This window comes from Chryseobacterium sp. CBTAP 102, assembly GCF_003201365.1.
In the GTDB taxonomy this organism is placed as follows: domain Bacteria; phylum Bacteroidota; class Bacteroidia; order Flavobacteriales; family Weeksellaceae; genus Chryseobacterium; species Chryseobacterium candidae.
Genome location: NZ_QICX01000004.1, coordinates 159,665 through 217,335, shown reverse-complemented (window position 1 = coordinate 217,335; position 57,671 = coordinate 159,665). Strand labels below are relative to the sequence as shown.

At 35.8% G+C, this 57,671-nt stretch carries 50 protein-coding genes (2 of these 50 running past the window's edge); 27 read left to right on the top strand and 23 right to left on the bottom strand.

Features of this window, described 5'->3' with window-relative positions; genetic code table 11:
• Window positions 1-276, top strand: the end of a protein-coding gene (locus tag C8D70_RS07835; RefSeq protein ID WP_110367017.1) for a lamin tail domain-containing protein. It extends 1,395 nt beyond the left edge of the window; 276 of the gene's 1,671 nt are visible here — the last part of the coding sequence; its start codon lies off the left edge, out of view; the stop codon is at window positions 274-276.
• Between the two features lie 153 nt (window positions 277-429).
• On the opposite strand, the gene C8D70_RS07830 is transcribed toward C8D70_RS07835, so the two are convergent.
• Window positions 430-900, bottom strand: a complete 471-nt coding sequence (locus C8D70_RS07830) for a hypothetical protein (RefSeq protein WP_110366948.1) — start codon at window positions 898-900, stop codon at window positions 430-432.
• Between the two features lie 404 nt (window positions 901-1,304).
• Between C8D70_RS07830 and C8D70_RS07825 the strand changes: the two genes are divergently transcribed.
• The 3 genes from C8D70_RS07825 (at window position 1,305) to C8D70_RS07810 (ending at window position 5,401) form a co-directional block, all read left to right on the top strand.
• Entirely contained in the window at window positions 1,305-2,669 is a 1,365-nt protein-coding gene (locus tag C8D70_RS07825; protein WP_110366947.1) for a hypothetical protein, read from the top strand.
• Between the two features lie 379 nt (window positions 2,670-3,048).
• Complete coding sequence (locus C8D70_RS07815) at window positions 3,049-4,188, top strand: helix-turn-helix domain-containing protein (protein WP_110366945.1); 1,140 nt, start codon at window positions 3,049-3,051, stop codon at window positions 4,186-4,188.
• 154 nt (window positions 4,189-4,342) lie between these two features.
• Window positions 4,343-5,401 carry a serine hydrolase domain-containing protein gene (locus tag C8D70_RS07810; RefSeq protein WP_076595639.1) on the top strand — a complete coding sequence of 353 codons (1,059 nt, stop codon included), beginning with the start codon at window positions 4,343-4,345 and terminating at the stop codon, window positions 5,399-5,401.
• A gap of 77 nt (window positions 5,402-5,478) precedes the next feature.
• On the opposite strand, the gene C8D70_RS07805 is transcribed toward C8D70_RS07810, so the two are convergent.
• A complete protein-coding gene (locus tag C8D70_RS07805) occupies window positions 5,479-7,875 on the bottom strand; it encodes a TonB-dependent receptor plug domain-containing protein (RefSeq protein WP_110366944.1) in 2,397 nt (798 codons plus the stop codon).
• Window positions 7,876-8,359: 484 nt separating this feature from the next.
• Between C8D70_RS07805 and C8D70_RS07800 the strand changes: the two genes are divergently transcribed.
• From C8D70_RS07800 to C8D70_RS07775, 6 genes are all read left to right on the top strand, one after another.
• The gene (locus tag C8D70_RS07800; protein WP_110366943.1) at window positions 8,360-10,270 is read left to right on the top strand and encodes an amidohydrolase; all 1,911 of its coding nucleotides are present in this window, start codon (window positions 8,360-8,362) and stop codon (window positions 10,268-10,270) included.
• Between the two features lie 222 nt (window positions 10,271-10,492).
• The gene (locus C8D70_RS07795) at window positions 10,493-11,317 is read left to right on the top strand and encodes a helix-turn-helix domain-containing protein (protein WP_181416105.1); all 825 of its coding nucleotides are present in this window, start codon (window positions 10,493-10,495) and stop codon (window positions 11,315-11,317) included.
• A gap of 76 nt (window positions 11,318-11,393) precedes the next feature.
• Window positions 11,394-12,692 (top strand): serine hydrolase domain-containing protein, encoded by a 1,299-nt coding sequence (locus tag C8D70_RS07790; protein ID WP_110366941.1) that lies wholly within the window; start codon window positions 11,394-11,396, stop codon window positions 12,690-12,692.
• Between the two features lie 254 nt (window positions 12,693-12,946).
• Entirely contained in the window at window positions 12,947-13,618 is a 672-nt protein-coding gene (locus C8D70_RS07785; protein ID WP_110366940.1) for a hypothetical protein, read from the top strand.
• A 203-nt stretch (window positions 13,619-13,821) separates the two neighbouring features.
• Window positions 13,822-14,304, top strand: coding sequence for a hypothetical protein (locus tag C8D70_RS07780; RefSeq protein WP_110366939.1), 483 nt, complete (start codon window positions 13,822-13,824; stop codon window positions 14,302-14,304).
• On the top strand, window positions 14,279-14,824 hold the full coding sequence (locus tag C8D70_RS07775) for a helix-turn-helix domain-containing protein (RefSeq protein ID WP_110366938.1): 546 nt from the start codon (window positions 14,279-14,281) through the stop codon (window positions 14,822-14,824). The genes C8D70_RS07780 and C8D70_RS07775 overlap by 26 nt, the downstream gene beginning before the upstream one ends.
• A gap of 95 nt (window positions 14,825-14,919) precedes the next feature.
• On the opposite strand, the gene C8D70_RS07770 is transcribed toward C8D70_RS07775, so the two are convergent.
• A complete protein-coding gene (locus C8D70_RS07770; protein WP_110366937.1) occupies window positions 14,920-16,125 on the bottom strand; it encodes a hypothetical protein in 1,206 nt (401 codons plus the stop codon).
• Between the two features lie 439 nt (window positions 16,126-16,564).
• On the opposite strand from C8D70_RS07770, the gene C8D70_RS07765 reads away from it, so the two are divergent.
• Entirely contained in the window at window positions 16,565-18,175 is a 1,611-nt protein-coding gene (locus C8D70_RS07765) for a reverse transcriptase domain-containing protein (RefSeq protein WP_110366936.1), read from the top strand.
• Between the two features lie 96 nt (window positions 18,176-18,271).
• Window positions 18,272-19,069 (top strand): DUF6602 domain-containing protein, encoded by a 798-nt coding sequence (locus tag C8D70_RS07760; RefSeq protein ID WP_110366935.1) that lies wholly within the window; start codon window positions 18,272-18,274, stop codon window positions 19,067-19,069.
• An 84-nt stretch (window positions 19,070-19,153) separates the two neighbouring features.
• Here the strand turns inward: C8D70_RS07760 and C8D70_RS07755 are convergent, their stop codons facing one another.
• On the bottom strand, window positions 19,154-19,438 hold the full coding sequence (locus C8D70_RS07755; protein WP_110367016.1) for a helix-turn-helix domain-containing protein: 285 nt from the start codon (window positions 19,436-19,438) through the stop codon (window positions 19,154-19,156).
• Between the two features lie 92 nt (window positions 19,439-19,530).
• Between C8D70_RS07755 and C8D70_RS07750 the strand changes: the two genes are divergently transcribed.
• Entirely contained in the window at window positions 19,531-20,079 is a 549-nt protein-coding gene (locus tag C8D70_RS07750; RefSeq protein ID WP_110366934.1) for a hypothetical protein, read from the top strand.
• Window positions 20,080-20,468: 389 nt separating this feature from the next.
• Here C8D70_RS07750 and C8D70_RS07745 read toward each other — a convergent pair whose 3' ends face one another.
• Window positions 20,469-21,686: a hypothetical protein gene (locus C8D70_RS07745; protein WP_110366933.1), complete on the bottom strand. Its 1,218-nt coding sequence runs from the start codon at window positions 21,684-21,686 to the stop codon at window positions 20,469-20,471.
• A gap of 575 nt (window positions 21,687-22,261) precedes the next feature.
• Here C8D70_RS07745 and C8D70_RS07740 point away from each other — a divergent pair.
• The 3 genes from C8D70_RS07740 (at window position 22,262) to C8D70_RS07730 (ending at window position 27,112) form a co-directional block, all read left to right on the top strand.
• The gene (locus C8D70_RS07740) at window positions 22,262-24,766 is read left to right on the top strand and encodes a PIG-L family deacetylase (RefSeq protein ID WP_110366932.1); all 2,505 of its coding nucleotides are present in this window, start codon (window positions 22,262-22,264) and stop codon (window positions 24,764-24,766) included.
• Window positions 24,767-24,866: 100 nt separating this feature from the next.
• The gene (locus tag C8D70_RS07735; RefSeq protein WP_110366931.1) at window positions 24,867-26,558 is read left to right on the top strand and encodes a sodium:solute symporter; all 1,692 of its coding nucleotides are present in this window, start codon (window positions 24,867-24,869) and stop codon (window positions 26,556-26,558) included.
• Window positions 26,559-26,593: 35 nt separating this feature from the next.
• The gene (locus C8D70_RS07730; protein WP_076597825.1) at window positions 26,594-27,112 is read left to right on the top strand and encodes a DUF2911 domain-containing protein; all 519 of its coding nucleotides are present in this window, start codon (window positions 26,594-26,596) and stop codon (window positions 27,110-27,112) included.
• A 222-nt stretch (window positions 27,113-27,334) separates the two neighbouring features.
• Here C8D70_RS07730 and C8D70_RS07725 read toward each other — a convergent pair whose 3' ends face one another.
• The 9 genes from C8D70_RS07725 to C8D70_RS20770 all read right to left on the bottom strand — a co-directional run bounded on the left by C8D70_RS07725 (window position 27,335) and on the right by C8D70_RS20770 (window position 35,508).
• Window positions 27,335-27,985: a MarR family winged helix-turn-helix transcriptional regulator gene (locus tag C8D70_RS07725; protein ID WP_076597824.1), complete on the bottom strand. Its 651-nt coding sequence runs from the start codon at window positions 27,983-27,985 to the stop codon at window positions 27,335-27,337.
• 33 nt (window positions 27,986-28,018) lie between these two features.
• A complete protein-coding gene (locus tag C8D70_RS07720; protein ID WP_110366930.1) occupies window positions 28,019-28,717 on the bottom strand; it encodes an SDR family NAD(P)-dependent oxidoreductase in 699 nt (232 codons plus the stop codon).
• Window positions 28,718-29,010: 293 nt separating this feature from the next.
• Window positions 29,011-29,292: a TIGR03643 family protein gene (locus C8D70_RS07715; RefSeq protein WP_076597822.1), complete on the bottom strand. Its 282-nt coding sequence runs from the start codon at window positions 29,290-29,292 to the stop codon at window positions 29,011-29,013.
• 141 nt (window positions 29,293-29,433) lie between these two features.
• Entirely contained in the window at window positions 29,434-30,912 is a 1,479-nt protein-coding gene (locus C8D70_RS07710; protein WP_110366929.1) for a cryptochrome/photolyase family protein, read from the bottom strand.
• On the bottom strand, window positions 30,897-32,195 hold the full coding sequence (locus C8D70_RS07705; protein ID WP_110366928.1) for a DASH family cryptochrome: 1,299 nt from the start codon (window positions 32,193-32,195) through the stop codon (window positions 30,897-30,899). The genes C8D70_RS07710 and C8D70_RS07705 overlap by 16 nt, the downstream gene beginning before the upstream one ends.
• A complete protein-coding gene (locus C8D70_RS07700) occupies window positions 32,147-32,302 on the bottom strand; it encodes a DUF2256 domain-containing protein (protein WP_110367015.1) in 156 nt (51 codons plus the stop codon). The genes C8D70_RS07705 and C8D70_RS07700 overlap by 49 nt, the downstream gene beginning before the upstream one ends.
• A gap of 152 nt (window positions 32,303-32,454) precedes the next feature.
• The gene (locus C8D70_RS07695) at window positions 32,455-33,771 is read right to left on the bottom strand and encodes an ABC1 kinase family protein (protein WP_110366927.1); all 1,317 of its coding nucleotides are present in this window, start codon (window positions 33,769-33,771) and stop codon (window positions 32,455-32,457) included.
• 227 nt (window positions 33,772-33,998) lie between these two features.
• On the bottom strand, window positions 33,999-34,658 hold the full coding sequence (locus tag C8D70_RS07690) for a TetR family transcriptional regulator C-terminal domain-containing protein (protein WP_076597818.1): 660 nt from the start codon (window positions 34,656-34,658) through the stop codon (window positions 33,999-34,001).
• A 424-nt stretch (window positions 34,659-35,082) separates the two neighbouring features.
• Window positions 35,083-35,508, bottom strand: coding sequence for a helix-turn-helix domain-containing protein (locus C8D70_RS20770; protein ID WP_181416104.1), 426 nt, complete (start codon window positions 35,506-35,508; stop codon window positions 35,083-35,085).
• A gap of 938 nt (window positions 35,509-36,446) precedes the next feature.
• Between C8D70_RS20770 and C8D70_RS07680 the strand changes: the two genes are divergently transcribed.
• The 11 genes from C8D70_RS07680 (at window position 36,447) to C8D70_RS07630 (ending at window position 48,393) form a co-directional block, all read left to right on the top strand.
• Window positions 36,447-37,952: a hypothetical protein gene (locus tag C8D70_RS07680; protein ID WP_110366925.1), complete on the top strand. Its 1,506-nt coding sequence runs from the start codon at window positions 36,447-36,449 to the stop codon at window positions 37,950-37,952.
• 160 nt (window positions 37,953-38,112) lie between these two features.
• On the top strand, window positions 38,113-38,553 hold the full coding sequence (locus tag C8D70_RS07675; RefSeq protein WP_110366924.1) for a transposase: 441 nt from the start codon (window positions 38,113-38,115) through the stop codon (window positions 38,551-38,553).
• Between the two features lie 27 nt (window positions 38,554-38,580).
• The gene (locus tag C8D70_RS07670; protein WP_076597815.1) at window positions 38,581-38,907 is read left to right on the top strand and encodes a hypothetical protein; all 327 of its coding nucleotides are present in this window, start codon (window positions 38,581-38,583) and stop codon (window positions 38,905-38,907) included.
• A 297-nt stretch (window positions 38,908-39,204) separates the two neighbouring features.
• Window positions 39,205-39,747, top strand: a complete 543-nt coding sequence (locus C8D70_RS07665; RefSeq protein ID WP_110366923.1) for a peptidoglycan-binding protein LysM — start codon at window positions 39,205-39,207, stop codon at window positions 39,745-39,747.
• A 202-nt stretch (window positions 39,748-39,949) separates the two neighbouring features.
• Window positions 39,950-40,495, top strand: a complete 546-nt coding sequence (locus tag C8D70_RS07660) for a peptidoglycan-binding protein LysM (protein ID WP_076597813.1) — start codon at window positions 39,950-39,952, stop codon at window positions 40,493-40,495.
• Between the two features lie 201 nt (window positions 40,496-40,696).
• A complete protein-coding gene (locus tag C8D70_RS07655; RefSeq protein ID WP_110366922.1) occupies window positions 40,697-41,242 on the top strand; it encodes a peptidoglycan-binding protein LysM in 546 nt (181 codons plus the stop codon).
• Between the two features lie 80 nt (window positions 41,243-41,322).
• On the top strand, window positions 41,323-42,123 hold the full coding sequence (locus C8D70_RS07650) for an Fn3-like domain-containing protein (protein WP_228402659.1): 801 nt from the start codon (window positions 41,323-41,325) through the stop codon (window positions 42,121-42,123).
• A 9-nt stretch (window positions 42,124-42,132) separates the two neighbouring features.
• Window positions 42,133-44,937 carry a hypothetical protein gene (locus C8D70_RS07645; RefSeq protein ID WP_228408003.1) on the top strand — a complete coding sequence of 935 codons (2,805 nt, stop codon included), beginning with the start codon at window positions 42,133-42,135 and terminating at the stop codon, window positions 44,935-44,937.
• A 10-nt stretch (window positions 44,938-44,947) separates the two neighbouring features.
• A complete protein-coding gene (locus tag C8D70_RS07640; protein ID WP_110366920.1) occupies window positions 44,948-46,381 on the top strand; it encodes a hypothetical protein in 1,434 nt (477 codons plus the stop codon).
• Window positions 46,382-47,014: 633 nt separating this feature from the next.
• The gene (locus tag C8D70_RS07635) at window positions 47,015-47,749 is read left to right on the top strand and encodes a sensor histidine kinase (protein WP_110366919.1); all 735 of its coding nucleotides are present in this window, start codon (window positions 47,015-47,017) and stop codon (window positions 47,747-47,749) included.
• Window positions 47,746-48,393: a response regulator transcription factor gene (locus tag C8D70_RS07630; protein WP_228402655.1), complete on the top strand. Its 648-nt coding sequence runs from the start codon at window positions 47,746-47,748 to the stop codon at window positions 48,391-48,393. Before C8D70_RS07635 ends, C8D70_RS07630 begins: the two co-directional genes overlap by 4 nt.
• A gap of 468 nt (window positions 48,394-48,861) precedes the next feature.
• On the opposite strand, the gene C8D70_RS07625 is transcribed toward C8D70_RS07630, so the two are convergent.
• The 9 genes from C8D70_RS07625 to C8D70_RS07580 form a co-directional block, all read right to left on the bottom strand.
• Window positions 48,862-49,599 (bottom strand): hypothetical protein, encoded by a 738-nt coding sequence (locus C8D70_RS07625; RefSeq protein ID WP_110366918.1) that lies wholly within the window; start codon window positions 49,597-49,599, stop codon window positions 48,862-48,864.
• 36 nt (window positions 49,600-49,635) lie between these two features.
• Window positions 49,636-50,652, bottom strand: a complete 1,017-nt coding sequence (locus tag C8D70_RS07620) for a bestrophin family protein (protein ID WP_110366917.1) — start codon at window positions 50,650-50,652, stop codon at window positions 49,636-49,638.
• Complete coding sequence (locus tag C8D70_RS07615; protein WP_110366916.1) at window positions 50,653-51,324, bottom strand: potassium channel family protein; 672 nt, start codon at window positions 51,322-51,324, stop codon at window positions 50,653-50,655.
• A 2-nt stretch (window positions 51,325-51,326) separates the two neighbouring features.
• Window positions 51,327-51,647: a hypothetical protein gene (locus tag C8D70_RS07610; RefSeq protein WP_136523145.1), complete on the bottom strand. Its 321-nt coding sequence runs from the start codon at window positions 51,645-51,647 to the stop codon at window positions 51,327-51,329.
• A gap of 111 nt (window positions 51,648-51,758) precedes the next feature.
• Window positions 51,759-52,112, bottom strand: a complete 354-nt coding sequence (locus C8D70_RS07605; RefSeq protein ID WP_110366915.1) for a DoxX family protein — start codon at window positions 52,110-52,112, stop codon at window positions 51,759-51,761.
• A 280-nt stretch (window positions 52,113-52,392) separates the two neighbouring features.
• Window positions 52,393-53,766, bottom strand: a complete 1,374-nt coding sequence (locus tag C8D70_RS07600) for an aldehyde dehydrogenase family protein (RefSeq protein WP_110366914.1) — start codon at window positions 53,764-53,766, stop codon at window positions 52,393-52,395.
• 75 nt (window positions 53,767-53,841) lie between these two features.
• Window positions 53,842-54,612 carry an SDR family oxidoreductase gene (locus C8D70_RS07595; protein ID WP_110366913.1) on the bottom strand — a complete coding sequence of 257 codons (771 nt, stop codon included), beginning with the start codon at window positions 54,610-54,612 and terminating at the stop codon, window positions 53,842-53,844.
• A 77-nt stretch (window positions 54,613-54,689) separates the two neighbouring features.
• Window positions 54,690-55,253: a TetR/AcrR family transcriptional regulator gene (locus C8D70_RS07590; RefSeq protein WP_110366912.1), complete on the bottom strand. Its 564-nt coding sequence runs from the start codon at window positions 55,251-55,253 to the stop codon at window positions 54,690-54,692.
• Between the two features lie 732 nt (window positions 55,254-55,985).
• Window positions 55,986-57,671, bottom strand: partial view of a PAS domain S-box protein gene (locus C8D70_RS07580; RefSeq protein WP_110366911.1) — the end only. The gene runs 1,836 nt beyond the window's last position; the window shows 1,686 of its 3,522 coding nt (coding positions 1,837-3,522); its start codon lies beyond the right edge, outside the window; the stop codon is at window positions 55,986-55,988.

Below are 57,671 nucleotides of genomic sequence, written 5' to 3'. Positions count from 1 at the left end.
ATAGCATGGGTTCTGGGTGCGGTTGTGGATTATCCGGCAGAAGTGAATGATGACGTTGTACTTATTAGTGATGAAGAATTAGTCAGTAAAGGAGCTTATCCTAACTATCAGCTGTATAAAGATAACTTCGGAACTACTTATTGTTCCGTAAAAAAAGTAAAATCTCACGCCGTGGGTGCCACATGGGTAAGTGAATGTCTTGCCGCCCATCCGGGAACAAGTGCTGCAGGAAAACCATGGACAAGCCCTAAACAATCCGGAGTGATCTGGCCATAAACCAACAACAAAATAAGTAGTAAAAAATAGACTGTCTGAACAAGACAGTCTATTTTGTTGGATTTTATTTCAAGATCTTCTTATTCTGTCAATTTTCAGAATTTTTACTGGTTCGAACCAGGGAAACTTTGAAGAATAGGATATTTTAAAAAACTATTTGACCAGAAGATAGATTCCGACACCAATAGCAGCATAAGCCGTAACAGTAAGAATGTCAGCAATGGGCTGTGAAAAGCGTTTTTCTGCAATTCTCTCGCTATTGATCTGGTTCTTATGGAACTTCAGACTTTTTTTGGCATTTCGAACAGGATGTGCTACCAGGCTGTCTCCTTCCCAACGGTCAACAATTACTTTATAACTTTTGTTGTCTACTTCAATTCTGACATTTTTACCTGCAGCCAATTTTTCCTGAACATTGATAGGAGCAGGGGCGGGCTGTGCACTCAGAATTGGAGCTGAAGTGCTGGTATCCATCATTTGCTGGGAAGTATTATTAGCTACAGCGGTATTCTTTTTAGGACCTTGATTATTGTTGGCAGCCGGATCTACTGGCTTTTTTACCTGGTAGGTATAGCAACTGGTAAGCATACATAATATAATGATGAAATAAAAATTCTTTCGCATAAGCCAAATTTAAGAATTAAACGGAATATTTGGGACTTTCTTTTGAAAGATGATGTTTTTTTTGAATATTCTCCATTGTTCCTGACGTAAAAAGTCTCAAAATATTAGTAGGGCTAAAGTAAAAAACAGTGTCCTGTTTTTGCCAGTACAATACAACTTTTGGATAAAAAGATGTATATGCTATCCTCGTCATGGGTTAAAGCTTTGACAAAGATTTTTTTCATATTTATATTGAGAGCAAAAGGAAAAGATATTTTTAATATATCCCTTACGTATGACATATGTAGTAGGTAAATGAGTTGTTGATGTATGAATAATTTGTTAAAAATGCATTTTTGATGTATGCGCATATTGTTGGTATATTTCTTATCTCCTTACATTTATAAAAACAAAATGATCAAATAATGAAAGAAAAATTTCTATTACTTGGAGGCTTTATGCTTAGCCTTCAGGTGTTCTCGCAAATAGGTGTTAATACACCAAATCCTCAGGCCAGCCTGGATGTAGTAGGTAAGCCCACCTCTACTAATGTATTCGATGGTATTATTGCTCCCAGAATTACGGGAGCACAACTCAGAGAAAAGACATATACCCCAAAACAGCAAGGGGCAATGGTGTATGTAACAGCTGCTGATACAGCTCCCGGCGGGCAGACAGCAGAGGTTACCAGCACAGGGTATTTTTATTTTGACAGCAACCTGAACCGCTGGCAAAAACTGAACTCGGGAGCTGTCACCGTTGGGGATCCTACAACAGATGCTTTCATTGATGATCCGTCCAATACAATGGTAAAATTAGGAGCAGCCTCTACCGGAGCCGCCAGATCTTCCAACACCGATTTCGTTATTAAAGACAACGGAAGAGTGGGGATAGGAACTGAATTACCTGATACAGCCCTGCATATAAAAGAAAACGACAACGCTAACAGTAATCAGCTGAAGGTTCAAGCAACCAATAGTTCTCCGTTGATTAATCTGGAAAGAACAGGAAGCACTAATTTATCTTCCGGAACAGAGCTTGGAAAATTATCCTTTAATGGAAAGATTGCAGGAGCTAATTTTCCATTAGCAGGGATAAAAGCTAATTACTGGGGAAACGGGACAAGCAATTCTTCAGCTCTTACATTTTCTACCAGTGACCGGCCCGCTGTTGTAATTAACGAAAACGGGAGTATGGGAATAGGGCGTTCCGATGCCAATTATGCAATGTCTCCCACGCAAAAGCTGGATGTAGACGGAAATGTAAGATTCAGAGATGTTCCGGCATCCATGTTGAATAGTACGGACATGTTAATGGCGTTGGATGCTAACGGAGTTGCTAAAAAAGTAGACATCACAACACCGGCCAGTGTTTTGGTTGCTACAAGAACAGGTCCTTCCGCTAAACCGGGAGATGGCTCCTCGGCCATCATGTGGTTTGAAAATACCCGTCTTTCTGATAATACCTATCTGACAAGAGTTGATAACGGCACGTTTAAGGCAGTCAAGACAGGATTATACACCATAAATATCACAGCCCACTTTGACCAGGTTCCTGAAGGGACATTGGCACAAAACCACTACAGAGGAGTAACAGTAGGGGTAAGGACTACAGCAAACAAACTTACCCAGCATTATGGATCTAATTATATAGGAAATGGATATACCAATATTACTGCTGTTTTTATATTAAATGCAGGAGAAGAATTTCATGCATACAGCCAATGTGATAAAGGTAGTACATACAGACAGATGGAAGCTACTATGTCTGTTGTTTACACACCTTTATAATATGTTAGTATCATTTTATATAAAAAGACAAAGAACTGTTTTTGCATGCCCGGTAGGTGTTTCAGACAAAGAGACTTATGTTTTGGTATCCTTGTCAAGGTTTTAAAACTTGACAAGGATATTTTATTGTTTTTAGAATGCTTGATTTGTAATCGTAAAAGCCACATGAAAGGATTCGTGAGGCAGCAGGGCATTCTGAGAACCTTCATAACGTCCAGTTCCCACCTTCCAGCCTTACACATATATGATAGATAAAAAAATCAGACAGTATCAATCAAATTTTTATATTTGCATGGGTTGGGGCAGGGCTCTTGGAAGACTGCCAGAATACCCGTAAAAACTTAAAAATATAATAACCCAAAACAAAGAATGATAAGGAATGGATAAGAGTAATTTATTAATTATTATAGCTTCGGTTTCTATATTCATTTCTGTACTTCTTGCTGTTTTCCTCCTTACTGTAAAGACCAGACACAGGGTAAGCAATGTTCTATTTGCTGTTTTTCTCATCCTGAACGCTATAGATATTTGTGATCCTTTATTTTATGGGATGGAAGGTGGGCCGTCTAATCTGGGAATGTTCAAAAACATGTTTGTTTTCCTGCAAATTCCGGTTTTTTATCTCTATGTATTATCCGTTTGTTATTCGGATTTCAAACTGAAACCTCAGCACCTGCTGCATGTGCTTCCGTTTATCATTACTAATCTTACTTTAGTGCCTCGTTTTTATGGTGTAGATACTGCATCCAAAATTTTCTTTATTGAAAACCGGCAAAATATGATAGAACTGAAGTTTAATCATATTCTCCTCCATGTTCAGATGATCATTTACTTTGTTGCGGTTTTCAGGGTATTGAGAAAATCGAAGACGCTTTATCTTGAAAATTATGCAGGGAAAAGTATAAGCTCCTACAACTGGCTGTTTCAGTTTACGGTTGTATTGTGCATTGTATATAGCATTGCTCTTTTAAAGAACATCCTGAAATTTTCAGAGTATGTTCATATTTCAGAAGAGATAAAGGCTGGACTTTTATTATTATCCCTTTTTATTATCTGCTGGTATCTTTTCAAAGCATTGAATCATCCTGAGCTTTTCAGAAATGTAGATTCAAAATTGAAGCTGGTGTCTGAGCTGGTTTCGGAAGAGAAAGGCAATGAAGAATCTGCGGTAAGCGACATAGAATATAATGAGAAGCTTTTGAGATTAAAAAACTATATGACTGAGAAAAAACCTTTTCTTAATTCTTCTCTCACCATTCAGGATGTGTCCGGTGAAATTGAAATTCCTGTGCGCGAATTGTCTCTTTTGATCAATCACCAATTGGGGCAGCATTTCTATGATTTTGTAAATACCTATCGCATAGAAAATGCAATGAATATGTTAAAAGATGAAACCAAAAGTAAGGTGACGATCCTTGAAATTCTGTATGAAGTGGGATTCAATTCAAAATCTTCTTTTAATACAGCCTTCAAAAAACATACGGGGACTACGCCTACGCTTTATCGTAAAAATTTGTAATACAGTAATTTGTAATTACCCGTACGCTTTTTTAGAATGATTCGAACGTATTTTTTCTGATCAATCGGGACGATTACTTTTATTCGGTCGCCTGTCTTGAGGAGCTTCCACATCTTTGTATCGAAATTAATATTTAACATTAAACAACGATACAATGAAAACGTCATTTCAATTTTTAGCAGTACTGTTATTCTTAAGCAGTTTTTCTTTCGGACAAAAAGTTTCCACAAAAATAGATTCTATCATCCGGGATAATTATAAAAAAAATCCAGAGGTAGGAATCAGTGTTGGCTTTATCAGTAACAATGAAGAATACTATACTGCATATGGCAATGTAAGTAAGGAAAGTAAAGGCAGAATCGACAAAAACTCTCTGTTCGAAATTGCTTCGATTACTAAAATTTTAACTGCCAATTTAATTGCTCAGGCAGTGATAGACCACAAGATAAAACTGGATGATTATATAGATCGTTTCCTTCCCAAAGAATACGTTTTGCATCAAAATCTTAAAAACAAAATCAGAATTTCAGATCTCGCATCCCATCAATCTGGTTTACCTGACATCGACTTTCCAAAATTAATAGAACTGAATCCTCAGCAGCCTATAAGCAATGTTAACCAAAATACCTTGACCACTTTAATCAATACCTGCAGTGAGCTGAAAGATTATGGTAAATACCGGTATTCTACCATTGGCTATACTTTATTGGGACAGATTCTGGAAAAGGTATATAGGAAGAGCTATGATGTCATTGTAAGAGAAAAACTAACAGCTCCCTTGAAAATGACCACTACATTAACGAAAGATTTTAATGTGAAAAACAGAACAACCGGCCATAATCCGGATGGAGGAATTCAGGAATTTTTCTATTGGAATGTGACTGCTCCTGCGGGATTGTTAAAATCTAATTCAGCTGATATGATCAGGTTTTTAAAGGCTGTGCTAAATGATAAGACCCAAGTAGGACAGGCTTCCATCATAGGGGAAAAAATCTTTTACAAAGATGACAAAAGAGAGATGGGATTAGGTTTGAATATCTCAACGGATGATCAAAATACGCTCTATTTAAAATCCGGAGATTCTATGGGACAATCTTCCATCATATGTTACAACAGGGCTAAAAAATGGGGAATTATTATCCTTCTTGATCAGAGAAACTCTAAAATGAGACAGGATCTTCTGAATACAATTTATGATACCGTTCTGAAATAAAGGTAGTATCACGGTTTATTACATCAATATTCATTTTAATAAAAAGGGACAAGCTCAATACAACTTGTCCCATATGATTATTGTAAAACCTGCTGGTCATAAAGAAGATTGTCGTCTTCATCAAAGCTTATGATCAACACTTTATATTGTTTTGCACTGTCATTATTAAAGAATTTGATTCTTGGAGGAACATAGTCGCTGTCAAATAAATTAGGATTCCAGTACAGTGTTTCGCGGGTATCATTTTCAATTTTTTCCGGAGCATCGTCATCTATCATTTCAATAGGGAATTCAGAAGGTTTATCATATCCTTTGATGATGGATGAGTTGTTCTTCCTCGTTTCTTTTTCATTACTTTTAGATTTCATATTCCCCTTCATCGTGTAGATGGCTACGGCATCACCTATTAATCCGGATCCTTTAATGATTTTTACCATCGCAATATTATTAACCGGAAGACTGGAAATCATGGTAGGATCGGTAGGTATTTCATCTAAAAATAGTTTAGCTTGCTGGCCTCGGATATAAGGTACGCTTGCTCCTGAGTTGTTTTTCTGAAATGTTAAGCCCGCAGCTCTTCCCTGCAGCCAGTCTAAAATATTGCTTGATCCTGATATATGCTGATCTTCATTAACGAAATCAAATACAGTTGAATTTAAGGAACTGAACATTCCGCTGGACAGCTGTTTTTCAAGCTCTGCTTTCGGATCTTTCTTTTTTCCTACTAAAGCTATTGCCTGGATTTGTATATCATTACTTTCTTTCTTTTTAATGTTTTTCTGAGTGTTGATAGCTCTGGAAATTGTTGAAGGCAGGTTTTTATTTTTGTCCGTTTTTACCAATGTATATTGAGTTGCCGGGAAATTGCCTTTAAATTGAGAGGGAGTAACTAACGGTTCTATGGTGACATATAAATCATCATTTCCTGATTCTTTATCTTCTGAATTGACAAAGGCTGTAATTTCCAGCGGTTCATCATTATTGAGGTTATTTAAATAAATATATCCGTTTTGATCTGTTTTGAATTGGCTGAATGCAGGCTGGTTTTGGCCGGATTTTGCTAATAAATTGACATTCGTATTGGGCAGAAGAGCATTGTTTTTAATGGGTTTTACCCTGTAAGAAAGGTATTTTTGTGACGGGGTTTTAATGATGGGGGCGGTTCCGCTGAGTACTGAACTCCAGTCGAATCTTTTCCAGTTTTCAGAAATAAGCAGAGCGTCCAAAGCTTCAGTATTGGTATTCTTGGAGAAGTATTGGGCCGGGCTGTCTATTCTTGTAGTAAAATCTCCCGTTAACCAAAGTGCGCTCAGAATATTATCTGCTTCCGGAGTTTGAGCCCCGTTATCTTCACTTACCAAAACCGTATAGTTTTTGAAATAAGATTCCGGAGAAAGATCAATACTGTTGAAAGCTCTTGGCGTTGTTTTTAAGCTCTGACCTACTATTTCCGCTTTCTCAATCTTTAAGTTGCCAGGTTTTATAAAACAAAGCCTTTGTGCAGCCACATTATCCTGTTCATCAAAAATAACCAATTGCAGAATACCATTAGCACCATTACTGATTTTCGTGGGAATAAGACTTGATGCTTCATTGGTCAGATGGTTGATATTGGCTCTGTAAGCAAGATGATTATTGATGAGTCCGATAATTTTATAACCCTGAAGCTGTTGTTTTAGATTAACACCTTTTAAGTTATACTTTATCCCTTCTTTGGAACTTGAAACTTCTATATTCAGGCCGCTGTCTGCAACTTGTGGCAGATCTATTGTTTGGCTTTTTCCTGTATTATCCTGAATAATGGCCTGATATTTCTTTCCTGATGCCGGAGTTATCTTAAAAGAAGTAACATTTTTATCAAAAGACTTGAATGTGGTAACAGCAGTGTTGGGATTTTGGCTGTCTATAATTTTTCCGGACCAGTTTTCCGGCAGCGAAGAATTGGAAGATAACCTTACCGCAAATTTTGTAGGCATACCGTTAATGAAAGTTCCGCCTTCCGGAAAAACTTTGGCAGACCAATCGGAGCTTTTTGCAATGACCAGGGATTCCAAAGAGTTTGGATTATAAACCGGAATTGTTTTGACAATTTGGAAATCTTCATTAAAATTGGTCATGTAAGGAGTATAAGCTCTTACAAAATATACCTGTTCAGGAAGATCTTCTTTCAGTTGAAAATCTCCGCTGCCTTCACCATTGGTAAGGAGTATTGTTTTCCAGTCTATTAATTTTTTATCAGAATTATACAGCTCAACAAACAGAGTAGTGGATAATGCGGAACGGTTATAACCGTCAAACACAAAACTTTTGAACCAAATCTTATCACCAGCGGCATATTGCGATTTATCGGTAAGAACATATACTTTTTCCTGTTCGTAATTATTCTCAAGATTAGTAATTGCTTTTTCTAATTTGGTTTGTGCCAGTACAGGCTGTACCATTGAAAGAAGCAATACACAGAACATATTTTTCATAGAAATCTCAGCGCATTTTAATTCTTTGCTAATGTAATCATTTAAAGGCTTCTGGAGTTGAATTTAATATGTTATTTCACAAGAAAGAAAATAGCTTGATGATGGTTTTCAGTTAAAAATTCATGCATGCATTGCCTGATGCTGTATGGCGGTTATCAGGTTGTAATTGTGAATTAAACAGGAACGTACTGTAAATTACGATTTTAGATATTGGAATTTAATCAATATTTAGTGATAAAAAATATTTTGAATGAATATTTTTATTATTTTTATAAAATAAACTAAAACATGAAAATATATGAAATTTATTCACATTCCCGAATTCAACCTGACATAGAACCTTAAAAAATCCTTTTCAATTTAAATGACAAATAAGCCTCATCTGATGAGAGGCCTGTATTTCTATGTACATCAGGATAGACATAATTAAAAATTGATACAAGCAAAATTAAGCTTAAATAAATCCTTAAATCCAATTATTCCTATGGAAAAATCACACAATCACACCCATGGCTGCACCCATTGCTCTTGCCACAATCCTGTTTTGGATGTTCTTAAAGAAGAACTTTTCAGTGCAGAAAATATGACAAAAATAAATCCGGGTTCCGGAAAAGCCATCCACGAAAAACCACAAACTCTGATGATAAGCGGAGGAATCATCCGTCCTATGATTGGAGGATCAACAGATACCGTTGAATCCGTGGGAATTGCTGATGGAAAAGTAGTGGTAACCGGTACAAAAGATCAGGTAGAAGAATATATGAAAGAGAACTATCAGGGATTTCAAAAAAAAGAATTAACCGGTACTCAAACTTTACTTCCCGGTCTGATAGAGCCTCACGTTCATATGGTTCCAACTGCAATGATGCAGGGCTGGCTGGATCTGAGTCCTTTTGAAGGACAGAATTTGAAGGCTGTATATGACTTGGCATCTGTGGGAACAATCATCAACAGTCACATTCCCAAAATTCCCGGGGCTGTTATTTTGGGCAGAGGATTGGATCCGTCTTTAATGCCTTTTAAGGAAAAAGAGGGCAAAAAAGAACTGATAACGATTGATAATGTAATACTTGATACCATTAATCATGATGTGCCCATGATGCTGTTAAGCGCCTCTATGCACACCCTTTATCTGAATACAAAGGCGCTGGAGTATGTATTTAATCATAATCCTGATATAAAAAGCGAGTATAAAACGGTTGACAAATATATCAGTGAGACAAAAGGCCAGCTGCAGGAAGGCTTACAAATGACTCCGGCACTGAAGACAGTAAAGCTTCAGATTATTGCGATGAGTATAGAGATTAATCGGTATCTTACCCATCTTTTCAATACTGCCAATTCAAGAGGAGTTACTTTTATGTATGATGCCGGGCTGAATAAAGGCTCAGAAATCCTTTTAAGCAAATATTTTGAAACTCACCCTGAACGGGTAAGAACAGGCGGGGCATATCTTTGTTCCAGTCAGGAAGATGTTGATCAACTGGAGCATTATAAAGAGCCGGAGCATTATAAACCTGTCTATTACGGTCATATCAAAGTAGTTTCAGATGGCTCTAACCAAGGTTTAACAGGATATCAGAGTACTCCTTATCTGTGCGATCCAGCAAACAATACCGGAGTATTTAATTTTCCGCAGGCAGGTATTCCTGCCCATACAATTCCGCCAGGCTATAATACATTAATTAATAGCGTGGTAGCTGTAAAAGGCTGGCCGCTAATGGTTCATGCCAATGGAGATCAGGCGGTAACATTTGCCATTAATGCGTATCAACGCAGTTTAGCTCAATATAGAGGTCCGGAGCTTCGTAACCGTATAGAACACTGTTCACTGCTGACGGCGGAGCAAATTACCAATATGCTTCAAATGGGAGTTTCCCCAAGCTTCCTTATCGGGCACGTGGGCTACTGGGGCTACGCTTTTAAAGAAGTGATCTTCGGTGAAAAGGCGCAAATGCTTGATCTTTGCGGTTCTACGCTTGCTGCCGGTATGAGAATTACCCTTCACAGTGACAATGAGGTAAGTCCATTGGGACCATTAAGAATGATGGAACAATCGATTACCAGAATCATGGAAAAGAATCCTAATGATATTGAAGTGTTGAACACTGCGGAACGTCTTACCCCGGAACAGGCTTTGATTGCCGTTACTTATGATGCTGCCTGGCAGTGTTATGCTGATAAATGGGTAGGTTCCTTAAATAAAGGCTTCTTTGCAGATTTTGTTATTTTGGAAAAAGACCCTCTTTCATTAAATACCCCTTCATTGCAATATATGAAAATGAGAGACATTCCGGTATTGGAAACCTGGGTGGGTGGAATACCTGTGTATATAAATGATAAAGTAACAAAATCTGTCACTGAAAAAGACATGCTTTTTTCAGATAATTCATAGCAGGATTTTAAATAATTGCTAATCAAATCTTAATCAGAGTAGAGAACCATCTACTCTGATTTTTGTTTTTATAGGGGGGATTTTATGAAGGGATTTTAGCAACTATTTATTATGTTTTGAATTCTGTTGAGCATTTTAGTTTGTATCTTTCCTTTTCTAATCCAGGAAAAAAGATATTGGCTAATGGAGCTGGATTCACATAAATTTAAAAGCCAAAAAAGAATGACAATAAATATCTATAGACCTGAAAACCCTGTACTAAAAAAATATATTGAATGCTTTTATATTCTCGAGCAGACCTCTGAAGAACCCTCTGCTGCTTATTTTACCTTTCCGAGTATCTATACCATTGTCACTGCCAGTGAGAAGACAGAAACCCTGGTCACCAAAAATAAAATAACAACCAGGTATTGCCAGTCCAACCCAATTGAAACAAACCTGGTAAGCGATTTTAATGAACCGGTATTGGTTAGCTATGAAGGCGTAATTAATGAAATTACTACCTACTTCAAGCCATTGGGGATCAATCCTTTTATACCGAATAATCTGAGATATTATTCCGAGGGGAGCTTTCCGGATTTTAGTCCATATGAGGATTATAAAGAAACCATGGCTGCTATTCTTTCCATAAAAGATCCTGAAGAAAAAATAAAGGCGTTGGAATCATATTGGCTTTCAAAATTTCGTCCCTTTGAAGATGTCCTGCTGACAGAAGTACTCACAGAAATGTTCCATACAGATAATATCAACCAATCTATGACGAAGCTGTCTTATGCAACGGGAAGGTCACGAACAACGATCAACAAACATTTTGATCAGCATATTTGTAAAACACCCTCTCAGTTCAAAAAAATCATCAGATTCAGGGCAGCAGTTCAAAGCCGGCTTGACGACAAAAACAGAGCGGGTTTGTCTTATAGTCTGGATTATTTTGACCAGTCACACATGATCAGGGATTTTAAAAAATTAACAGGTTTTACGCCAAAAGTCTTTTTTTCAAAAATAACAACACTTGAAAAAGGATTCATAAAATGGATGTTTATTTAGCAGGGTTTACAAAAATACAATGATGATGATGGATTAAGTAGTAACATTGCAGCTTAATCATGTCATTCAAAAGTTTATGAAGCCAATCCTAATAATACTTTTATTCCCGGTTTTTATTTTCGGGCAGAAAAATGGGTCAGCAAACCTTGCGAAATATATGCAGGCTCAGGTTGAAATAAATAATTTTAGCGGAGCTGTTCTTGTATCGAAAAACGGCCGGGTTTTACTAAAAAAAGCGTACGGTCTGGCAGATTATGAGTGGAATATTAAAAATACCATAGATACTAAATTTCAGCTGGCCTCAGTAACAAAACAATTTACCGCCACCGCTATACTTCTGCTGATTGAAAAAGGAAAACTGTCTCTTGATGATAAACTGAGTAAATTTTTACCAGATTACCCAAAGGCTGATAGTGTTACGATCCATATGTTATTATCACATAGCTCAGGGCTGGCTATGGGTTTTAAAGAAATAGCTTTAAGCTCAATGGATAAAGATTCCGCGTATGCCAAAATAAAGAAAATACCTTATGAGTTCTCCCCGGGAAGTAAAAGCGGATACAGCAATATCGGCTATTATTTATTGGCTAAGATCATTGAAAAAGTGTCGGGCGAGAAGTATGCTGTTTTCTTAAAGAAGAATATATTTGAAAAAGCAGGAATGAAGAATACCGGCGTTAGTAATAATGAATCGATTGTTGAAAAAAAAGCAAAGGCTTACTATCAGGCAGAAAGCGGGCTTATTCATAATCCCTTTATCAACTGGGAGATTAATGTAGGCCATGATGGTGTTTATTCCACGGTTGAAGATCTGGCCTTATGGGATAAAGCTTTATATGGAACAAATATTCTTTCTGCACAGATGAAGAAACTCATGTTTAGTCCATACGGAGCTGAAAATTGGGGCTATGGCTTTATAATCAATCCGTTTTACAATCACGGGCATCAATTAATTGCTCATGACGGAGGTTTTTTCGGGACAATGACTTCCTTTAACCGCTTTACAGACGACAAACTCTTCGTGACCGTACTTTCCAATAATGAATCATTTTCCTATATTATAAGTTATGGACTTTCCGCTATTGCATTGGGAAAAGAGGTGGAACTTCCTTACAAACATCACAGGGTTGAAATAAACCCCGATTTATATGATCAATATATGGGTAAGTATGATAAAATTGACATATTGAAAATTGACGGTAAGCTTTATTTTAACAGTGGGGAAATGGAACTCATCCCAGAATCTAAAAACAAATTTTTCAGGGCAGATAATAATGACAGAACCATTGAGTTTATTCCGGACAGTGCGGGCCTTTACAATTCTATAATTCTGACAAAAGGAGGCGTAAAAGAAGTTGTAAGAAGAAGTAAATAGCCCAAACGGTCTTGATGAATCAGGAGGAATATAAGTAATCTGTGTTTTATCATCAATCTGGTTGATGGGTATAAAGGAATAGAATTAACATTTTTATAAAATAGAATCGGCAGATCCAGGCATATGATGCCATAATTTTTTCTATATTTAGAGGAAGTTTAATAGGATATAGGTTTTAGTGATGTTTAGAAACAGGGCTTGTGTTTTTATTTTGCACGCTGCCTTGCCTGTAGATACCAATATAAAAAAAGACAATGCCGATAAACCTAATACCTCCGGACGGAGGCCTGTTATACAAAGAAACAGATATGACTCAGTTGTTCCCTGAGCCATTCAATGCAATAACTGCCCTGTTTTTTTTAGCCATAGCCGTTTTCTGGACGCTTAAATTGAAAGGTCATTACAAAGAATATCCTTTTTTAACCTACTGCCTGGTTTTATTATATATTGGTGCTATTGGGGGAACTGTTTATCACTCATTCAGGCAATGGCCGGTATTTATTATGATGGATTGGCTGCCTATTATGCTGCTCTGCCTTTCTGCCGGATTTTATTTTGTAGCGCAGAGTACCAGATGGTATTATGCGGTTGCAATGGTTCTGGGATGTCTGATACTGATGCTGGGTTTGAGAAACTGGATTCTGATCGGTAATCCTTCTCTTTTTATCAATGTCAATTACGCCATCATGGCCTCATTTGTAGTTTTTTCGGTACTAAGGTATTTAATCTATACCCAATGGAAAGCGGGCAAATGGGTAGGATTTGCCGTGTTGTCATTTGTTTTGGCACTCACCTTCCGCATCGCTGACAAATGGGAATGGTTCAGTTTCGGAACTCACTTTTTATGGCATACTTTCGGGGCGATAGCGACGTTTTGTATGTTTAATTATATCTATCTTACGCGGAATGTAATTGGGAAGAGATAGGTAGGTTTATTTTTATGTTGAGTAAGGTTGGGACTTTGAGCTGTCCAATAAGATTAGTTTCCTTTTAAAATGTTCCGAAACCGGAGACTTCGTAGAGCTGGTAATACACCTTCGTTGAAGTTAATTAAGCTATCAGAAAAAGAAGTAATTAGCGGTAAAGTTTACATTATATGTAAACTTATTTTTGTATATTTGTTAAGTAAATGTATGTATTAAATAAAATCACTGGTGAGAAACAGGCTGCAACAATAACTAAAATTGATGCTGCTGAAATTTCGCAAATTAATAAAACCAGGCGATTTGACTTTAATTGGAACAAAGAAAAAAGCTTTCATGTTTATAAATTGACAGCAGAAGATAAAGAAGAACCAATAGGTCTGTTATCAATCAATGAGCGGCCACAGGATTATGCTTTGGAAATCAGACTTCTGGCGGTCTCCAAAGAAAATGTTGGTCAATCGAAGAATTATAGCCGGATTGCAGGCTGTCTTATTGCATTTGCTTGCAGAGAAGCGTTTAAAAAAGGATTTGGAGGATATGTATGCTTAAAGCCAAAAACAAAGCTTGAAAAACATTATATACAGCAATATGGCTTACAGTCAACCAAAATATATTTGATCACTGAAGGAGAAAATTCATTACAATTAATTCAGGAATATTATGAAGACAAACAGGAAGGAAATTAAGGAAACAGATTTTTCAAAATTTACAGGTGAAGAACTTGCGGATGCTTTTGTCTTTCCTGCTGATCAAGTTTTGAATGCGAAGGAGAAAAAAGATGAGGAAGACTTCTGGGCAGCTCGCCGGAAACAATTTGACAATCGCACTCACAGTCAGAAAATGTATTCAAGATTGTTACAGCTAAAGTTTCAATTGGAAGACTATATAGATAGCAGCCAATATCTGGAAGCGCTTAGTTTTGGATTTTTTTTAAATGAGTACGTTAACAGACAAGACAAAAAAGATAAGGACTTTGCTGTTGAGGTGGATGTGAAGCCAGCTGTACTTAGCCAATATATTAATAATCATCGAAAGCCGACAGATGAGTTCATCATCAGGCTTGAATTACATTCCAACGGGCTGATTCCCGCAATAAGTTGGTTTAAGGTTATCCAAAAAAATAAAGAACATGAAATCATGACCAATCAGAAATTAAGAGAGGAAGAAAGTAAGCATGTTAAAAACAGACTTGGATTTGCTTATTAGCTTTCATTTGCTTAAAAAATCCCAACGAAATTGGGATTTTTTGTTGGGATTTCTGCAGTGGAAATTTGTGAGACTTCAAAGAATATTAGCGAATATCATAAAATATCTTCGACTTCAATCTCTTCAAACATTTTAACACCATTGTTAATCTCTGTTGATTCTAAAATTTGACTTAATTTAAAGTGTCTTATATGTCCATTTCTTAGAAGACAGTTTGCAACAATAAAAAAAGAATCTTCATTACTTTCTGGATCGATGTAAGGCTCCTTATATAATACTTTAATAGTCCGATTAGTTATTTTGTTAAATTTATCCCTATATTTTATAAAATAATATTCCTGTTCATGGAAGATATTTTCAGTGATGGGATGGAAAGATGTCTTATATCTCGGATATGCAGGGGCAAAGATTGTCGATTTTTCAATAAAATTTAATGAATAAAGATTGTCTATTGTATATGATGATGTCTTTTGTTTTACATAGTCAAATGCATTTATTTTGTAATAATAGTGATTGAAAATAATCTCTATAGGTCTAATAATGTTATTTATTACTTTATCAGAGCTATCTTCTAATTCTAATATGTTTTTCCCTTTCAAACTTGTAGTTAAGAAATTGTTTTCGTTAATTCCTATCATAATTTCCTCAATAACTTCTGTCTGATTAACAACAAATCCTAAAACTTTACTTGGTATTAGTTCTTCTGAATAGGATGAAGTTTTGGAATTATACCATTTACATTTAAAAAAATATTTAGATAAATCTTTTTCAATAGAGTCTAACTTAGTAGGAGAAAATTTTTTCTCCTCTTTATTTTTCACAATATCTATAATAGTCATTACTGGAGGTAGGAATTCAAGATGGTTATTTTCTTTATTTGTACGAATCCCATCTGAACTGTCAATAAAAATCTTTTTTTTATTGAGTTCGAAGTCTACACTTTTTAAACAAACCAGTTTATTCAAATACAAATTTTTCAAATACTCTAAATCAAAATCATCTATCTTATTAAATTCGTCAATATTTAAATAAGTTTCTGGAACATCAAGCCTTTTTAATTGTTCAGCTTTAATCCACTTATCTATATATTTTCCCTCTTTTGTAGAATAATAATAGCACCGAAGTTGAATTTCAGATTGTTTACCAGTTGAAGTATTGTATTCATCCTTATTCAGAATTTCTCCAACAATCATAATTGGAGGTGTCATATCTGCATTTGCAGCAATTTTAATTTTATGATTTGTACTTAAATAAGGATGATTTTGAAGACATACGAAATCTCCAATTTTAAACGAGATCATTATTAATTATTTTCATGGTTACTATTCCAAATATAAGAATTATTTCATATTTTTGAAATGCTTGCAAAAAGTAGTGTAATTACGTCTAGAATAAGATAAAAGATCTTTTTAGATTTACTTATAATAAGTGGGTTATAAGGTTAGCGAATTTCATCGAAGGCTCGCCGAAAGGACAGCCCGATAGAAAGGAAATCAGTAGCAATTTACTAAGAATTATTGAAACTACCAAAAGGGTAACTTTATTTATTAACTTTATCATCTTTGTCTTCATAATTTATCAGTATAACTATTAGCTCTGGGATTACAGTCTCTGCTATGCTTAATACTATTTCCACCAATTACGGAATTATCAATGACTCAATATTAATAATTTGGGTACTTATCTGAGCGAAAGCTGTATGTAGTTATAAAACGTTATTGACTTTTTGCAAGTATTTTTATGAATGAGAAACCTAGCTGGCTTAAAGAAAAAGGCTACTTACATATTTCCCCCTCTCTGAAAATAGGAGAAGAATGGCAAAATTACTACCGTAACATTATTAATAAAAATTTTGTTGCAAGATATGCGTTTTATCCACTTATTCATACAAATATAATCGATCGAAAATACAAGAAAGCAGATCCCGAAAAGCATAAAACTCAAGGTAGAAGGCACTGCCATGTGAACGAAAAAACAAGAAAAGCTGAAAAGTCAAACAAGCTTAGACCTTTACACTATGCTAGTCATATGGATGCTTTGATTTATGGATATTACAAAGAAATACTTGATGAGTTGTATGAAAAGAAGTTGAAGGAAAACCCCCAATTAGATTCTTCGGTAAACGCATATCGTAAAATTGAAATCTCGAAAGAAGATAAAAGAGGAAAAAGTACAATTCATTTTGCAAAAGAAGCATTTGACGAAATTAAGAAGAGAGGTAAAGGTGAAGAAGTTTGTGTTTTAACGTTTGATTTAAAAAGCTTCTTTCCAAGTTTGAATCATCAATTCTTAAAACAAAAGTGGAAGTGGCTTTTAGGTGTTGATGAGCTTCCGAAAGATCATTATAATGTATTTAAAGCTTGTACAAAATTTAGATATGTTCTGCTTGATGACTTAAGAGTCCAGAATAATCGAAATGGAAGAAAGTCGGGATTTGATGAATCAAAACTTGCAAAGATTAGAAAAGAAAAAGGATATAAATGCTTCTTTCAAAGTAACGAAGAATTTCGAAGAACAATTAAGGAGGGTAAATTACGTGTTTATAAAAATCCTTTTTACTCGAAGGATAAAATTAATATTGGAATTCCACAAGGTCTACCAATCAGTGCTTTACTTGCAAATTTGTATTTATACGACTTTGACTTGAAAATTATAACTGATCTTGTTGAAGAAAGGGGGGCATATTACAAACGATATTCGGATGATATTGTAGTAGTTTGCAAACCTAGTCAAGCAGAATTTATTGAGGAATATATTTATACTCTTGTGAAAGAAAGTAAAGTGAATATTAGTGAAAATAAAACTGAAAAATTTATTTTCAGGAATGTTATATATTCTCCAAAACATAACAATACAAGACTAGCATGTTTTAAGATTGATAAAAAAACTAACCTTGAAACGGAAACTCCATTATTATATTTAGGTTTTGAATTTAGAGGCTATAAAACTGTAATTAAATCGGCTAATTTATCAAAATATTACAGAAAAATAATTTCAGTTACAAAGCGCAAGTGTAATAGGGTTAAAAAAGTTTTAGATAAAAATCCAGAAGCAAAAAAAGCAATTTTTATGAATCAGGTTAAAAAGTTATATAATAAACCAGTAAAAAAAAATGATTCAGAAAGTTCTGAGAAAAAAAGTTTAAAAAGAAAATTTAGCTCATTAAAGAAAAATGATAGAGGTTTTTACGAATTTTCTCATTATGTACCTACAACCCCCAAAAAAGAGTCAAATTATTATTCTTATGTAAAAAGGTGTTGTTCAATTTTTCAGGAGGAACACTTTATGAATCAAATAAGGAAGAGAAAGCATATTGTATTTAGATGTATTAGTAAGCAGTTTAATTCATAACTACTTTAAAATTTTAAAAAAATATTACAAATCTTTATTCTGTAATATTTTTATGAATATTTATAACTAAATTTTAAACCCGAAATAAGAATTAATATGCCACCACAAAACATTCGAAGATTTCAAGAATCCATAACTCAAGAATTAAATGTTATCAATAATAGAGTTAGAGACCTAATAGGGGATGCTAATTGGGCCGAAGAGGGTAGATATAAAGAAGCTGTTTTAATAAAAGTTATTTCGCAATTTTTACCTTCAAATCTAAGAATTGGGACAGGTTTTATTGTTTCCAATAATGATCATTTAAATGGAACAGAAGGAACTATTTCAAAACAATTAGACATAATAGTATATGAAGAGAAAACTCCTGTAGTTTTTCGCGAAGGTGATTTTGTTATTCTTACTGAAAACTCAGTAAGAGCAGTTATAGAGGTTAAATCAGAAATTGAAAATTATAGCTCTACTAAAGATAATGCATTAAATAAAATCATTGAGAAATTAAATTTACTTCGAAATTTTGAATCATTTTCAAATCAGAATAATCGTAGAAAATTTATTGGAATTTTTTCTTTTAATTATAATGGAAATTTTCTTCACCATAGAATTAATGAAGCATTGACAGTTTCAAATGGTCTGGTAAATCATATTTCATTAGGAACTGAAAATTTTATAAGATATTGGGAACATACCGAAGGATTAATGCCTCCATTAAATAGAAATGGCCGTTGTTACATCAGATATAATTTGATTAATCTTTCTTTCTCGTACTTTATTTCTAATCTATTACATATAATTTCAGACCATGATCCTATAGAAAGATATTGGTTCTCATTTCCTATTGTAGGTACAAAAGAAGTACATAGAGAAAATGAACATATTATATATCTAGAATAGCAATAAAAATAATTAATAAGATATACTTGTAAATAAAATGTATAAGCAAAATATTAAACGTCAATTAGTTCCACGTTAAAAATATTACCAATTTTTTTTAATAATATCGATATATTTTTTCATATCAAAATCGAAGAGTTCTTGTATTGTAACATTGAGTTCTTTGCTGATTATGAGTAGAGTATCGTACCGAGGATTTGTATTACCCCTTTCTAATTCTCCTATGGTTTTTTTTGCATGCCCGGTTCTTAACCCCAGTTCTTCTTGTGAAATAGGTTTATTTGTCTCGGGATTTATAACTTTCTTTCTTAATTCAGAAATTCTATAACCAAGAGCTTTTTTACAGTTATTAAGTTCGGTCTCATTCATTAACTGTAAAATTCTAAGATTAGGTTTAAAATTTAGGATACTTATAAGTATCCTTTTTGTTTTTTTCTTACATTTATAAAAAAATACGAACAATGAAAAAAAGCAGAAACTTTAATTCCCGGTTTCGGGCAGAAAAGAAGAACTCCGGGTTGCAGCTGATGGAAACATTCTTTCAGTTCAATGAGCTGGATGTTTCCAAAGAAAGGCTCAGCAATATTATGAATTATGCGGTAAAGAGAAACAGCTGGATCCATGAAGATCCGGCGGTGATCTTTGAGTTTCACCAGTCGATGAGGTCGTTAATCCGGGCAGGCTATCTCATGATGCTGAAGGAAAGAAAATGGACGGTTGATGCCGGATCGGAAAAGATTTCCCCGTGGGTTCTTGGTCTGCTTTCGGAGAAGGAATACCGGAATCCTCTGCTGGTTTTCAAAAAAGCATTCAGCGCATACACCATCAAAGAATTTGATTACTTTATGTCCGGAATTGTCTATTTCTCTATGGGTGTCTATGAAAATTTGCCGGAAAGGAATATGGTGATGCCTTACATCCATACGGTGAAAATGTTGGATGCCGCACATCTTATTCTTCAGAGAAGAAGAGAAAAGAAAATGGCTGAGACCAGTTCAGAAGAAGATTGAGTGTAAATAAAAAGCAGGGAGTTGTGGATACAGGTGATTAATCTGCTATAACCTATTTTTCTGACGCAAAGATTTCTATTTTTTGAAACTGTTGGTGATAAGCGAACAAAGCATAGAATCAACTTCTTTGCTTCGCTGAAGCTTATGGATAAGCGTACCGCTTCATCAGCGACAAAGTCGCATTGCTTTACGCTTAATGAAAGCAGAATTATTAATAGAAACTTTGCGTTACTCTTTTCAAAAATTATTTTATAAGTTCCTGAAAGGTAAAGCAAAGTTTCTGTATAAAATAGACCTTGTTTTATTTATAATGAGCTGGTAAACAGCCTATTTATCAATCGGTTATGATAAAAGATATGAATAACATCCGTTTCATAGCGCCTGTCTTATTATTGTGCTTTTACCTGCTCCAGCTTTATGAATATTTTAGAAAGGTTGGGCTGGGCATTACCTGAAGTGGGAGCTCCTACCATAATGGTTGCGGTATAAGCGGTTTTTGAAGAAGCATTACTGTCTATCCAGGTATATCTTCTATGTTCAGGTCCGCCGCCGGATCCGTCTATAATCCCTATATTCCCCCAGTACGCGTTCCCCATTGCCCCTGTGCCCTGAGGAAACCAGCTGGTTGATGAGTCTGCCATACCACCCCATACACCTGAAGTAATATTGTTTGTGGTTACAGCTGAACCAATATAGCCTCCATATTCGGTATTATAATTCCAATACAGACTAACGGTGGAACCTGTATTATTAAATAATTGTACGTTAGGATTGGCAAGGGTTGTACCACTTGTAGTATCAAATATTACCCTGATAGAATATTTACCATCCGGGCTGGCAAGAGGTAAAGTATAGGCTTGTTTCCCGTTGGGGTCGGTTGTTAGGGTAGGGTATCCCATCACAGCTACAGATGAAATGTCGGCACGGCTTGTATTTCCTACTGTAGCGGTACAGTTTTGTCCTGCTGTTAAGAAAGGAACTGCAGTGCTGGTTATAGGAAGACTCATGTCATTGTTGGTGGTAGGAGTTCCACTCACAGAGAAAACCAGTTCGCCACCACCAAATTCCAACGTTCCGGGTCTTAGCTGAAACGTTAATCCGTTTACTGTAAAAGGAGTACCGGAATTATACGAACCTCCGTTTCCCCCGGTATAAGTAATTCTCAGGTTTCCGCTGTAAGGAGTACCGGCAGTATAAGTAGCGGGGTTTAGATAAGCTGTACTACATTGTAATGCTGAAATGGCGGGAGCGATGGCATTGGTTGCCTGTGTCAGTCTCTGCCATACTGTTCCATCAAAGTAATAATAGCCAGTAGCAGTAACATTGATACGCTGTCCTGTTGCATCTCCGCCAGTGATATCGGTAATATAAATTAATGCTCCGGTTTGATCGCTGCCATAGGTAGCCGTATTGGCGGTAAGCTCAGCTCTGGTAAGCCTTGGAGCCTGTAATCCGAATGTTTGTGTGTTATTCGTAATCAGTCCCGAATTGTCTCTTGTAGCAGATACATCCAATGTTGTTTTGGGTGAGGATGTATTAATACCTACTTGGGCAAATGAGATTCCGGAAATAAAAATAGCACTGAATTGTATAAATTTTGTTTTCATATGGAGGCGTGATTTTGTATAAGTCAAATGTAGCTTTTTTTTATGAAAAATTAATAAAAAACGGCTTTAATTAATAAAAATTAATTAATTAGTAATATTATGGTTTATTTTTGTGTTTCATATTGGTTTAAAGTTATCTATATCAAATTCTGTTTTTTTATCTGCATCACATTATTTTCTGACGCAAAGCTTACATTTTTGAAACTGTTAATTGTAAAAGAACAAAGGATAAAATTAACGAAGTTGCTTAGTTGAAACATACGTATAAGCATCCCGCTTCATTATTAAGTCACAAAAGTTATTATTAAAGGTTAAACAACATCATTGTTAATGCTTTAGAAAGTATAAGAAAATACAGCACCATTACGTTCACATATGATGAAGGTCTTTGATTATCAACAAAGCTTCAGGGTACTTCTTACAGACAAAGTAAATAACTTAAATATTTAAAAGCTTTTGTTGCTTTTGTAGTTTAAAAAAAGTTAAAACAGCTTTTTTGTGAAATTTACAGTCTGATTCTTTTATGTTTGAAAGAAAAACGATTTACTTATATTTGCTCTGCAAAGCAAATTCAAATGTTCAAAAAAGTAATTACCGTATGTGTCCTTAGCTTTTATTCGGTTTTTTGTTCGGCCCAGCAGGTTCGGCCTTCCAAATCATCTGAAATTTACCGCGAACTCAAAACCCTTAAACACCTTCCTAAAGTTTTATACCTTGCGGCTCATCCCGATGATGAGAATACAGGATTGCTCTCCTGGTTAATCAACGATCAAAATGTAGAAACGGGCTATTTATCTTTAACAAGAGGAGATGGAGGTCAGAATTTATTAGGTACAGAGCAGGGAGCTGCATTGGGGTTAATCAGAACACATGAGCTTTTGGAGGCAAGAAAGTTAGATGGCGCCCAACAGTTTTTTACCCGTGCCATTGATTTCGGATTCTCTAAAAATACTACTGATACTTTTAAACAGTGGGATGCAGACAGCATTACTGCGGATGTAGTTTGGGTAATCCGTCAATTCCGTCCTGATGTTATCATTTGTCGTTTTCCTCCTACTGCTGCTGCTGGCCACGGACAACATGCGGCTTCTGCGGTGGTTGCAGAAAAAGCTTTTAAGCTGGCAGGCGATAAAACAGCTTTCCCGGATCAGCTGAAATATGTTAATACATGGCATCCAAAACGCGTATTGTGGAATACTTTTCGGTTTGGCGGGGTTAATACCACCGCAGAAAATCAACTGAAAGTTACCGTTGGGCAATATGATGCTCAGCTGGGAATGGGCTATGGTGAATTGGCAGGATTAAGCAGAAGTTTACATAAAAGCCAGGGTGCAGGAACACAGTCTGTGGCCGGCATCAGAACTGAATATTTTTCCCACGTTATCGGTGAGCCCGCAAAAGCAACACTATTTGATGGAGTAACAAAGACGTGGACCTCGCAGGGAAACGCTGATATTGACCAGGCATTGGATAAAATTATCTCCTCTTTTAATTTCAATAATCCTGATCTTAGCTTACCTGCTTTGCTTGCTTTGCGAAAAAAGGTCATGGCAATCAAAGATGCAGACCTGAAAAGGGATAAAATGAAATCTCTCGACAATATCATTGTAAGCTGTGCCGGATTTATGGGAGAGGCAGTTACCAGCCAGGCTGAAGCTGTTGCCGGGGAGCATTATAATTTCAGGTTAAATCTGATTTCAAGAACTGCAAATCCTGTTGTTTTAGAGAATGTAAAATGGGTAAGTCAATCAGAGAGTTTTAATAGAGAACTATCAAAAGATTCTTTAATTACCATTCAGCATACCATTCAGATTCCTGCTGATGCATCACTCACAGAACCTTACTGGCTTTCAAAACCACCTGCGGACGCAGCCACTTTTTCTGTTCCCAATGATACGTTAATCGGTTTGCCTGAGGCAGAATCACCCCTGAATGTTTTGCTTGGTTTAAAAATCGGTTCAGAAAAGCTTCAGGTTAAACTTCCTTTATCTTTCAAGAAATTAGATCCGGTTCGTGGCGATGTGGTTGAAGCCTTGCGTATAGTTCCTGCCCTGGAACTGAAATTTACACAACCACTTTATCTTGTCAAAGAAAATGAAGATTTACACTTGAGTTTAAATGTTAAGGTGAATTCTGACAAACAGTACAATAAAGGTACTCTGAATCTGATGTATAACGGAGAACGGTTGGGCAGCGCAGACATAAATTCAGCAAAAGGTAAAGATTTTACCGTGGATTACGTTATTCCCAAAGCTAAGCTGGCTTCTATACACTCATCTCGTTTGCAATTGGATGCCGGTTTTCTTGCGGATGGAGTAACTTATAATAAAAAACAGATATTAATTCAATACCCGCATCTGCCTTCCTTGCAATATTTTGCTCCTGCAACCGTCGTTGTAATGAAAGGAGATATTCAGGCTAAGGTTAAAAAAGTGGGTTATATAGAAGGCGCTGGAGATTTCATTCCTGAGTTTCTACGTATCGCAGGAGTTCAGGTAGATGTCCTTAAAGACGAAGATTTTTATGGTAACTTGGATGAGTCTGCTGGAAACGGCAGTCCAAACAAGCTATCGCAATATGATGCCATAGTGCTGGGTGTTCGTGCCAATAACACAGAAAAAAAACTGGGCCGCTGGATGCCTTTTTTATGGTCTTATGCAAAGGGTGGGGGGAATCTGGTGATGCAGTATAACACCAATCAGGATACAACCGTTAACCAATTGGGAATGTACAGTTTAAGTATTGCCAATAAGCGTGTTACTGAAGAGAATGCAGCCGTTACGTTTTTAAATCCCAATCATAAATTACTGAACTTTCCGAACAAAATTACTATGGATGATTTTACAAGCTGGGTACAGGAACGTGGCGCCTATTTTCCTGCTCAATGGGATGCCGCATATGAACCGCTTTTTGAAATGCATGATACTGGTGAAGAGCCTCTGAAGGGATCAACTTTATATGCCCGATACGGAAAGGGTAATTTTATTTATACATCGCTGGCATTTTTCAGGCAACTGCCTGCGGGAAATGTTGGGGCGGCACGTTTATTTTTAAACTTTTTATCTGCACAGAAAAACTGATGAACAAGCAATTTAAAAATTGGAATACCTGGTATATACTAATGGTTGTTGCATTAGTATTGCAGATCACATTTTATTATGGGTTTACTAAATTCTGGGCATGAGTACTATAGATTGGACAATTCTTATTGTTACACTTGTTGCAGTGGTAGTTTACGGCGTATTCATCGGTCGTGGTCAGAAAAGCAACGAATCCTACCTGAAAGCAGATAATAAAATGCCCTGGTACATTGTGCTTATCGGTATTATGGCTACGCAGGCAAGTGCCATTACATTTCTTTCAGCACCGGGACAGGCTTATACAGACGGAATGCGTTTTGTGCAGTATTATTTTGGTCTGCCTTTGGCGATGATTGTGATCTGTATTACTTTCATCCCGATTTTTCAGCGCTTGAATGTGTATACGGCCTATGAATATTTAGAAAATCGTTTTGATAAAAAAACAAGGGTACTCACTTCACTGTTATTCCTTTTTTCCAGAGGTTTATCAACGGGAATCAGCATTTACGCTCCAAGTATCATCTTATCAAGCGTTTTAAACTGGAATATTTATTTAACGAATGTCTTAACAGGGGGTATTCTGCTGATTTATACCTATGTTGGCGGAGCAAAAGCGATCGCTCACACTCAAAAATTACAGTTTCTGATTATTCTGGGAACAATGGCTTTTGCAGGCTATCTGCTCATTCAGAATATGCCGAATGGAATTGGCTTTAATGATGCACTTTATCTTGCGGGGAAATCCGGAAAGCTGAACGTAATCACTACAGAATTCGATTGGAAAGATAAATACAATATTTGGAGCGGCTTAATTGGTGGCTTTTTTCTTGCCCTTTCTTACTTCGGTACAGACCAGAGCCAGGTTGGGAGATATATTACCGCGAAAGACAATACCAATGCGAAAATGGGTCTGCTGTTGAACGGATTGGTCAAAATTCCGATGCAGTTTGCTATTCTTCTTATCGGTGCTTTACTTTTCGCTTTCTTTTCTCTTAAACCGGCTCCGATTTATTTTAACGAACGTTCCTATCAATACTTAAAGGAAACAAAACCTGAACAGGCTGCGGTTTTTGAAAAAGAACATCAGGATTTACAAATAAAATTTAATGCAGAATCGAAAGAAATTTTAAGGCTTAAAGAAGCTCATTCTCCTCAGCTTACAAAAACAATTCAGGATTTTAAAAATACACAAACAGAAGTAAAAGCACTGCATGGCAGGGTAGAGGAAGCGATCAATAAATCAAACTATAATGCGGAGAAAACGGATACGAATTACATTTTCCTGTATTTCGTGAAAAATACCCTGCCTGTAGGGATGATCGGTTTACTGTTTGCCGTCATTTTTCTGGCCAGCTGGGGTTCCATTTCGGCAGCACTGAACTCCCTTGCCGCCTGCTCATTAAAAGATGTTCATTTGATATTCAGCAAAGAAATTCCTGATGAAAAAACCGAACTGAAGTACAGCCGTCTGCATACGTTGGCCTGGGGTATTTTCTCAATCGGAGTAGCCATGTTTGCCACTCAGATGGGTTCCCTCATTGAGGCGGTTAATGTATTGGGTTCTCTTTTCTACGGCCCGATATTGGGAATTTTTCTTGTCGCATTTTACTATAAAAAAATCAATGGCTCAAATGTATTTATTTCTGCAATTTTATCAGAAATTACAGTTATTGCCGTTTATCAGTTTGATATCATTTCATTCCTTTGGCTTAATGTAATTGGTGCAGCGGCAGTTATTGTATTTTCGGCAATCATAATGCTGTTTTATAAACAGAAAGTAGTAAATTCGTAAACAAACAATAACAAAAATAAACAAATAAAAATAGTATGAAAACAATGATTAAATCTGCTACCGTACTTTTTGCTGCCGTAACACTTTCAGTGAATGCCTTTGCACAGGAGGCTAAAAAACCTGCCAGCCCTCCGGCTACGGCTACGGGAAAAATTAAAGATGCAACTATTACAATAGCCTATAGCAGTCCTTCTGTAAAAGGACGTACAATCTGGGGCGGTTTAGAAGCTTATGATAAAGTTTGGCGTGCGGGTGCTAATGAAGCAACTACTTTTGAAACGGATAAAGATATTACTGTTCAGGGTAAAAAACTACCTGCAGGTAAATACAGCTTTTTCTTAATCCCTAAACAGAGCGGAACCTGGACTGCGATTTTTAATAAAGAACCAAAACAGTGGGGCGCTTATAAATACGAACAAGCTAAAGATGCTTTACGTGTAGAGGTAAAAACAAAAGCTTTACCAGCCACACAGGAAAATCTGGTGTATAAAATAAACAATAATGGATTTACTATGGATTGGGATAAAATCTCAGTTCCTGTAGAGATAAAATAAATAGAAGAACTGAAAATCCCGGTTAATCCGGGATTTTTTTTGTTTAAAGTTTTGAATTGTATCAAAGATTACCATTGAGACCGTTCTATTTCGTTTATTTAAACAGAATAAGCATTTTGTCTTTTTAATTGAGTCAACGGGCATATCTTTAAACACTTTTATAGATGATTTAATTCTTTTAAGCTTAATTAAACAGGAATTAGGGATCCTCAATAAAGCCTTTTAAGAACCAGACAATTCAAAGATTTTGTCAATATCTAAACTTCTGTATTCTGAATATACATGTGAATGAAAATCATTCAATTTTCTGAGCAATTCTAAAAGTTCTGCTTTTTCTTTATTTTCAAGCTTGCCTGCAAGAATTCTGGACGTCATATTCACTTTTTCAACGGAACGGTGGAAATAATCTTCTCCTTTTTCGGTGATGTTGAGGCGTTTACTCCTTTTATCCTCAATATCGTTCTTTTCCTCGATTAGGTCATATTCCAGAAGACGTTTGATAATCTGCGTTCCGGTCTGTTTTTCGTGTCCGTTTCTTTCAATCAGCTGAATTTTAGTGAGATTCGGTTCGTCTTTCAGCCGGTAGAGATAAGTGAATTCTTCATTGGCCAATTCAGGGAAATTATGAAGGCCTTTTCTGATCAATTGTTTAGAATACCGTCCCAAAAGTAAAACCTGTTTGCAGATTTCATTTTCTGTAAAAGAAACCTGATGCTTTTCATTTTTAAAAAGCTTTGTCGGGCTTTCCGTTCTGTATTTTTTATCATTCAGCCACAAGCGGAAATCCTCAACAGTGGAGTGAGGTTTATAGGCTTCGGAGCTTTCAAATTCTTTTACCTGATGCAGTAAATCAATGAAAAAGTCAGTATTCATAGCGCAAATTTAAGCTAAATATTTTTTCTGTAATTACAGTTTTACACTTCCCATTCCGCCGTCAATTCCAATAACCTGCCCTGTGATCCAGGAAGATCTGTCCGAAACCAAAAAAGCCGTAATTTCCGCAATTTCTTCAGCAGTTCCCACTCTCTGTAACGGATGTCTTTTCGCAGAAGCTTCTCTTTTTTCCGGGGTTGATAAAAGTTGTGATGCCAGATTCGTGTCCGTTAAAGAAGGTGCAATGGCATTGACCCTGATTTTCTGGCCCGAAAATTCTGCCGCTAAGCTTTTCGTAAGACCTTCCACAGCATTTTTACTTGCCGCAATAGAAGCGTGAAAAGGCATTCCGAGTTTTGCCGCGACCGAACTGAATAGAACAACCGATGCACTTTCAGATTTTTTAAGATGGGGCAAAAGCTTCTGAATAATTTTAACTGCTCCTAAAACATTGATTTCAAAATCATTTTTAAAATCATCCAAAGAAAGCCGGTTGAAAGGTTTCAAATTAATGCTGCCTGGCGCATAAACCAATCCGTCAACAACATCAGGAAAGCTGATTTCATCTAAATTTCCCGAAAGAATGTCCATGGTATGGAATTCAATATTCGGATGATTCAGTTCCGGATTTTCTGTTCTGGAAACTCCGATGATTTTGTTTTCTGGTGCAAGATTTTTTGCCGTTGCCTGTCCGATACCTTTTCCACAACCGATGATGACGATATTTTTCATATGCAGATATTTATTGTTTTTTAAGATCACATGGAATCGCTGTATCTTCATTGGTGTTTGAGCAAGCTAATAATGGCGATTTCATAATGATTTATTTTTGATATTTTAACGCTATGAGCGTAGGCTTTTTTAATTTGAGACACTTCTACCAGCTCAGTGTGACAACTCTAATACTTTTCGCTTAATTATTTCTCTACTGTCAGGCTGAGCTTGTCGAAGCCATTTACATCAAACTTTTATGCTCTTTTGAACAACTAACTTATTCGTAAACTATTCTTTTATGGTAGGATTAATTACCTTTTCGATATTTTATTATTACTGATCATCCGTTGTCTGCTGCATTTAAAGCGGTTGATTTCTTCGCTTCTTTTTTTCAGATGTTTCTGGCTCACTCCGGAGTTTACTCTTTTTCTCCACAGCTTAAAACTGGATTCTTTCAGCTCCGAACGCATCAGTTCAATCACTTCCGATTCGCTCATTCCAAACTGAAATTGTATGGCTTCAAACGGCGTTCTGTCTTCCCAAGCCATTTCGATGATTCTGTCGATTTGTTGTATGTTGAGGTTTTTATTCATTTTTTTGTTTTTTTAACTGAAATAGTTCATGATGATATCTCTTATACTAACTTTTATTCTGCTTTGTCAGGCTGAGCTTATCGAAGCCTTTTTTTCTTTTTCAGGATTTATATTCAAACATTTCTTGCGTGGCTAAAAGAATCATTTAACATTCCCAATAAACTTCTTTGCTGTTTTAACATGCTGCTTTCTCTTTTCTTCCGGCATCTTCTCCAGCGTTCTCAGCATCATTCCCAGTCTTGGATTTTGGGCAAAGAAATCCTGATGGTCATTAATAAAATTCCAGAATAGGGCATCCCATTGTTCCGCCCAGTCTCCGTTGCTGTAATCACTCATCTTTTTAATGTAATTGCTTCCGCTGATGTAAGGTTTGGTGCTCATTTTTCCGCCATCCGAATAGCTGCTCATTCCATACACATTCGGAACCATCACCCAATCGTAAGAATCAATGAACATTTCCATAAACCACTGATAAACCTCATCGGCACTGAACTGACAGAGATTCATGAAATTGGCAAAAATCATCAGTCTTTCGATGTGATGGGCATAGCCGGTTTTCAGAATTTTCTGAAGTGTACTGTCAATCGGCCGGATTCCAGTTTGGGCAGTATAAAAAGATCCCGGAAGTTTCTGCTGATGTTTCCAGTAATTTTTATTTCGCTGATACGTTCCCTGATAAACATAAACGCCCCGTACAAATTCCCGCCAACCCAAAATCTGGCGCACAAAACCTTCCAGAGAATTCACCGGAATATGATTCTCCTGTGCAAATGATATTGCTTTTTCCAGAACATTTTCAGGCGTTAAAAGTCCGATATTCATCAACGGAGAAAGGACGCTGTGATGGAGAAAATGTTCTTTTTCCACAATGCTGTCTTCATAAATACCAAACTCGTGGAATCGGTTCTCAAGAAACTGTTCCAGCCATTGCTCAGCTTCTTTAAAAGTGGTCGGGTAGAGCTGCTCATCGCTCAGGGTCCCGTGATTTTTGGCGAAATGTTTCTCAGTATATTGTTTCGCTTCTTCATAAAAGTCATTGTTTCGCGGGAAATAAATAGCAGGAGCTTTTTTGTTCTTCGGATATTTTTTGCGGTTTTCTGTGTCGTAGGTCCATTTTCCGCCCAACGGTTTTCCGGCTTTCATCAGAATATTTCGCTTGATTCTCTGCTGTTTGTAAAAATCGGTCTGATGATAAGATTTTTTGTCTTCAAAATAATCTTTCAGATCTTCTTTGGTATTGATGAAAAGCGGACTTTCCAGCATTTCGAGTTCCAGTTTTGTCTTTCCGAGCCTTTTTTCCAGCCAGTTGTCGCAGACATCAGTTGTTTTTATGGTTTTAAAATCTTCTTTTTCAAGCTTTTGAATTAAATTTCTGAGGTCTGAAAATTTCGATGAGCTTTCGATATATTCAACTTCAAAACCTGCTTTTTTCAGCTCATTTTCATAAAATTTCATGGTTGCCCGGTGAAACGCAATCTTCTGTTTATGAAAAGAATATTGTTTAAAAAACAGAAATTCCTCTACCAGAAATACAGGCTGATTTTTATCCAGATAATCCACATCCTCAAAAAGCTGATGTGGAAAAATCAATTGAGCGGTATGTTTTACTGTTTGATCCATAATCTTCTGAATTCCTGACGGGAATCATACATTTCTGCCTGTTTTTCGGGATTGAAAGTTCTGTTACGGTTATCATTTCCGACTCCGGCGAGATACATCCAGTTGCCATAATTGCTATGAACATCGTAATCAATAAGCATTTCCTCAAAATAAGCCGCTCCAATTCTCCAGTCCTGTTTCAGGATTTTGCAGAAGTAGGAAGCCGCATTCTGACGACCGCGATTGCTCATCCAGCCTGTATTTTTCAGTTCAAGCATATTCGCATTCACAAAATCGGAATCAGTTTCTCCATCTTTCCATTTTTGAATCAATATTTTATTTTTTTCGGCAAGATAACTCTGATGATTGATTCCGTTTTTTTGGAAAATTAAATCTTTGTACTGTAAAGAAATATACCTGAAAAAATCCCGCCACAGCAGTTCAAAAACCAGCCAATACGTTGAATCATTAGCTCCGAACTCTTTTTCATATTTTTTAATTTCATAATAAATCGTTACCGCAGAAAGACTTCCGTCCGAAAGCCATGCTGAAAATTTTGAACTGTAATCTGTTCCCGCCAAACCGTTTCGTGTGTCTTTATATCTGCTCAGATTCTGTGTTTCCGGGAAATAATAATGTAATCTTTTCAAAGCTGCATTTTCTCCGCCGGAAAAAGGGAAGGCTGTTCTTTTATCGGTTTCAAAAGCTTCAAAACCTAATATTTTCAAAGAAATTTCATCACTTTTCAGGTGAATATCTGCTTTGTCATATATGTCATTTTCCGATGCAAATTCAGGACGAATCAGGAGATTTTTTTCAATTTTCTGTCTGAACGTTGTGAAAAGCAACGGAATGTTATCCAAAGCTTTAAATGCAAAAAGCGGATGTACCAAAAACTGAGAATACGATTTTTCCCAAATTGCAGACGGAACAGCTTTTTCAATTTTAGCCTGTAATTCAACTTCCTCTTTTGTCCATTCTTCCTGACAGAAAATCTTAACTACTTCAAATTCTTTGGAAATGTCTTTGAAAATATCTGCCGTTTTTCCGTATTTAACTAAAAAAGAAATCTTTTGTTTGGCTAAATTCTGTTTTAAATTTTCAACCGTTTCTAGCAGGAATTTGGCTCTGAATTTAGCAATTCTTCTACAGCCGGACTGCTTTTGAGCAAAAAATTCACAATCAAAAACATAGACGGCAAGAAAAGGTAGATCTTCCTGCATCGCGTTGTATAAGGATTCTGAATCTCTCGTTCTTAAATCTTTGGTGAACCAGAGGATGTTGATTTTTTGTTTTTCCGGCATCTTTCGCTGCAATATTTTACATCGTCCCAGTTTTTCTTCCACTTTTTCCGCCAGCTGAAAGGCAGTCTGCAGACTTCACAGATTTTGGACGGTAATCCTGAAGGCATATTTCTATAGTTTTTATTTTTGACTTCGCTCTTTCCTGATTCTGCTAAAGACACTTTGATAAGCTCAGGGCGGCAACTCTAATACTTTTCGCTTCATTATTTCTCTACTGTCAGGCTGAGCTTGTTGAAGTCTTTATTTATTCTTTAAAAAATTACTTTAAGGAGTTTTTAAAATTATTAATTACCACGTCTTTCGATTTCAAATCATGCATCATGTTATACAGTCCGAAAAACGTTCGGTTCAGGTAAATGAAATGTCTGGAACCGCGGTTGGTGTTCATTCCTTTCATATCACTTGCTTTTGCGTATTTTTGTCCCAGATCGGCGATTTCCTGGAAGAAAGATTCATCAGAAAAATCGAATTTTTCCTTGTTAAAAGGTCTTGTAAATAATTCAAGCAATTCATAGAAAAGTTTAGCAAAAAACTCTTTTTCCTGCGGAGAATCTTCTTCGCGGAGAATTTCCAGTGTGAATAATTTTTCACGGAAAATTTCAGGATCTTTAAGATTTTCTTCTTTAGCCAATTCAAAATACGGAATGTAGAAATCTTCCGGAATCTCTTTGATACAGCCAAAATCGATCACCAACAATTCCTTATTTTCCGAAATCAGGAAATTTCCCGGATGCGGATCTGCATGAACTTTTTTCAGGACATGCATCTGATACATATAAAAATCCCAAAGGGTCTGTCCGATTTTGTTCAGATCTTCCTGCGAATTCTGTCTTTTGGTAAATTCTGAAAAATGAATTCCCGACATCCAATCCATAGTAATGATTTTCTCACAAGAATATTCGGGATAATAATGCGGAAATTTTACATTCGGAAGATGACTGCATTCTTCTGCAAAATGCTGACTTCTTTTAAGTTCCAGATTGTAATCGGTTTCTTCAAACAATTTGTCTTCCACTTCCTGAAAGTAAGATTCCGAACCTTCTTTTTTGATGTTGAACATCTTCATCGCAATCGGTTTTACCATTTTAAGGTCACTAGAGATACTTTCTCTTACGCCTGGATACTGGATTTTAACTGCCAGTTTCTGACCTTCCTTTTTTGCGGTATGAACCTGTCCGATACTTGCTGCATTGACTGATTCGGCGGAAAATTCATCAAAAATATCTTCCGGATTTTTCCCGAAATATTTTCTGAATGTTTTCTTCACCAATGCGCCCGACAAAGGCGGAACGGAAAACTGTGAAAGCGAAAATTTCTCTACGTATTCTACCGGAAGGATATTTTTTTCCATACTCAGCATTTGAGCAACTTTGAGCGCTGAACCTTTCAGCTCTTTCAGAGAATCGTAAATATCTGTTGCGTTGTCCTCATTTAATATTTTACGTGCTTCATCTTCGTCTTTTGTTATTTTGTTTCCGTAGTATTTCAGATAATTGACTCCTACTTTTGCACCAGCTTTCAAGAGACTGCTCGTCCGTTCAATTTTTCCTGTGGGGATTTTATCTAATGTTTTCATTTTTACATTTTGTTTATTGTGTTTTTAAGCGTAGAGGCTTAAATATTCAGTGTCTGGCAAGGCTTATCGAAGTTTTTTTCTGTCATTTTTATTGCAGCCCGACCTGAGTGGAGCTCTTTTTGTACGTTTTCGGAAAAGCTTTGGCACAAAAAAGCGGGAACGGAGGACGGAAATAGCTGCCCCAATCATGAATAGTCATTTTTTGAAACCGAATCCAGATCTTTACTTTAGCTCATTTTAAATTTTTCCTTCCAAAGGAATTTTCCGAGGTCGAAAACTTTTCTCAAGGGTTCGTTGTCCATCAGTTCAAAGCCAGTGTCTATGGTTTTTTCGATAAAAATATCGGTCTTTTCAAAATCGGGAGAAGTATCTTTTTTCCAGAAATCAATTGATGAAATAAAATGCAGCCAAAGTGCTTCCTGTCTTGATTTTTCGTTGAACTTTCGAAGGTCTTCTTTTGCTTTTTCAATCATTTCCCATTCGTTGAAATCCAAAGTGTTGACAAACTGTTTGTGGGTTTCCCGAAGCTTCTGAAGCGTTTTGATATTCTGGATTTTGCTGCTTCCCAGAATGGATAACACCAGGGAACGGTTCATCGTCAGATTTTCAAAGAAAATATAATATACATTCAGGAGTTTTTCCTTGGCTGTTATTTCACTTGATGAATTAACCTCCGAGGCGAGTTCCAGCGATTTTGTGAAAAGATGATTAAGCATTTCTCTTTCAATTTGCTCAAAACCTGAAAAATAATGGTAAAATTCTTTCTCTTCAAAGTCGTTTTCTTTAGCAAAGAGATAAACGTTTTTCGGTTTTTCTCCGTGATTCAAAAGATAATCTCCATATAATTCAAATATTTTTTCCTGCGTGATGTTGGCTTGTTCTTGCATGATAGAATTTATTTACCAACAAATTTAGTAATTAATTTTATTTTAAATTATAATAAAGTATAAATTTATACTATATAAGCGATTTGATTTTTGAATTATTTAAAGATACAGTCACAATATAATAAGCCTGCAAATTGTTTACTGTTTATGCGTTTTCAGAATACGAAGATGGCTGGAATCCTAATTTGGTTTGGGTAGTAGAAAAAAAGATTTCAGGAAAATATTGAACGTCAGTTTTCATTCGGAAAATATCCCAGAAGAGATTTTTCATCCTAAAAAATGTTAAATGAGGTGATTAACAGTGATTTATTTCAGGGCAGGACAAAGATGCAGATCCAAAAACAGATACGTTATTCTTAAGATTCTTGACAAGAAAAAATCAAGTTTAATTCAAAAAAGTGGAAATCTCAAGGATAGTATTTAATCAAACCTGGTATTTCTCCTGCTGTAAGTATTCTGTTGCTGTACAGCCGGTAACCTGTTTAAATACTCTGTTAAAACTTGCCTGATATGCAAATCCTGCTTTCTGGTAAATGAATGCAATCGTAAAATTTTTATGTTCCAAACGGTCAAAATCATCAAGAACCTGTTTGATTCTATAGCTGTTCAGCAGATTGTAAAAGTTTGTATTTCCTTTTTCTTTTAATGTTCTGGAAAGATAAGTGCGGTTGGTACAAAGGATCTCGGCAAACTGATTAAGAGAAAAATTAGGGTCCTGCCACAGTTTTTTTTCTTCGAGACAGGAAATAGCTTTTTGATAAAGTTCTTCGAATTTATCAGAAGTTACCGATTCAGGGGCATCAGGGTTTTCATGATTAATGTCTGTTGTTTTTACCGTGAATGTCTGCATAAGAGAAGGCTTTTTATCTTCATTTTGTGATTTTATGGCTTCATCTTCCTTTATTTTATGAAATATTTTAATGTAATAAAGATTAAAGCATACACAGAATAGAACAGTAACAAATGTAGATATACTTTGAATAAGATCTTCGGTCTTGCTGAGTTTAAGGGGATGTGAAATGTTAAAATACTTACTTATCAGGAAAGGACTAAGAAAAGAAATAACTATATAGATAGACCATAAAAGCATGATTTTGATATTATAATGGTAATTTAAAAGTAAAAAAATAGGAATATAATAAAGAGCCTGTATTAAAATTGAATTGTATAGAAGATAAAAGCTATACTGAAGGATTGAGTAGGCGAATATATATATGGTTGAAAGGAATTTAAAACTTAGATTTTTTTTTAAGCCTAGAGTCCCTCCAAATAGTACACATAGAAAAAATAAAAAAATGAGTAAATGTCCTATGCCTTCAGGATCTACGATATAATAGAAGGCTCCCATAAATAAATGAAACGGAGCGGTAAATAAAATAAAATTTTTCATAAACTCCTTTTCCTTTTGGAGTAAAAGATTATTTGTTTGCATTTCTAAAATTATTACTAATTTTTTTAAAAAGACAATGAGTAGAAACAATGGTACAAATAAAAGCAATCAATTAATAAATTATTGTTTTTTTGTTTGAATCAATAATACAAAAATAGTTTTTGTTTTTATATGTATTTAATTGTTAATTATTGTTTTTTAGTTGTTTACTGTTTTTTTTAGTTTTTTTTAATCTTTGATTTAATGTTTTGTTATTAAGATTTTTGGTATCCTATAGATTTGCCAAATACAATCTTATACATCTGTTTTTTACATTGCTGTAAGAGCTTTTTAAGAAATAATTCTAAAAAGTATTGTCTGAAAAGTAACAAGATTTAACCCTTAAAATATTCAACAAAATGAAGAAAAATGCATTACTAGTTCTAATTTCTATTTCGAGTTTTTATACTGCACAGGTAGGTATAAATACACAAGATCCTCAGGGAGTGTTAGACATAAAGAACAAGGCCGGTAGCAAAAGCGGATTGGTTCTTCCAGTCGTTGATGACGCTAATAACACCGTTACACCATCAGGAAGCGCTGCTGCAGAAAGTACTTTGGTATACGACCAGACGGGTCAGTGTATCCGTGTAAAGACAGGTACCGGGTGGTCCAACTGTTTAATTGATCAGTCTAATGTGAGTATTACGGCTTTAGGAAGTACCTTTTGGGTTGCAAGTTCTTTTTCCACATTAACGGAGCCGCTAATGCAGAAAAAGTTTAGCGGAACTCAGTATGCTACGGTATTCAGTAATGCGGCGGATAAAGATTACTCTACAGGGGCAGGATATCCGGCATATGGTTTGGGAGTACCCGGACCCGCGGTAGCTGTATCTCCTGCTAAAAGAGTCTATAAAAGTAATATATTGACAGTAAGCGGTAGTTATCAATCCAGCATTATGATCAATACGGATGGAAAGATTTTTGTTACGGGAGTTAACAGTAATGGAAAATTGGGAACGGGAAATCTTTCAAATCTTGATACATGGCAAGAGGTTACATTAACGGGCGCCACCGCAGATGAGAAAGCAATACAGGTACAAATGTCACCTTATGCGTCCATTATTCTTACCAACAAAGGATATGTATACTCTGCAGGAGGTAATGTTTTTGGGCAGACAGGTCTGGGAACTGTAAATGGAAATACAACAAGTTTTACAAAAATACCCTCTTTAAGTAATGTAAAATCCATCTGGGGCGGGGATGATGTTGATGCCAATGATATGTTTACTGCAATTACAAATGATAATAAAATATATGCCTGGGGAAATTACAGTAATGCAGGATTAAGCTCAAGTCTTGGTACTAATGGCGTTAAATCAACTCCTATAGAAATTACATCTTCTTTTGCTGCAGCTACTGCATCTGGTGGTGTTGTAAAAAAAGTAATGATTGGTAATAATGGAAGTTTTGCGTTGCTAAGTAATGGTACCATATGGGCTGCGCAAGCAGTTGGAATTTCAAAATCTTATATCGGGCTGGGAAACACAACTTCAACTTCTTCAGACTTACAGGATATCACAAGTTATATTACAATGGCTGCAGGTGAAAAAATTGTTGATTTTGACTTTAGTGATAATGGCGGGGCAATTATAACCAATCATTATGTGTGGAGGTTCGGAATGGATACATCTTACAGATTTTCAAATGCCGGTGGACAAATTATGACCTGGGCTAAGTTAAACAGTGAGATATATGACGGTGACATTATACTTACTTCTCTTGATTTAGATTATTCAGGTTTGCTTATAGGAACAGACCTGGAAAACTCCAACAGAATAATAGTCTGCGGCTATAATGCCTATCGTCAATTGGGAACAACAAACAATGACAATATTTTAACTCCGACTTATGGCAGATATTAATTGCCATTATCAGAGCCTTTACCTTTAGTTCTTTATTTATAAAACACAATATCTAAATACTGCATTATATGAACAATCATTAATTTCGATTGTTCATATAATTTGTAGATCAGAATTGCTCTCAAAAATTATTATTGAAGTTATAATACCAATCTTATTCATGAAATTTAAAACTATAAATATAGGATCTTTGATCCGGCAAAGAGTGGAAGAATGCGGTATAGAACCGGAGCGCATAGGTAAATTCTTTAAATGTAATGAAGAAAAAATTGAAGAAATGTACCAGTCGGAAAATATGAATACGGATATTTTGCTTAAATGGAGTAAATTATTACAATATGATTTCTTCAGGATCTACACTCAACACCTTATTTTGTTTGCTCCTCAAAATGTAAATCATATTTTACATCTGAATACGGACCATTCTAAAATGCCGGAGTTCCGGAAAAGTATCTATACCAAAGAGTTGATTGATTTTATTTTGGAAATCATCGAAACGGGTGAAAAGAGTATGAGTGATGTGATTAATGAATATAAAATTCCTAAAACAACGCTGCACAGATGGTTATATAAGTATAGTAATAAACAAGCCAGGCCATAGTCTAGGTCAAAGAAAATCAATTTTATAATGGAAAAGATCAACTACCCCAATTATAATTATATCTACATGGATCTTATTAAAAAAAAGTTTCCGCAAAGAAGTGAAGAATTTAAGCCTTTATTAAAAAATAACCTGGATATTCTCAGTGTAATAAAGGTTAATAAAATGTTATTTGGTGAAGAAGACAGATCCGGTAAGCAGACCAGTCAAAAATACCGGTCATATAATAAGGAAGCTATCCTTAGAATTTTAAATTATCAGAAAGTATATGGTTTGAATAACACTCAGACTGCACAACATTTTAATATAAGTAGGAATAGTATAACGAAATGGAAAAGATTGTTCCGAAAATAATATTTTATGATTACCATGTAAAATATCAATAGATCCAGCTACAAAAATGACTTGAATGTATGATGTAAAGTTTAAAATTTTTATCCATGAATAATGACATCAGTTTTCGGACCTATGGTACTGATAACGGTAAAAGATCGTAATAAGAGTTAACCCCAGATCAAAATATCCTTATACTTTATAATGACAATATGTAGTCAATGATGAAAAAGGCTTTGGTAATGTTAGATAATGTTATTAGATTTATAATTAGTTCTGAATGACAATATTTTATACACCTCTCTAAATTTATTAATCATGAAAAAACAAATCTTTATCATTGCACTGTCTCTGGTAGCAATAGCCTTAGGAAATCAACAGGCTATGGCACAAAATTCAGAGCAGGTAAGTACATCAGTAAATATTATTTTATCGGACGTTATTGCAGTGGACATTGGTTCTGTTGCTTCAGAAGGCGCTGTAGATTTTAATTATGGGAATACAAATGACTATAATTCAGCAAAAAATGTGACCGTTCCCAATAGTTTAGTCATTATTTCCTCCAAAAATTTTGATGTAAAAGTAAAATCTGAGGGTACACACTTTGTAAGTGGTGCAAACGTAATTCCTGTAGATATAATACAGGTAAAAGCAATACCGGGCGGAAGTTTGGTGGGAACTCTGAATGAGGTTACTTTATCTGCACATGATCAGGTGCTGGTGAGTAATGCAAGTTTAGGCACCAAACAGTCTTTAAATATTGCCTACTCCATTTCGGCGGAAAATGCATCCAGGGTACTTCTCGGAAAACCACAGGGAACTTACACACAAAAAATAACTTATACTGCCACTGCATTGTAAGCAAATACCAATTTTTAAATAAAAAGGCCTCAATACTACAAAAGTATTGAGGCCTTTCATATTTATCATATGAATAAACTGTGTAGTTATTTTACTACATGAACTTCCTTTTTCCACTACAAAGAAACTTTTATCACCGCTGTAGATTTGTAATGTTCAAAAGAGAACAATTAAATAAGAATAACAATTAAATAGTATTACCATGACAAAACAAATCGTAATCACTGCCTTCACTATTGGAGCAATGATATTAGGAACTAACCATGTTCAAGCTCAGAATACAACCGCAACCACAACTGTAAACATTACCCTGAATGATGTAATCTCTATCGATGCAGGAAGTACAGCAATTGGTAATACGGTTGATTTTAACTATGTTACTGCAGCAGACTATAACTCTGATCAGACAATTACTAAAGCCAACTCTTTAAAAGTTACTTCCACGAAGAACTTTAATGTTAAAGTAAAAGCAGGAGGTGCTAATTTTATGAATGGAACCAACTTAATCCCTGTCAATGTTTTAACTATCAAAGCAGCTACAGCTGCCGGAACAATGGGCGGAACAAAAAGTGCTGTAGTTTTATCTGCAACGGATCAAACCTTAGTATCCAATGCTCCTCTTGGAAGTGCCTTAACATTGAATCTGGACTACACTATTCCAGCGGCAAAATCCTCATCTTCTGATATTTTAGGTAAGCCAGCCGGAACTTATACACAAACAGTAACTTATACCGCGACTGCTTTATAATAAAAAAACACATCAATATATATGCCCTCAGTATTTTCTAAGTATTGAGGGTTTTTCTTTTTAAACCCAATGAATAATCCTGTAGTTATTTTACTACGTTAACTTCCTTTTTCCACTACAAAGAAACTTTTATCACCGCTGTAGATTTGTAATGTTCAAAAGAGAACAATTAAATAAGAATAACAATTAAATAATACTACCATGACAAAGCAAATTGTAATCACAGCCTTCACTATTGGAGTAATGATATTAGGAACCAAGAATGTTCAAGCTCAGAATACAACCGCAGTCACAACTGTAAACATTACCCTGAACGATGTAATCTCTATCGATGCAGGAAGTACAGCAATTGGTGGTGCAGTTGCCTTTAACTATTTTACTGCAGCGGATTATAATTCGGACAAAACAGTTGCCCAGGCCTCCGCTTTGAAAATCACTTCAACAAAAGTCTTTAATGTAAAGGTAAAAGCAGGTGGTCCGAATTTCGTTAATGGTTTAAAATCAATCCCTGTAGATGTTTTGACAATCAAAGCTGCAGCAGCTCCTGGAACAATGGGCGGAACAAAAAACGATGTGGTTTTATCTCCAGGAGAAAGAACCTTGGTAGCCAATGCTCCTCTTGGAAGTGCCTTAACATTGAATCTGGACTACACCATTCCAGCGGCAAAATCCTCATCGTCTGATATTTTAGGAAAACCAGCCGGAACTTATACGCAAACAGTAATCTATACCGCGACTGCTTTATAATAAAATTTCTAGTTGGTAAAGGTTCCTTTTGCTATGTTTTCAGTAGTTTTGGAAATCTTTTGTATTAAACTATTTACACCATGTACAAGCTTATTCACCTTTTCATTTTCTGTATCCTCACAGGCTTTTCTTCACTTCTGGCACAAAGTATCTCTATGTCGCCTACACGCTTGTTTTTCACAGGTAATCCGGGACAAAAAGTAACAAAGACAGTCACGCTTCAAAACAGTTCGGATAAGGATTATGTTTTTAACCTGAACTATAAAGATTGGGTTAGAGAAGAAGACGGTAATAAGGTTTATCTTGAAGCAGGCAGTTCAAAAACTTCGAATGCTTCCTGGGTATCCACCTTAGAAAACGCTGTAACAGTTCCTGCGAAAAGTACAAAGGAGATTGTAGTAACCATGCAGATTCCTGCAAACGCATCACAGTCTGCCGTCACAAACAGCATGTTGTTTTTCACCCAACTTCCTCAGCAGGCAGATAAAGCACGTGTTCAGAATGGTATTGGTATTATCACCTTATTTGAAGTGGGACTTCACATTTTTTATACTCCACCGGGAAACCATGTAAAAAGTTTGGATATTACCAATATTTCAGAGGCAGATAATGAGAGTACAGGGAACAGAAAAGTTGCAGTAAGCATCCATAATGATGGAAACACCATCAATGATGCCACCGTTGAGTTTGAACTCACAGACACAGACAGTGGTAAGGAAATAAAATTGCCTTCAATTGCTATCTCCATGCTTCCGGATACCAATCAGGTTGTTCAGTTTTCTTTACCAGAGAACATTTCAGGGAACTTCCTTGGCGTGGTTATTATCAAAATGGCAGAATCCAATGACTTACGCGTAGGCGAAAAAAACTTTAAATTTTAAAATTACGTTTTGAAACCACAGAATGGAATATCGTTATCAATCTTAAGAAGAACAATCTTATTTTTTGCAGTTGTTCTTCTGAACTTTTCGTTGGCCTTTGCGCAGGAAAAGAAAGATATTCAAATCCATTTTGAAAATGACAGTGTAGCGGTTGAGAAGGGTTCTACTTTTACTAATTTCCTGGTCATTGAGAATAAAAGTTCTGAAGAGATTATTATTCAGAATATCATACCTCAGGAAAACTATCCGGGATTGCTTTTCTATCCCAAAAATGACTTTACCTTAGGTGCGGGACAGTCTAGAAATCTTCCTGTGAAACTGATCGCCAATGTGGATTTTATGAAGCTGAAATCCAATGAGATTCAATTCCAGATTTCTTACACCAAACCAACGGTCACCAGAACTGAAAATGCCTCGTTCTTCGTTGCTAAAGGCGAGAACAAAAACATCGCAGTTTATACCGCCACATACGAAAATTTCATTAATCCTGCTTTACCGCAGTCCACAATTCTGCTGACTGTAGAAAACCAAAGTTATAGTAAACGAACCGTTAAGATTGATTTACAATCTATTCCTGATGGTTTGGAAATTTTACCAAAACAACAAACGGTATCGCTGGAAGGTTTAGAAAAACAAACGGTTGAGATCAAAATTGCGGTAAGAAAACAGAATACACTTTATCCTGAATTTAATATTAATGCAATAGTTACAGACCTGCTTGACAATAAAATTGTGGGAAGCAACACACTTTACTTAGTTGTTTTATCGCATAACAGACAAATTGCCCGGGGAAACGAAGCGGTGAGCGGAAACAATTTTGCAGAAATGAGCTATAATGAAAACAGTTCACGTCTTAATTTTCTTCAATTGAGGGGAAACACAGCATTTCGGGTGACTGAGAATTTGAAATCACACTTCAATATTGGCGCAGATTACTATCTTGAAGACGGCCGTTACAACCTGTATGATACCTGGCTGGAACTGGAGAGAAAAAATACGGTATTACGGGTGGGAAATGTTAATAGCAGCGATTACGATTACCCGGTTTTCGGAAGAGGAGGGAAGGTTTCTACCAAATTTGGTAAAAATAATCAGATTGAAATTCTCGCGCTGGAAAATAATTATAATCTGTATGGTACTTATTTCCAACAAACAGAAGGATCTACCATGGTGGGGGCAAAATATGCTTTTGGGAATGCTAAATCTTTCAATGGGAAAGTGTCCTATATTTTCGACCATGATCCGCGTCTTAACGTAGATACTCAGGTAGCGAACGCACTAACATCATTTTTTATTAACGATAAACATTCAATCCGTACGGAAGTGGGTGTGAGCCATGAAAAAGGTCTTTTGAACAAAGATGAAAACGCAGGAGCTTCAATGGGAGCCAATTACGAAGGGAAAATAGGGAAATGGGATATACAATCTTTTAATTCCTTTGCTACTAAAAGTTATGCAGGGATTAAACGGGGATCCTTTTTTTCAAATCAGCGGATCGGCCGCCAATTTTCTGCTTCTCAGCGCGCTTTCATACAATATCAGAATTCGCAGATAGAACCTGAGTTCCTGAGTTTCCAGAATGAGCCAGTTCAGCCTGGCAATACTGTTAATTTGCGTTATTATTTCAACAGTACAGAAGCTTTGGGGTTAGGGTATCAGTTTTCTTTAAGAAAGTGGAATTTTCTACTGTCTCCAAAGGTTGAAAAGCAAAAAACAGCTAATTTTTACACATCGCAGGAGCTTTTTTCTTACCGGTTGGAAGCCAATATCAGTACTACATTAGGTGCTCACGGATTGAACCTGACGGCGGAATATTCTTATTCAAAAGAGAATAATAAACCGGATTGGTTTAACAGTTTGAAAACAACTTTATCTTACAGATATAAATCATTCTCCCTCAACGGAACAGCTCAATGGAACGCAACCAGTGTCTTTGATTTAAATTCTTATTATGATGTAACCCGTAATTTCGCCAACTATAATGTTTATGCCTCATATAATTTCCAGATGTTTAATCATAATCTCACCGGATCTTTTTCAGCCGGGACTTTCTATTCGGAACTTTATAAAAATCTAAACAGCAATATCACCGGTAATCTGGAATATAAGATTTCGCCTTCCTGGTCCACCACAGGTTATTTTAATCTTTCAGGTTATAAATCTACGGCTGAATATGCAAGCAGTGGCAGCTATTACCAGTTCAGAGTGGGGATTAAAAAATATTTTACCACAGCTACGGCTCTCGGAAATCATAAAGTGGTGTTTCAGTTCTTTGAAGATAAAAATTTCAATGGACTTCTGGAATCCGGCGAATCGGTACTTGTTAATGAAATTGTAAAACTGGAGAATTATGTAGCGATGACGGATAAGAACGGAAAAGTAGTTTTTCAGAATGTACCCGAAGGTACTTACACACTGAAGGTAAACGAAAGTGCAGGTGCCCGACTGATGATGGATCCTGCTATTATGGTACATAGTAATATTAACCGCAAAGTGGGCTTGGTGAAAAACATCAGGGTAAGTGGGAAATTAACAGAGATTAAACAAGCCTATGATGTTTTGGAAACGGATGTAACCGGAATAGTGGTGTATGCAAAAAGTGAAGATGGAGTGATTTATACTGCCGTGGTTAACCAAAAAAATGAGTTTGAGTTTTTCCTGAAAGATGGAAAATACAGCCTTTATATTGAAAATGACAAATACAGTTATACACAACCTACCCAAACTATTCAGGTGACAAAAGAAGGGTATTCAAAAACCGTGGTTTTTGAATATAAGAAGAAAGACACCAACATTAAGGTGAAAAAGTTTTAAATTTAAAAGTATGAAAAAGATGAAGACTTTTCTAATAGGAATTTTTACCGTGTTCTGTGGGGCTACAGTCATGAAAGCTCAGGATGTGTACCTGTCGGTTCCTGACAATACTATTTTTAACAGGAACGAATTTACCTCAGTACCTATAAGGGTAATGACGAACGCCAACAGAACAAACTGGGATTATGCCTTTTTGGGATTATTTCCCATAGCTCCTACATTTACCTCTGTTTCCGGGCCAAATTTTACTCACTCTTCTTCCTCACTTACTTTACCCAGTTCCACTCTTCTGTGGCAATTAGAAAGTATGGGCGGACAGCTGCCATCTACTGGATTTTCAGGTTATTTGCCAGGTTTTCAGTCATTCAGTACAAGTGCTATAAAATGGTTTGAACCACCATCGATCAGTCTGGCGGGAGGATTCAACCGGGGAAATATCAATTTTACATTTAAAATTCCTGCCTCACAATTTACTGCCAATGCCTTTCGGGCCGGGAATTACTCCATGGATATCACTCAGAATTATAATGATTTCACACCACGTAATTTTAAAACAGTTTTAGTCATTCCTTCATCTATGCGATGGATCACAAACTCGTTAACAAAATACATAGAAATATCTTCTTTGAATGACTACCGCAATACCAGCACTCGGGTATGGGATTTGGGAAATACGGAAATCGCGCATACGGTCGATTTTAATTTTTGGGCGAAAGCTGCTTCCACAAACATTCAGTTTACTTCTTCTAAAGGTGTTCCAGGAACCAGAAATATAGCAAGCATTAAATTGGGTAGTAACGGATCCGGACTCACAACCAAAGCCTTGTCTGCCGATTTTCAAAATTTTTCCGCTGCTAATTTCAGTGTTGTAGCGGGAAACAGAAGCAACTTCATTCCGGAGCTTTATGTATCTGCGGATGATTTTAAAAACTTTTTTTTTGAAGCCGGAACTTACACGTTTGAATTGAACTTCAATGCCAGAAGTACAGATAACTCAATTAACAGTTTGCAAAATACAGCTGTTCAGCTAAAGGTGCTTCCTCTGTCGGAGATCACCATCCCCGGTTCAGGACGCAATGTAAACTTCAATTTTAATACTGCAGCCCATTACACTGACGGTCAGTCACAAATGATTCCCAACCAAATTATGTTGTCTAATAATGAAAATTTTGAGCTGTATGTAAAATCGGACGAAAATTATTTCAAGAAAGGCGGTCTGCAGACCAGCATTAATTCAAATATTTTACAAATTGGCGTGGATGGAAGTTCTGTAAATGTTCCCTTATCCAAAACGCCTCAAAAACTCCTCTTTAACGGAACACCGGTTTTGGACCGCAGACTGAACGTAAGATACACCATATCACCTGCGGGTGCACAAAGTTTGGTTGGTAAGGAAAATACCACTTACTCTATCAATGTTTATTACAGCTTTACGGCAATCTAACAATACTTTTTGAAAATGAATCCTCTTATTGGCTGATGAAAAATTCCTTCATCAGTATAAATAAGGTGAATGCCTTCCAATAATTCGTTTTCTGACAGCATTTTATGGCTGTGGTTTCATCATGTAATTGTCGGAAAATACAAAACTGGCCAAAAGATTTCCTGAAGTATCGCCATAAATACGTTGTCTTACTTTGATGATTTTTCCTTCATCAAACCCCTATATTTTCAATATCTGTAGATGTATTTTGGTAGTCTGGCTATCAATGATTGTTACTTCAGGCTGCCATTTTTTATCTTGCATCATTCAGCTGTTTGTGATCAGTAATCTGTTGATGCTGTTCTATATTTCACCTTTTCTCTATTTTCGATAATACCGGTCAACAGTCTGCCAGAGTCAAAATTCTCATGGAATCTGACACAGTCATTTTTGTGAGATAAAAAAGGACATGTATTATTTCAGGTAAATCCCATTTGATTTTTTTAAAACTAATATGATATTTTTTTTAACTTGCTGCCTTCTGGAAGAAAGGTCTGAACTATATGTTTTTAGTTGCATTGAAGCAATATAACCCTTTCTGCCTTCTTTCAAAAAAATAATTCAAACAGCTTCTAAAACCGTGATACTTAATTTATGAATGATTTTATCAACGAACTCCAATTAAAAATCGAAAGACTGGAAAACGAAATCAATTTCAAGAACGGACTGATCTCGATATTGTCTCATGACTCAAAAGAACTGTTTGGAACTTTTCTGTGGCTTATAGAAGAGCTGGAGCAAAAAACTTTAAGTGAGGAAGATTTTTTTAAGTTGTTGCCGCAGATAAAACGCGATGCCCGGAAGAATCTGCAAACTACCCAGGACAGCATTGCCTGGCTAAAAACACAATACGGTGAATTTAAGATTAAACCCGTTAAAATGATGGTGATGGATCTTTTTCACTATTTAGAAGAAAAATACGCTGCAAAATTAAAAGAAAAAAACATTAAATTTTATTTTAAAGGTGATCAGAATGTATGGTTTGCAAGCGATCGCCTGTTGCTCGAATATGTTTTAGACAAAATTTTTAACAATGCGCTAAAATACTCCTTTCCGGATCAAGATATTTATTTACAGGTAATTACGGAAAGTGATCAGATTGTGATTTCCATAATTGATTTCGGGACAGGAATGAATGAAAAGTATTTATCTGCGATCTACACTTATGATAATCCCATATTCCTGGGAACTGCGGGCGAGAAAGGAGTTGGATTAAGTTTGAAAATTGTAAAAAATTTTATATCCTTGCTTAATGGAAACATCCAAATCATTTCCGCTGAAAATAAAGGCACTACGGTTTCCCTTTTTTTACGTAAATTTATAGAATGATGGGTTTAAAAGTAAACATTCGCATTGTTGTGGCAGATGATCATGGTATTGTCCGAATGGGTTTGATACAAACAATCAAACGATTCAGACCCGATGCCATCATTTCAGAAGTAGAGGATTATAAATCGCTGTATAAATTAATTCTGAAAGAAGAATTTGATCTGGCCATTATGGACGTTAATATGCCTAATGGTACTGTTCAGGAAGCAATAGATTACATAAAAATTCACCAGCCTGAATTAAAAATTTTAATATTTTCTTCGCAGGATGAAGAGTTGTATGGGATGCGTTATCTGAAAATGGGTGCTGGTGGCTATCTCAGCAAGCTAAGCTCCACTGAAGTTATTGAGACTGCCTTAACGGCGATGCTCAGTAAGGGCCGATATGTAAGTGACAATATAAAAGAAGCTATTTTTTTAGAATCATTAAATGGCGCGGCAAAAAAATCTCCCTTTGAAGCGTTATCAGACCGCGAATTGCAAATTGCCAATAAACTTGCAGAAGGTCTTCCCCTCAAAGAAATTTCTAATCAGCTGAATCTTCATTCATCCACGATCAGTACTTACAAAAACAGGTTGTTTGAGAAGCTGAAGATACGATCTATACCTGAACTGGTGGAGATTCTCAGGTTGTATAATCAGTAAATATTCTATCAAAAAAATGATTGTGATTTAAAAATAAGTCAATTTAGTTTCCCCTGATTTTATTCTTGATCTCAAAACATCTGGATTATTTTGGAATCAAGAATAAAATAAATGGCGCCAAATGTCTTTAGTTGATGCCATTTGGTTTTTTCTCAGCAAGACGGGATTATCTTCAAACACTTTTGTAGATGATTTGGTTCGATGGAGCCAAATTAAACAAGAATTCCAAAACTTATTTTTATCAGATAATTTTGTTTAGTTTTTGCCTAATGCAATATAATCTAAAAACTAATAAAAATCAGCATTGAAATAGAAAGTCTTTATTTTGCTATTGTTGTCTTGTACCTGTAAATGAAGAGACATCAAATATTTAGTTAAAGATTAAGAAAAAATTTCAGAAATTTCTAGAGTTGACATTTGATTTCTCTTTAGAATTGATGTTGGAAAATCTCGGTGGGTTTCATAAATCTATCTATAAAATCCCTCCAATAAGCTTTTTCTTTCGTTTGTTTCAAGGTTGATATAGTCAAAACGTTTGTAAGAACAGAATGACCCCATATCTTTATCACCATTAATAAAAATTGCACCAATTAACACTACATATTTGCAGGGATAATTTGTTTTGCTTACCAAGGTTTCTATACGTTCGTCAATGGCTTCGTACATTACTTCAGTCGCTTCAAATATTTGGCTGTCGGCATTTTTAATTCTGTTAGCTTGTTTCAAAAATATTTGTTCAAGGGTATTCATTTGATAATCCAAATCGGTAACATTTCCTTCTTCAATTTGATTGTTCAATAGTTTGCCCAATGCGCCTTTTGCGGCACCACAACACGCCGAATTTGCGCTTTGTCCAATTCTATGTATCTCGCCAATGGTGCCATCTTTTGTGATACCAATATGAGGTGCGTAAAATACTACAACTGCACCATCTTCGGGAACGTGATGTGCAAAAGCGTTCATACCTGTTACACCTGCAAACGGATATCCATTTAAACCACCCATATGAAAAGGACCAAGCATTTCGTATGCTCGTGGCGGGTATTGTATGGCGTTTACATCGTCACAGCACATACTGTCTGCGTGCATTAGCTGTTTAGGTTTTAAGCCCAATTCGCTTTCAATAACATCTAATAACTTATTGATGGTATCTTCTGTTGTTTTTGCATTTGGGTACCATTTTTTTACCGTTTCTAAATTGTTCATTGTATATTTTTTTGTTTGATTAACGTATAATTTATTTTAAAGCACTAGATTATTTTGAGGCTGAATTGCGGATGGTAAATCTTTTTCTCCAAGCATTTCTCTTAAGTCGATTTCTATGTTTCTGGAGATTTGTGTTATAGGAATGTCATTGGCATTTCCTTCAAATGGATTTTCGGTACTTTCCCCAATTTGTTCCAAAACCAAAAATACCCATCCCAATATAATACTGAAAGGAATGGTAAGCCATACAATATTTTCCCCAAATTTCTCAATCAATTTTGAAAATTCGCCAATGAACCCCAATGGTAAAAGAATACAAAATAAGTTGGTAAAATAAATGTTGATGCTCGAAAACTGACGTGGATAAGGAAAGTTCTTAATTCTTTCGCACTTGCCTTGTTGGTCGTATAAATCTTTTAGTTGAATGACCAAATTGGCATAATAAAAATCCGAAATTTTACCGCTTTCATTCAGATTTCTTAAAACTGATGATTGGTCTGAAATAATTTGGGTTGCCCTGTTTTTGGTTGATAAAATATATTGTAGCTCATTCTCTTTTAAAAATGGTTTAAGTTCATCTTCTAAATTACTTTCCCATTCCGGAACTTTGTAATATTTCAAATATTCTTTGTTGTAGCTTTTTGTTTTGACATTTTCCCAGCTTTTTGTTTCACGCAATTGGAAACGCAATGCTGTGAGCCAAGCAAAATGACGATAAATAATCTCTTTATGCAAAGCCTTATCTTCTTCAGTACTGGTTGTTCTTACAAAATCTTTTACCATAATGCCGAAAGCTCTACTGCTGTTGATAATCGCTCCATAAATTTGGCGAGCCTCCCACATTCTGTTGTAAGTTTGGGTATTTTTAAACCCTGAAATGAAGGCTGTTGCAGTACCTAATAATGCAACTGGAACCCAAGGAATTGCCACCCAATTTAATCCAAAAAAATAGAATAATACGGTTGGAACAATGCTCAATAAAAGCATTCTGTAAATCTTTACCCTTGTCCACGGAATGAAATGGGTAAGTTTATAATGGCTTGATATGTTCATTTATGATTTTGTATTAGATGAAAACTTACTGAGTAAAATTCCTACTAAAACTACAGTGTAAAACTGCCCTGCAATACCTACGAAGGAAGTAATGAGCTTTGTAATGTGATGATTGGGTGTAATATCTCCAAAACCAATACTGGTAAAGGTTATGGAACAAAAGTAGACCAAGTCTGTATAGATTGACGCGGGAGAAGAAGTATCAATTCCCTTGAAAGATTGCGGATTTTGGTACATAAAATATTGAAGTAGAAATACCGAAATCTCTATCAATAACAAATAACCGCAAGCCGAAGCAGTGATAATGTCTGCATTGATGTAACTTGGCTTAATTAAAAACCTAAGCAATTCTAAAAACAGAAATGCAAAAAACACCACATAGTTGATGTTGAGAAAGGAAAAATACCAGGACACATCTTTAAAAAATGGAATACAAATTGGCAACAAAAGCACTATTATAAAATGAAGGTTACGAGACCAATGCCGCCAACTGTGTTTACCAGTATACATAAAAATACTACCCAAACCCAATACCAGCATATTTATTGGCCAAATTACGGTGGTGTAAAAATTTAAATCGGTAATGAATACGCCTATAAATAAATGCTGGACTAACGCAAATAACAGAAACTCATATTTATAGTTTTGCAATGTGCCAATTGTTTTATTCATAGCTATTTCGCTTGTCCAATGTCTAATCGATTAAATTTTCCTTCATCGTTGATGGTGAAATTGAAATAGGTTTTAAAATCGCCCCAACTTTCGGTATGAAAATTTCCAATGATGTCTTTGCCATTGTTACTTACTTTTTCTATGGTCGTAAATTTCTCGTGTCCACAAGCTTCTTTTACAAAACTTTGAAAGTTTCGGAGATTACCATCATCATATAATTTTGCATCGGCAGTAAAAAATGATAAAAATGTTTTGCTATCGCCACTTTGCCAAGCATCAAAAGCTTTTTTTACGGTTTCATTTATTAATTTACTTGTATCCATTTTGTTGTTTTTGTGAATTGTTTTCGTTTCTGTTTTTTTGGTGTTGTTTGCCCGCAAGCCGAAAGACTAATTATGGTGAAGGTGATAATGAATAGGTTGCTTATTTTCATCCTAAATAGTTTTTGTAAATGGATGTTGCAAATAGATAATAATCAGATTAAGCAATAAAAAAGGAATTTCTATTGCCACACCTTTTAAATCTTTATCTGACAAATGAAGGCAGATAATCATTAAAATGCCTGCTGCCATAATGAAATTTCCCCATACAAAGGTTTTTGGAAATAGAATGAGTAAAGCTGCAATAATCGTTACTGCACCATTTACCATTACTGTCGTTTTAGAGAAATTCCATTTGCTAAACATTTCGAGCATTTCGGGTTTACCAGAAAACATTGCCCAACCTTGCTTGAAACCCATAAATACTGCCACGAGTATTAATGCTGAGTTGATAATTTTTAATATCATAATTTTTATTTTATTGGCTTGTCATAACTGATTAATGCGCTATATAAATTACCCTGACCGTATATGGATTGCCGCTCAGCAATTTTATAGATTTTATAATTTTCAAATTGCATAAATATTTTTTTAAGTTAAAAAAAAATAATAGGGTAAGAAACCCATTGATTGGCAATTGAAGTATCGTATTCTAATCAAGTACCATCACCACAATCCAAATTTGAGGTTTATTATATTGTAGGATAGCTTTATTTATCAAATTGAGGCTTCTTGCTGTGTTATTTTCTTATCCGAAAACACTTAGATTTTTCGCAATATCTTTACCTGCATACGGAGGGAAAACGTCTAATTCCAAATCAGGATTACCAATGAGCATTGATTTTGAATTGCTCAACGCGTCAAATCCAGCTTTGCCATAATACTTACCGATGCCTGCATTACCAACGCCACCGAAAGGTAAACTTTCTATCCAACAATGCAGATTGGTTTGGTTGATACAGCCACCACCAAACGAAACGGCATTTAGGAAATAATCAATGTTATCTTGGTTTTTACTGAAAAAATAAGCAGATAAAGACTTAGGCTTCCGTTTGATGATTTCTATAATTTCTTTCAAATCATTGTACACCAAAATAGGAAATACAGGACCGAAAATTTCTTGTTGCATTGCGGGGTCTTCCCACGTACTAGGATATAGAATAGTAGGCTCTACGTATCTGTCTTTAACATTAAATCTACCACCCAAAACTACTTTTTCCGGAATGATGTATGATGCAACCCTTTGTGTATCACTCTCGCTTATCATTCTTGCAAAATCTGGACTTTGACTTGGGTCTTCGCCATACATTTTGATTGTTGACTTTTTAAGTTTATCGATAAATTCCTCAGCAATACTCTCGTGAACATATACATAACCTGGCGCAATACACCATTGACCAGATATCGCCATATGTCCCCAAAGAATACGGTCAACAGCAATATCAAGATTTGCAGTTTCATCTACAATCGTTGGATTTTGTCCGCCCAATTCCAGCACTATCGGTGTAAGATTTTCTGCAGCGGCACGCATTACCACTTTTCCAACAGCAGAACTTCCTGTGAAGAATATAAAATCGAAAGGCAGTTTTAGTAATTCTGTGATTTCCTCTCTGCCACCTGTTACTATGGTTACGGCTTCTGGTTCAAAATATTTTGGAATTAGTTCAGCAAATAATCTAGCAACAGTCGGTGTGGTATTGGCAGGTTTTAATACTACAGGATTACCTGCAGAAAGAGCAGCGATAGCAGGTTCTAACAACAATAAAACCGGAGCATTAAAAGGCCCGATTACTAAAGTAACCCCATAAGGTTCTTTATAAATCATTCCTTTATTGCCTGTTTCTTCCAAACCTTTTGGAATTTCTACCTGCTCAGGAGTCATTAGTTTCTGAAGATTTTCTTTATAATATTTTATTGCGCCCAGTGGAACTGTGATTTCAAATAATTGTTCAAAAGGCGGTTTATTGAAATCGGTTTTCAAAGCTTCGCAAAAAACTTTCTGATTGTCGGTTAAGAATTTCTCTAAACGGGTCAATTGCTCTATTCTCCATTCGTAGGTTTTAGAGGTATTGGTATAAAAAAATTCTTTTTGTGTATCGAATAATGATTGGTAGTTATTCATAATTGTGCATTTATATTAATCTTAAAGCAAAGAACCAGCAGTTTCGGACTGCTGGCTTCTTTTTTTGGGCTATAATTATCTTGTTGTATATCCACCATTTGAGAAGATGGTTTGACCGGTAATCCACCATCCTTCAGTAACTAAGAATGTGATTAATGGAACAATATCTTCGGGGTCTGTTAAACCTGTTTTGCTAAACCCGCTCAATGCAGCCGCAGACTTGTTGTAAGCTGCAGAACCATCAGTTTCTTGACCATAAAAGAAAGGTGTTTCCATTGGACCAGGGCCTACCGCTGTAACTGAAATCCCTCTTGAACCAAATTCTTTAGAGGCAGCACGAGTGTAATGCTCTATTGGTGCTTTACTACCTGGATAAATTGCGTAGTCGGATGTGTAAGCTGCTAGTAATGAGCTGACAATTGTACAGATTTTACCATTGTCAGCTAATTTTTTTCCAGCTTCTTGTAAAAAGAAGAAAGCCGCTTTTGAATTTACTGCAAAAATTTTGTCGTAATCTTCTTCAGTTACATTAACTATTGGTTTTTTAATAACCATTCCGGTAGTATTTACTGCAATGTCTACTTTCCCATATTTTTCAATTGCAGCATCAAACAATTTTGTATTGTTTTCCACAACTGTTAAATCACCTTGTATGGCAAAAGCATCTCCACCTGCAGAAATAATGTCTGCTACTGTCTTATCGGCATCTGCTTTAGTACTATCGCTGTTGTAATGAATTACTACTTTAGCGCCTTTAGTTGCAAAATCTAAAGAAATTAATCTCCCAAGATTTTTTGCACCGCCACCTACTATGGCTACTTTTCCGTTTAAATCTTTTCTCAACATTTGTGTTATATTTTTAAAATATTTTGTAAATATATTAAAATGACTGAATATTCATTCAGTAAAATTGTTAAAAAAAGTTAAATTTTAATTGCGTCCCAAGACATATCCAAAAAAAGTTGGATTGTATCGTCTGTGAAAGGGATTTTTTCATCTTTAGCCCAAAGTATCCATCCGTTAATTGTACTGAAAGTAAATAGTCTAAGATGATGTGCTTTTAAGGGTTTAAATAAATTTTGTTTTAAACCTTCTTCATATAGTATATCAAAAACCAAAAAGGGCTTCATTGCAATGTCGTTAATGTCATCAGTTAAAATATTAGAAGAGGCGAATTGATAGGAGAAATAAAACTCAGTGGGGTTTTCAATAAAATAGCGTGCAACTTTATCCCAGAGATAATAAAACTGTTCGCGAACAGACAAATTAACTGCTGAATAATTTTTGAAAATATAATCGGCTTCGCCTTTTTTTTGCCAAATCCAAATTTGTTGAACTAGGTCTTCTTTGTCTTTGAAATGTTTATAAAAAGTACCAATACCTACTTTGGCTTTAGCAGTAATCTCTGCAACAGTAATTGCGTGCAAACCTTTTGAAACTAAAAGTTCAATGGAAGCGGTTAGAATTTTTTCTTTTTTGTCATTCATCACAGGGATTGTAAAATATGCTTTCAAAGATAGTGATTGTTTATTTCGTAGTGAACTTTGGACGCCTTTTTAATACGTTTTTATATGAGTTGATGTATTTATCTACAGCATTATCTAATTCTTCACTAATTACTTTAGCATAAATCTGCCTAATACCAATTTCTGAATGGCCTAATATTCGATACGCATTCCGTTATTTAAATCATTTATAGCGAATGTATGACGGCTTAAATGGAACGATAACGAAAAGGCAATTCCATATCCTCACTCATTCTTCTCAATTTCTGACCGCACAGTATATTTTTTGCATTATTGATATGCGCCTGATATTCTTCATTGGAATCAAAGACTTCTACATCTTCAATAATCGGGAAAACAAAAACCGTAGTATGTCATTTTGCAAAAAATAGACACATTATTAAAAAACAGACTTAAAAATGCAAAGAAGAAAATTTATTAAAGACCACCTTAACAGGATCATCACTTTTATTATTAATACCATCAATTTTGGCCACTTCTTATCAAAGAGAAGATGATAGTATTCTAATTATTTAGCAAATGGTTTGAATCTTCAACTCAATCAGCGAGTTTCAAAAATAGATGATATTAGGCCATAACAAAGACAAATATCATCTTTACCGATTCTGTATTCATGATTAGGATCGTAGCTCTTTATTTTTAAACAAATATATTTTCCAGATTCATAGGTTAATTCCGTATTTTACAAATTCCTCAGTCCAGTTCGAGTTTCAATTGCTGAACAGCAGTTTCCAAAGTTTTCCTTATTTCCATAAAATGATGATAAAGTACAGGAAGCTCTTCTGTCATTTCCTTCGCATCGATCTCAAGCCTTTTAACGCTTTCGTCTAAAGAATAGATTCCGATACCTTGTATGCCCGGCTTGATTTTGTGGACGAGCCTTGCAATCTCTGCATTATCTTTGTTAATGAATGCGTTTTCAATCAAAGGCATTGTTTCTTCGGTCTGCGTGATGAATATGGAAATCATTTTTTTTACGAAATCATTGTCTCCGCGGCTTAGTGCCTGAATATTTTTAAGATCATATACTATTTCGCTCATATCAGATGAATTAATGTTGGTTGTTTTTTCGCTTCTTGTATATTGGTAGATTATCTCGAGAAGATCTTCTTCATTGAAAGGTTTGGTGACATAGGCGTTCATTCCTGCTGAAATGCAGTTGTCAATTTCAGTTTTAAAAGCATTTGCGGTGAGGGCAATGATAGGGGTTGTACATCCCAGTTCATTCCTCAGGATCTTGGTGGTCTCTATTCCATCCAGCTCCGGCATCTGAATATCCATCAGTATAATATCAAATTCCTGCTTCGAAAGGATTTCTAATGCCATCCTTCCGTTGTCTGCCTTGGTAACCCGGCATCCGAAGTAGGTAAGCGATCGTTCTGCAACCAGCTGATTAAGCTCATTGTCTTCCACCAGAAGAACTCTGGTTTCTTTTACAGAAATATCCTCTGCCTGTTTGATATTTTTTGAAGGGCAATTTTCTTTACCTTTATCGAGATTTAAGAGTATCGTGATCTCTGTTCCTACATTTTTTTCGCTTTTGATCTGTATTTCTCCCTTCATAAGGCCAATCAGCTGCTTTGTAATTGCCATACCAAGCCCGGTACCTCCGTATTTTCTTGAGACCGAGCTGTCTTCCTGATTGAATTTTTTAAAAATATGCTTTATATAATCTTCAGTCATTCCGATCCCTGTGTCGGTAATACAGATAGAAACGTGCTGATAATTTTTAAAATCTTTGAGCACTTTACACGTGATGGTTATTTTTCCTTTATTCGTAAACTTCAGCGAATTACCAACTATATTGAATAAGATCTGCTCGATCTTCAAAGAGTCTCCTTTCAGTTCAGAAGAAAGATTTTCCGGGAATTGAGTTTCCAGTTTTATCTTTTTCTGCTTAGCTTTCGGGCTTAAGATTGTGATCACTTTCTTAATACTTTCTGCAAGAGAGAAGCTATGGTTGTCCAGGGTCATCTCACCGGATTCTATTTTGGAAATGTCCAGAATATTGTTGATGATGGAAAGAAGATGCTCCGAGGCATTATAGCTGTTGTCTACAAACTGCCTCTGAGTGTTGGTAAGTTCAAGTCTTTTCAGCTCCCGTAAAAAACCGATGATGGCATTCAGGGGTGTTCTGATCTCGTGGCTCATATTGGCCAGAAAAACTTCTTTTGCCTTTGAAGCTTCAAGCGCATTGGCCTTTTCCTGCATCAGGTCTTCTTCCAGTTTTTTCTGGTCTGTGATATCGAGATGGATTCCTATAGACCCGAGCTGATTGCCGTTGTCATCATAATTAGGTGCGCCGCTGATCGCCCACCATCTGATTTCACCTCGCTTGTTTTTTACAGGCATCTGATACACACTTGAAACCCCTTTTTT

Bases quoted from the DNA above. Each gene is read 5' to 3' on its own strand.
- C8D70_RS07830 (WP_110366948.1), bottom strand. From the start codon at position 900: ATGCGAAAGAATTTTTATTTCATCATTATATTATGTATGCTTACCAGT.
- C8D70_RS07825 (WP_110366947.1), top strand. From the start codon at position 1,305: ATGAAAGAAAAATTTCTATTACTTGGAGGCTTTATGCTTAGCCTTCAG.
- C8D70_RS07815 (WP_110366945.1), top strand. From the start codon at position 3,049: ATGGATAAGAGTAATTTATTAATTATTATAGCTTCGGTTTCTATATTC.
- C8D70_RS07810 (WP_076595639.1), top strand. From the start codon at position 4,343: ATGAAAACGTCATTTCAATTTTTAGCAGTACTGTTATTCTTAAGCAGT.
- C8D70_RS07805 (WP_110366944.1), bottom strand. From the start codon at position 7,875: ATGAAAAATATGTTCTGTGTATTGCTTCTTTCAATGGTACAGCCTGTA.
- C8D70_RS07800 (WP_110366943.1), top strand. From the start codon at position 8,360: ATGGAAAAATCACACAATCACACCCATGGCTGCACCCATTGCTCTTGC.
- C8D70_RS07795 (WP_181416105.1), top strand. From the start codon at position 10,493: ATGACAATAAATATCTATAGACCTGAAAACCCTGTACTAAAAAAATAT.
- C8D70_RS07790 (WP_110366941.1), top strand. From the start codon at position 11,394: ATGAAGCCAATCCTAATAATACTTTTATTCCCGGTTTTTATTTTCGGG.
- C8D70_RS07785 (WP_110366940.1), top strand. From the start codon at position 12,947: ATGCCGATAAACCTAATACCTCCGGACGGAGGCCTGTTATACAAAGAA.
- C8D70_RS07780 (WP_110366939.1), top strand. From the start codon at position 13,822: ATGTATGTATTAAATAAAATCACTGGTGAGAAACAGGCTGCAACAATA.
- C8D70_RS07775 (WP_110366938.1), top strand. From the start codon at position 14,279: ATGAAGACAAACAGGAAGGAAATTAAGGAAACAGATTTTTCAAAATTT.
- C8D70_RS07770 (WP_110366937.1), bottom strand. From the start codon at position 16,125: ATGATCTCGTTTAAAATTGGAGATTTCGTATGTCTTCAAAATCATCCT.
- C8D70_RS07765 (WP_110366936.1), top strand. From the start codon at position 16,565: ATGAATGAGAAACCTAGCTGGCTTAAAGAAAAAGGCTACTTACATATT.
- C8D70_RS07760 (WP_110366935.1), top strand. From the start codon at position 18,272: ATGCCACCACAAAACATTCGAAGATTTCAAGAATCCATAACTCAAGAA.
- C8D70_RS07755 (WP_110367016.1), bottom strand. From the start codon at position 19,438: ATGAATGAGACCGAACTTAATAACTGTAAAAAAGCTCTTGGTTATAGA.
- C8D70_RS07750 (WP_110366934.1), top strand. From the start codon at position 19,531: ATGAAAAAAAGCAGAAACTTTAATTCCCGGTTTCGGGCAGAAAAGAAG.
- C8D70_RS07745 (WP_110366933.1), bottom strand. From the start codon at position 21,686: ATGAAAACAAAATTTATACAATTCAGTGCTATTTTTATTTCCGGAATC.
- C8D70_RS07740 (WP_110366932.1), top strand. From the start codon at position 22,262: ATGTTCAAAAAAGTAATTACCGTATGTGTCCTTAGCTTTTATTCGGTT.
- C8D70_RS07735 (WP_110366931.1), top strand. From the start codon at position 24,867: ATGAGTACTATAGATTGGACAATTCTTATTGTTACACTTGTTGCAGTG.
- C8D70_RS07730 (WP_076597825.1), top strand. From the start codon at position 26,594: ATGAAAACAATGATTAAATCTGCTACCGTACTTTTTGCTGCCGTAACA.
- C8D70_RS07725 (WP_076597824.1), bottom strand. From the start codon at position 27,985: ATGAATACTGACTTTTTCATTGATTTACTGCATCAGGTAAAAGAATTT.
- C8D70_RS07720 (WP_110366930.1), bottom strand. From the start codon at position 28,717: ATGAAAAATATCGTCATCATCGGTTGTGGAAAAGGTATCGGACAGGCA.
- C8D70_RS07715 (WP_076597822.1), bottom strand. From the start codon at position 29,292: ATGAATAAAAACCTCAACATACAACAAATCGACAGAATCATCGAAATG.
- C8D70_RS07710 (WP_110366929.1), bottom strand. From the start codon at position 30,912: ATGGATCAAACAGTAAAACATACCGCTCAATTGATTTTTCCACATCAG.
- C8D70_RS07705 (WP_110366928.1), bottom strand. From the start codon at position 32,195: ATGCCGGAAAAACAAAAAATCAACATCCTCTGGTTCACCAAAGATTTA.
- C8D70_RS07700 (WP_110367015.1), bottom strand. From the start codon at position 32,302: ATGCCTTCAGGATTACCGTCCAAAATCTGTGAAGTCTGCAGACTGCCT.
- C8D70_RS07695 (WP_110366927.1), bottom strand. From the start codon at position 33,771: ATGAAAACATTAGATAAAATCCCCACAGGAAAAATTGAACGGACGAGC.
- C8D70_RS07690 (WP_076597818.1), bottom strand. From the start codon at position 34,658: ATGCAAGAACAAGCCAACATCACGCAGGAAAAAATATTTGAATTATAT.
- C8D70_RS20770 (WP_181416104.1), bottom strand. From the start codon at position 35,508: ATGCAGACATTCACGGTAAAAACAACAGACATTAATCATGAAAACCCT.
- C8D70_RS07680 (WP_110366925.1), top strand. From the start codon at position 36,447: ATGAAGAAAAATGCATTACTAGTTCTAATTTCTATTTCGAGTTTTTAT.
- C8D70_RS07675 (WP_110366924.1), top strand. From the start codon at position 38,113: ATGAAATTTAAAACTATAAATATAGGATCTTTGATCCGGCAAAGAGTG.
- C8D70_RS07670 (WP_076597815.1), top strand. From the start codon at position 38,581: ATGGAAAAGATCAACTACCCCAATTATAATTATATCTACATGGATCTT.
- C8D70_RS07665 (WP_110366923.1), top strand. From the start codon at position 39,205: ATGAAAAAACAAATCTTTATCATTGCACTGTCTCTGGTAGCAATAGCC.
- C8D70_RS07660 (WP_076597813.1), top strand. From the start codon at position 39,950: ATGACAAAACAAATCGTAATCACTGCCTTCACTATTGGAGCAATGATA.
- C8D70_RS07655 (WP_110366922.1), top strand. From the start codon at position 40,697: ATGACAAAGCAAATTGTAATCACAGCCTTCACTATTGGAGTAATGATA.
- C8D70_RS07650 (WP_228402659.1), top strand. From the start codon at position 41,323: ATGTACAAGCTTATTCACCTTTTCATTTTCTGTATCCTCACAGGCTTT.
- C8D70_RS07640 (WP_110366920.1), top strand. From the start codon at position 44,948: ATGAAAAAGATGAAGACTTTTCTAATAGGAATTTTTACCGTGTTCTGT.
- C8D70_RS07635 (WP_110366919.1), top strand. From the start codon at position 47,015: ATGAATGATTTTATCAACGAACTCCAATTAAAAATCGAAAGACTGGAA.
- C8D70_RS07630 (WP_228402655.1), top strand. From the start codon at position 47,746: ATGATGGGTTTAAAAGTAAACATTCGCATTGTTGTGGCAGATGATCAT.
- C8D70_RS07625 (WP_110366918.1), bottom strand. From the start codon at position 49,599: ATGAACAATTTAGAAACGGTAAAAAAATGGTACCCAAATGCAAAAACA.
- C8D70_RS07620 (WP_110366917.1), bottom strand. From the start codon at position 50,652: ATGAACATATCAAGCCATTATAAACTTACCCATTTCATTCCGTGGACA.
- C8D70_RS07615 (WP_110366916.1), bottom strand. From the start codon at position 51,324: ATGAATAAAACAATTGGCACATTGCAAAACTATAAATATGAGTTTCTG.
- C8D70_RS07610 (WP_136523145.1), bottom strand. From the start codon at position 51,647: ATGGATACAAGTAAATTAATAAATGAAACCGTAAAAAAAGCTTTTGAT.
- C8D70_RS07605 (WP_110366915.1), bottom strand. From the start codon at position 52,112: ATGATATTAAAAATTATCAACTCAGCATTAATACTCGTGGCAGTATTT.
- C8D70_RS07600 (WP_110366914.1), bottom strand. From the start codon at position 53,766: ATGAATAACTACCAATCATTATTCGATACACAAAAAGAATTTTTTTAT.
- C8D70_RS07595 (WP_110366913.1), bottom strand. From the start codon at position 54,612: ATGTTGAGAAAAGATTTAAACGGAAAAGTAGCCATAGTAGGTGGCGGT.
- C8D70_RS07590 (WP_110366912.1), bottom strand. From the start codon at position 55,253: ATGAATGACAAAAAAGAAAAAATTCTAACCGCTTCCATTGAACTTTTA.